This is a genomic window from Caballeronia sp. INDeC2, from assembly GCF_023631325.1.
In the GTDB taxonomy this organism is placed as follows: Bacteria; Pseudomonadota; Gammaproteobacteria; order Burkholderiales; family Burkholderiaceae; genus Caballeronia.
This window is the reverse complement of record NZ_JALQDG010000013.1, coordinates 57392-114209: the sequence shown is the minus strand read 5'-3', so window position 1 is coordinate 114209 and position 56818 is coordinate 57392. Positions and strand designations below refer to the sequence as shown.

The following is a 56818-nucleotide window of genomic DNA, read 5'->3' as shown; positions in this document are numbered from 1 at the left end:
ACAACCGCCGGTATATCGACGCGGCGCTCGCCGCGGGCGCGGCCGCGGCGCTCTATCAGCCGGAGAATTTCGCGGGTAAGCCCGATGCATCGAAGACGCTCGGCGTGAAGGCGCTGAACGAGCTTGCGGGCCCGATCGCGGCCGCGTGGTACGGCGAGCCCACGGCGTCGATGCTGACCGTCGGCGTGACTGGCACGAACGGAAAGACCTCGTGCAGCCAGTGGATCGCCACGGCGCTGACGGCGCTCGGCCGTCCGTGCGCGATCGTCGGCACACTCGGCATCGGCCTGCCGGGCAAGCTCGTGCATAGCGGCTTCACCACGCCCGACGCGCCGCAATTGCAGCGCAATCTCGCGCAACTGAAGCGCCAAGGTGCGGAAGGCGTCGCAATGGAAGTGTCGTCGCATGCGCTGCATCAGGGCCGCGTGAATGGCGTCGATTTCGACATCGCCATTTTCACCAATCTCACGCAGGATCATCTCGATTACCACGGCACCTTCGACGCCTACGAAGCAGCGAAGGCGCGCCTCTTCGCGTGGCCGTCGCTCAAGACGGCGATCGTCAATCGCGACGATGCGGCGGGCCGGCGTCTGATCGAATCGCTGCGCGGCAATGTGCGCACGATTGCCTATGGCGTCGAAATGCCCGCCGATGCCGCGCCGAGCGCCGACGCGATGCTGCTCGCGACGCAAGTCCGCGCGACCGCCACGGGCACCGCGTTTCACTTGTCGTCCGACTGGGGCGAAGCCGATGTCGAAGTGGCCACGCTCGGCACGTTCAACGTGAGCAATCTGCTTTCGGTGCTCGGCGTGCTGCTCGAAGTCGGTGTGCCGTTCGACGCCGCCATCGCGCGCATCGAGAAGCTCGAATCCGTCAACGGGCGCATGGAGCGTCTCGGCGGACGAATTCAGAGCGATGAACCGCTAGTCGTGATCGACTACGCACACACGCCCGATGCGCTCGACAAAACGCTCGCCGCGCTGCGCCCGATCGCGCAGGCGCGCGGCGGCGAACTCGTCTGCATGTTCGGCTGCGGCGGCGACCGCGATGCGACCAAGCGCCCGCTGATGGGCGAGATCGCGGAGCGCCTCGCGGATCAGGTCGTCATCACGAGCGACAACCCGCGCAGCGAAGATCCGCAAGCCATTATCGATCAGATCGCAGCCGGCATGACCGACGCCGCCAAGGCGCGCCGCATCGAAGACCGCGCGAGCGCGATCCTGCAGGCGATCCGCTCGGCGGCGCGCGAGGATGTCGTCGTGCTCGCGGGAAAAGGACACGAAGCCACGCAGGAAATCATGGGCAAGAAGCGCGCGTTCTCGGATCAGGATCACGCGCGGCTCGCACTTGCCGCACGCGCCACGCAACAGCGCGGAGGTGGCGAATGACGATGTTCACCTTGGCGCGCGCCGCCGCGATGATTCCCGGCGCCATCCTGAACGGCGATGAAAACGTGGCCATCGAGCGCATCGTCACGGACAGCCGCGGTGTCCAGGCCGGTGACCTGTTCGTCGCGGTGCGGGGCGATCGCTTCGATGCGCATGATTTTCTCGATCAGGTGGCGAAGAGCGGCGCGGCCGCGGCGCTCGTTTCACGCGGTCCGAGCAATGCCGATGCCTGGCCGCTTCCTGTCATCAAGGTAGAGGACACGCGCGCCGCGCTCGGTGCGTTGGCGCACGGCTGGCGCAAGCGCTTCACGATGCCGCTCGTCGCGGTCACGGGCAGCAACGGCAAGACGACGGTCAAGGAGATGATCGCGTCGATCTTCACGGCCGCGGTCGGCGAGGAATCGCGTCTCGCGACGGCTGGCAACTTCAACAACGACATCGGCTTGCCGCTCACGCTGTTCCGCCTGAATGCGTCGCACAAGCTCGCGGTCGTCGAGCTCGGCATGAATCATCCGGGCGAAACGGAAGTGCTCGGCAAGATCGCGGCGCCGGATGTCGCCGTGGTCAACAACGCACAGCGCGAGCATCAGGAGTTCATGGCGACGGTCGAAGCGGTCGCGCTCGAACATGCGTCGGTGATCCACGCGCTCGGTGAGACGGGCACGGCCGTATTTCCCGCGGACGATCAATACGCCGTCTTCTGGCGTACCGCCGCGACGGACAACCCGATCATCGACTTCGCGCTCACGGATGACGCGTCCAGGGCAGCCGTCACCGGCACGCTCGAAGGCACGACCGTTCGCATGCAGACGCCGCAAGGCGCGCTCGATGTCGCCTTGAACGTGCTCGGCGAACACAACGCGCGCAACGCGATGGCCGCCACCGCAGCCGCGCTCGCCGCGGGCGTCTCGCTCGATGCGATCAAGCGCGGCCTCGAAACGTTCCAGCCGGTGAAGGGCCGTCTGCAAGTGAAGCGCGCGATCCTCGGTGCGCTCGCGGGCGCGACCGTCATCGACGACACGTACAACTCGAATCCCGATTCGATGCGCGCCGCGATCGACGTACTCGCATCGCAACCAACGCCTCGCGTGCTCGTGATGGGCGACATGGGCGAGGTCGGCGAGGAAGGTCCGGCGTTTCATCGGGAAGTCGGCGCGTATGCGGCCGAGCGCGGCATCGATGCGCTCTTCGCACTCGGCGCCGCCAGTGTCGATTCGGTGAACGCATTCAACGCAAAGGCATTGAAGCAGACCGCGACGCACTTCGATGACATCGCCGGAATGATCGCGGCGCTCATTCGCGCAGGTTACGGCAGCAACGCAACGTATCTCGCGAAAGGCTCGCGCTTCATGAAGATGGAGCGTGTGGTGGACGCCTTGACGACTTTACAACAACCCGCTGCGGGCAATGCGCCCGCAGCACATTGATTCACTGGAAGAAGGACCAGCATGCTACTCGCACTCGCGCAATGGCTTCAGAATGACGCCAGCTTCATGCGCGTGTTTACCTACATTACGTTCCGCGCCGTGGGAGCCACGGCGACGGCGCTTTTTATCGGCCTCGTTTGTGGTCCGTGGGTCATTCGCAAGCTGACCGCGCTCAAGGTCGGTCAGGCCGTGCGCAAGGATGGCCCGCAGACGCACCTCGTCAAGTCCGGCACGCCGACGATGGGCGGCGTGCTCATTCTCATCGGCATCGCGGTATCGACGCTGCTTTGGGCCGACCTCACGAATCGCTTTGTCTGGATCGTGATGCTCGTCACCTTCGGCTACGGCGTGATCGGCTGGGTGGACGACTATCGCAAGGTCGTGCACAAGGATCCGCGCGGCATGTCCTCGCGCGAGAAGTATTTCTGGCAATCGGTGATCGGCATTTTCGCGGCCGTGTATCTCGCGTTCAGCGTCTCGGAGGCGAACAACGCGCGCGTGTTCGATCTCTTCATGGCGTGGGTGAAGAGCGGCCTGTCGATGGGCCTGCCCGCGCGCGCGGATCTGATGCTGCCGTTCCTCAAGTCGATCACCTATCCGCTCGGCGTGTGGGGCTTCATCGCCATGACGTATTTCGTGATCGTCGGTTCGAGCAACGCGGTGAATCTCACCGATGGACTCGACGGTCTCGTCATCATGCCCGTCGTGCTCGTCGGTGCGTCGCTCGGCGCGTTCGCATACGTGATGGGCAGCTCGGTTTACTCGAAATATCTGCTGTTCCCGCACATTCCCGGCGCGGGCGAACTTTTGATCTTTTGTTCCGCAATGGGGGGCGCGGGTCTCGCGTTTCTCTGGTACAACACGCACCCCGCGCAAGTCTTCATGGGCGATGTCGGCGCCCTCGCGCTCGGCGGCGCGCTCGGCACGATCGCGGTGATCGTCCGTCAGGAAATCGTGCTGTTCATCATGGGCGGCATCTTCGTCGCGGAAACGCTTTCCGTGATGCTGCAGGTCTTCTGGTTCAAGTTCACGAAGCGGCGCTACGGCGAAGGCCGGCGCTTCTTCAAGATGGCACCGCTGCATCATCACTACGAGTTGTCCGGCTGGACCGAGACGCAAGTGGTCGTGCGCTTCTGGATCATCACGTTGATGCTGTGTCTCTTCGGCTTGTCGACGCTCAAGTTGCGTTGATCTTTTGCGTTTTCGCGGTTTCAGGTTTTTGGGAAAGGTAAAGCGATGTTTGGCGAGAAGTTTCTCGGTCGGCAAAGTCCGATGGTGCTCGTGCTGGGACTGGGTGAATCCGGTCTGGCGATGGCGCGCTGGTGCGCCAGGCACGGTTGCCGCCTGAAGATCGCCGACACGCGCGAAACGCCGCCGAATCTTTCCGAACTCGCGATCCACAAGATCGATGCGGATTTCATCGGCGGCGCGTTCACGCCCGCATTGCTCGATGGCGGCATCGAGCTCGTCGCGATCAGCCCGGGGCTTTCGCCGCTCGCGCCGGACCTCGCGCCGTTGATCGCCGCCGCGAACGAACGCGGCATTCCCGTCTGGGGCGAACTGGAACTCTTCGCGCAGGCGCTCGCTGGACTGGGCGAGAACGGTTACGCGCCGAAGGTCATCGCGATCACCGGCACGAACGGCAAGACCACGACCACCGCGCTCACAGGCCTTTTGTGCGAGCGCGCGGGCAAGTCGGTCGCGGTCGCGGGCAACATCAGCCCGTCGATGCTCGACAAGCTCACCGAAGCGATCGATCAAACCGCGCTGCCGGATGTATGGGTTCTCGAACTGTCGAGCTTCCAGCTGGAAACGGCGCATACATTCGCTCCGCACGCGGCCGCGGTGCTCAACATCACGCAGGATCATCTCGACTGGCACGGCGGCCTGGACGCGTATGCCGCCGCGAAGGGCCGCGTTTTCGGATTACGCACGACGCGCGTGCTGAACCGCGACGACGCCCGCACGATGGCGCTCGCGAAGAACATCGCGCAGGACCGCGTCGTGACGTTCGGGCTGAACGAGCCGTGCCATGTCGGCGATTATGGTCTGCTGCGCGACAACGGCATGGCGTGGCTCGCTATCGGCATCGATCGCGACGCCGCCGATGAACCTGCGCCGTCGCGTCGCCGCAAGCAGGAAATCAGCGAGCCGAACGTCGTCTCGAAGCGACTGATGCCGGTCGATGCGCTGCGTATCCGCGGTCTTCACAACGCGGCGAACGCGCTGGCGGCGCTCGCGCTCGCGCGTGCGATCGATCTGCCGCTCGCCGCGCTCTTGCACGGCCTGCGCGAGTATCGCGGCGAGCCGCATCGCGTCGAAGTGATCGCGCAGATCGACGGCGTCGATTACGTCGACGACAGCAAGGGCACCAACGTCGGCGCGACGGTGGCCGCGCTCGATGGACTCGCGCAGCGCATCGTGCTGATCGCCGGTGGCGACGGCAAGGGCCAGGACTTTTCGCCGCTCGAAGCGCCGGTCGCACGCTGGGCGCGCGCGGTCATGCTGATCGGCCGCGACGCGCCGCGCATTCGCGAAACGCTCGCATCGACGGGCGTCGTGCTCGAAGACCACGCGACGCTCGAAGCCGCGACGAATGCCGCCGCGCGCATCGCGGAAGCCGGCGACGCCGTGTTGCTCTCGCCCGCGTGCGCGAGCCTCGACATGTTCAGGAACTACGCACACCGCGCCGACGTGTTTCGCAGCGCGGTGGAAGATATCGCCGCCGCGCGGGGAGTGATGCTATGAGCTGGTCGGACCGCTTCGGATCGAAACTCACGGGCCAGCGCAACGCGATGCCGAGCGACTCGCTCGCGGGCCGCTCGAATTCCGGCACGCGCGGTGGCATTTCGAGCGCGGTGAACGGCGTGCGCCCCGCGCGCTCGCGCATGCTCGACTACGACTATTCGCTGCTGTGGGTGATGATCTCGCTGCTCGGCCTGGGCATCGTGATGGTGTATTCGGCGTCGATCGCAATGCCAGATTCTCCGAAGTACGCGAGCTACCGCGACTATCACTTCCTCGTGCGCCACCTCATCTCGATTACGACGGCGCTCGTCGGCGCGATCATCGCGTTCAAGATCCCGATCAAGACCTGGGAAAAATACGCGCCGAAGCTGTTTCTCTTCGCGCTGGTGTTGCTGGTCATCGTGCTGATTCCGCACGTCGGCAAAGGCGTGAACGGCGCGCGCCGCTGGATTCCGCTCGGCATCACGAACATGCAGCCGTCGGAAATCATGAAGCTCGCGGTGACGATCTACGCCGCGAACTACACCGTGCGCAAGCAGGAATTCATGCACAGCTTCGGCAAGGGCTTCCTGCCGATGGCGGTGGCGGTCGGCGCGGTCGGCGCGCTTTTGCTGCTCGAACCCGATATGGGCGCGTTCATGGTGATCGCCGCCATCGCGATGGGCGTGCTGTTCCTCGGCGGCGTCAATGGCAAGCTGTTCGGCGGACTGGTGGCGACGGCGGTGGGCACGTTCACGTTGCTCGTGTGGGCATCGCCGTGGCGTCGCGAGCGAATCTTCGCTTACCTCGATCCGTGGGACGACCGTTACGCGCAAGGCAAGGCGTACCAGTTGACGCACTCGCTCATCGCGTTCGGACGCGGGGAGTGGTTCGGCGTCGGACTCGGTGGCAGCGTCGAAAAGCTCAACTATCTTCCGGAAGCGCATACCGACTTCATTCTTGCCGTGATCGGCGAGGAACTCGGTTTCGTCGGCGTGATTTGCGTGATCCTGCTGTTCTACTGGATCGTGCGCCGCGCGTTCGAGATCGGCCGTCAGGCGCTCGCGCTCGATCGCACGTTCGCCGGTTTGATGGCGAAGGGCGTCGGTATCTGGTTCGGCGCGCAGACGTTCATCAACATGGGCGTGAATCTCGGTCTTCTGCCGACCAAGGGTCTCACGCTACCGCTCGTCAGCTACGGCGGCTCGGGCATTCTGCTGAACTGCGTTGCGCTAGCCGTTTTGCTGCGCGTGGATTACGAGAACCGGGTTCTCATGCGCGGAGGAAAAGTATGACCGCGCAACGCGACCGCACCTTGATGGTGATGGCGGGCGGCACCGGGGGCCACGTGTTCCCGGGGCTCGCGGTCGCGCACTGGATGCAGGCGCACGGCTGGCGCGTGGTGTGGCTCGGCAATGCGAACGGCATGGAAGCGACGCTCGTGCCGAAGCACGGCATTCCGATGGAATACGTGCGCTTCGGCGGCGTGCGCGGCAAGGGCATCAAGACCAAGCTGATGCTGCCGGTGAATCTGCTGCGCGCATGCTCGCAGAGCTTCGCCGCGCTGCGCCGCGTGAAGCCGGATGTCGTGCTCGGCATGGGCGGCTACATCACGTTTCCGGCGGGCATCATGACGAAGCTCGCGGGCTGCCCGCTCGTGCTGCACGAACAGAATTCGATCGCGGGACTCGCGAACAAGGTGCTCGCGCATCTCGCGAAGCGCGTCCTCGTCGCGTTCCCCAATGCTCTGCCGAATGCCGAATGGACCGGTAATCCGATCCGTGCGGAACTAACGAGCGCATTGCCACCCAAAGTACGCTACGCCGCGCGTTCCGGGCGTCTGAATGTGCTCGTCGTCGGCGGCAGTCTCGGCGCGGCCGCATTGAACGAAACCGTGCCGAAGGCGCTTGCGATGCTGGCGCCGGACGAGCGTCCGCGCATCGTTCATCAGGCGGGCGCGAAGCATATCGAAGCACTGGAAGCGAACTACGCGGCGGCGGGTCTTACGCGCGGAGAAGATCTGCAACTCGTGCCGTTCATCGAAGACATGGCGGGTGCTTATGCATCGGCGGATCTCGTCATCTGCCGCTCGGGCGCGATGACGGTCTCGGAGATCGCGGCGGTCGGCGTCGCTGCGCTCTTCGTGCCGTTCCCGTTCGCCGTCGACGATCACCAGACGACCAACGGCGCCTTTCTCGCGAAGAACGGCGCGGCTGAACTGATACAACAACGCGATTTGTCGGCGCAGAAGCTCGCCGACTGGCTACGCGCACAGTCGCGCGCATCGCTCGAGCAAATGGCCGAGCGCTCGCGCGCACTCGCGAAACCGAACGCGACCGAGAAGGTCGCGAGCATATGCGTCGACGTGGCCGGCGCGCGTGTGAACGCGCAAGCTCGGGAGGCACATTAAATGAAACATATCGTCAAGCATATTCACTTCGTCGGGATCGGCGGCGCGGGCATGAGCGGCATCGCCGAAGTGCTGCTCAATCTCGGCTATCACGTGAGCGGTTCGGATCTCGCGAACAACGCGGTGACCGAGCGGCTGCGTGCGCTCGGCGCGCGCGTCGAGATCGGTCATCACGAGCAGAACATCGAAGGCGCGAATGCGGTCGTCGTGTCGACGGCCGTGCGTCCGGACAATCCCGAAGTGCTCGCGGCGCGTCAAGGCCGCGTGCCGATCGTGCCGCGCGCCGTGATGCTCGCGGAGCTGATGCGTCTGAAGCAGGGCATCGCGATCGCCGGCACGCACGGCAAGACCACGACGACTTCGCTCGTCGCGAGCGTGCTCGCCGCGGGCGGGCTCGATCCGACGTTCGTCATCGGCGGCCGCCTGAACAGCGCGGGCGCGAACGCGCGGCTCGGCACGGGCGATTTCATCGTCGCGGAAGCCGACGAATCGGACGCATCGTTCTTGAATCTCTTCCCGGTGATCGAAGTCATCACGAACATCGACGCCGATCACATGGACACCTACGGCCACGACTTCGCGCGGCTGAAGCAGGCGTTCATCGAGTTCACGCATCGCCTGCCGTTCTATGGCATCGCGGTGTTGTGCGTCGACGATCCGAACGTGCGCGAAATCCTGCCGTTCGTGTCGAAGCCGATCATCCGCTACGGCCTCGGCGCGGAAGCGGAAGTGCGCGCGGTGAACGTCGAGGCGCGCGACGGCCGCATGCATTTCACGACGCTGCGCGCGGATGCGCCGCCGCTCGACATCGTGCTGAACCTTCCGGGCACGCACAACGTGCAGAACGCGCTCGCAGCGATTGCGATCGCGACTGAACTCGAAGTCGCCGATGCCGATATCCAGCGTGCGCTCGCCGAGTTCAACGGCGTGGGCCGGCGCTTCCAGCGTTACGGCGAAGTGAACGCGAGCACCGGCGAAGGCGCGTACACGCTGATCGACGACTACGGTCATCACCCGGTCGAAATGGCCGCGACGATCGCGGCGGCGCGCGGCGCGTTTCCCGATCGGCGCCTCGTGCTCGCGTTCCAGCCGCATCGCTATACGCGCACGCGCGATTGCTTCGAGGATTTCGTGAGAGTGTTGTCGACGGTCGATGCGCTCGTGCTCACCGATGTCTATGCGGCAGGCGAAGCGCCCATCGTCGCAGCGGACGGCCGCGCATTGGCGCGCGCGATTCGCGTCGCGGGCAAGGTGGAGCCGGTGTTCGTCGAGACGATCGACGAAGTGCCCGACGCGGTAACGACGATCGCGCGTAACGGCGACGTGGTGATCACGATGGGCGCGGGTTCCATCGGCGGCGTGTGCGGAAAGCTGGCGGACATGGCAAATGGCCAGTCTCGGTAAGAGCGGTATCAAGAACATGAGCAATCAGGTGAATCAAATCGATCCCAAAGCCTTCGGCAAAGTCGCGGTGTTGCTCGGTGGAAATTCCGCCGAGCGCGAGGTGTCGCTCAATTCCGGGCGCCTCGTGCTCGAAGGTCTGCGCGACGCGGGCATCGATGCGCATCCGTTCGATCCGGCTCGGCGTCCGCTTTCGGATCTGAAGGCCGACGGCTTCGTGCGCGCGTTCATCGCGCTGCATGGCGGCTATGGCGAAAACGGCCAGCTGCAAGGCGCGCTGGATTTCTACGGCATCCGTTACACCGGCAGCGGCGTGCTCGGCTCGGCGCTCGGCATGGACAAGCTGCGCACCAAGCTCGTGTGGCAGCAGACCGGCATTCCGACGCCGCTGTTCGAAACCGTCTTTCGCGGTGAAGATTACGCGGCGCGCGCGCAGGACATCGTCGCGAAGCTCGGCTTGCCCCTCTTCGTGAAGCCGGCCAGCGAAGGCTCGAGTGTCGCGGTTATCAAGGTGAAGAGCGCGGAAACGCTCGTGCCCGCGCTCGCCGAAGCGGCGAACTTCGACAAGATCGTGATCGTCGAGAAAAGCATCGAGGGCGGCGGCGAGTTCACGTGCTGCATCGCGGGCGATCTCGACTTGCCGGTCATTAAGATCGTGCCGGCGGGCGAGTTCTACGACTATCACGCGAAGTACGTCGCCGACGACACGCAGTACCTGATTCCGTGCGGCCTGACCGAAGCCGAAGAAGCGCGCATGAAGCAGCTGACCAAGCGCGCGTTCGAGATTCTCGGCTGCACCGACTGGGGCCGCGCCGACTTCATGCTCGACGCGGACGGCAACCCGTATTTCCTCGAAGTGAACACGGCGCCCGGCATGACGGATCACTCGCTGCCGCCGAAGGCCGCGCGCGCGGTTGGCATCAGCTACAAGGATCTCGTCGTGAAGGTGCTGTCGCTCACGCTTAAGAATTAGGTCGATCACACAGGACACGAACAAGCGAAACCATGTGGAACAACGTTCGCCAACTCAACCTCGCCGCCAACGCGCTGCACGTCGTGCTCGTGCTGCTGCTTCTGGCCGCCGCGGGTTATTGGGCGATCCAGCGTCCCGAGTTTCGCCTGCGTGAGATTCAGATCGACGGAGACACGGCGCACGTCAATTCGCCGGTCGTGCGCGCGAGCGTGGTCGGTCATCTGAAGGGCAACTTCTTCACCGTCGATCTGGATGCGGCGCGCGCCGCGTTCGAGCAGGTGCCGTGGGTGCGCCACGCGAGCGTGCGGCGCGTGTGGCCGAACGCACTCGCGGTGACGCTGGAGGAATACAAGCCGCTCGGCACGTGGGGCAACGATCAACTGGTGAGCGTCGACGGCGATCTCTTCACGGCGAACCAGGGCGAACTCGACGACGACCTTCCTTCATTCGACGGCCCCGAGGGCACGGCGAAGGAAGTAGTCGCGCGCTACCGCGATTTCCAGAAGTGGTTCGCGCCGCTGGACGCGAAGCCGGAGGAGGTGACGTTGTCGCCGCGTTTCGCGTGGACGGTCAAGCTCTCGAACGGCACGCAGATTGAGCTGGGCCGCGAGCGCAACCAGGACACGCTGAGCGACCGTTGCAAGCGTTTCGTCGCGTCGTGGACGTCCGTCACGGGACGATGGGGGAAAGACATCGAATATGCGGATTTGCGGTACCCGAACGGCTTTGCGATACGAGCCGCGAACATGCGCTTCATCAACGACACCGATAAGGCCAAGAAGTAAGCAGACATCACAGGCATGAGCACGCTATGAGCAAAGACTACAAAGATCTGCTGGTTTCCCTCGACATCGGAACGTCGAAGGTGGTCGCGATCGTCGCCGAACTGAAGGGCGAAGGCCACTACGAGGTGATCGGACTCGGTCAGAGCGACTCGAAGGGGCTGAAGAAGGGCGTCGTGGTCAATATCGAGGCCACGGTGCAATCCATCCAGCGCGCGCTCGAAGAAGCCGAACTGATGGCCGACTGCAAGATCACGAACGTATTCACCGGGATCGCGGGCAGTCATATTCGCAGCTTCAATTCGAGCGGCATGGTCGCGATCAAGGACAAGGAAGTCACGCAGGCGGATGTCGCGCGTGTGATCGAGACGGCCAAGGCAATCAACATTCCGACCGATCAGCAGGTGCTGCATATCCTGACGCAGGAATTCATCATCGACGGTCAGGAAGACGTGCGCGAGCCGATCGGCATGAGCGGCATCCGCCTCGAAGTGAAGGTGCACATCGTGACGGGCGCGGTGAGCGCGGCGCAGAACATCGTGAAGTGCGTGCGCCGCTGCGGCCTCGAAGTGAACGATCTGATCCTGCAACCGCTGGCGTCGTCGCTTGCCGTGCTGACCGAGGACGAGAAGGAACTCGGCGTCGTGCTGGTCGATATCGGCGGAGGCACGACCGACATCGCCATCTTCAGCGAAGGCGCGATCCGTCATACGGCGGTGATCCCGATCGCCGGCGACCAGATCACGAGCGACGTCGCGATGGCGCTGCGCACGCCGACGCCCGACGCGGAAGACATCAAGGTGAGCTACGGCATCGCGAAGCAGGCGCTTGCCGATCCGGACGAAATGATCGAAGTGCCGGGCCTCGGCGAGCGCGGTCCGCGCACGCTGTCGCGTCAGGCGCTGGCGGCGGTCGTGGAGCCGCGCGTCGAAGAGCTGTTCTCGCTGGTGCAACAGGTCGTGCGCGAATCGGGCTACGAAGAGCTGCTGTCGAGCGGTGTCGTGCTGACCGGCGGCGCGGCGATGATGCCCGGCATGGTCGAGCTCGGCGAAGATATTTTCCTGAAGCCGGTGCGCATCGGCGTTCCGGAATACGCGGGCGGTCTCGCCGACGTGGTGCGCAACCCGCGCTACTCGACCGCGATGGGCCTGCTCGCCGAAGGACGCTCGCAACGCATGCGCGGCCGCAAGGTCGCGGTGCAGAACGGTTCGATGGGACAGGTGTTCTCGCGGATGAAGGACTGGTTCCTCGGGAACTTTTAAGCAACAAGCAACAAAAAGAATTACGCGCTGGTACCGGCGGCTGGCGCGCGACGAAAGGTTGCCCGATCTCTCGTCGAATAACGCCGATCTTCATTCTTGACGGAGGCAACATGGATTTCGAAATGCTGGAAACGGAAACCAACGGAACGATCATCAAGGTCGTGGGCGTCGGTGGTGCTGGCGGCAACGCGGTTCAGCACATGATCAACCGTGGTGTGCAGGGCGTCGACTTCATCGTGATGAACACCGACGCACAGGCGCTCGCGCGTTCCCGTGCGCCGGCGGTTCTGCAACTGGGCATGACCGGTCTCGGCGCGGGCGCCAAACCGGAGAAGGGCAAGGAAGCGGCGGAAGACGCACGCGAGCGCATCGCCGATGCATTGCGCGGCGCGCACATGGTGTTCATCACCGCCGGTATGGGCGGTGGCACGGGCACGGGCGCGGCGCCGGTGGTCGCGCAGATCGCGAAGGAAATGGGCATTCTGACCGTCGGCGTGGTGAGCAAGCCGTTCGAGTTCGAAGGCGGCCGCCGCATGCGCGTGGCGGAAGCGGGCTCGCAGCAACTGGAGGATCACGTCGACTCGCTGATCGTCGTGCTGAACGACAAGCTGTTCGAGGTGATGGGCGACGACGCCGAGATGGACAAGTGCTTCCAGTGCGCGGACGACGTGCTGAACAACGCAGTGGCCGGTATCGCGGAAATCATCAACGTCGACGGTCTCGTGAACGTCGACTTCGAAGACGTGAAGACGGTGATGGGCGAGCAAGGCAAGGCGATGATGGGCACGGCGACGGTTGCCGGCGTCGATCGTGCGCGCCTCGCCGCCGAGCAGGCTGTCGCAAGCCCGCTGCTGGAAGGCGTGGATCTGTCGGGTGCGCGCGGCGTGCTGGTGAACATCACGTCGAGCCGTTCGCTGCGTCTGTCGGAAACGCGTGAAGTGATGAACACCATCAAGAGCTACGCAGCCGATGACGCAACGGTCATCTTCGGCGCCGTGTACGACGACGCGATGGGCGATGCGCTGCGCGTGACGGTGGTGGCAACGGGTCTGGGCCGCGCGGCGAAGAAGCAGCAGCAAGCACCGATGACCCTCCTGCGCACGGGCACCGACAACCAGCCGGTCGCGCACGGCCATCAGGCTGCGCACAACACGTACGGCGCGCAGCACGGCCAATCGACGACGGATTACGGTCAGCTCGACACCCCGGCCGTGTGGCGTTCGACGCGCGAAACCGCGGCATCGCACGTGCAGGCGTTGCAGGAAAAAGGCGTCGATACGTATGACATTCCGGCGTTCCTGCGCAAGCAGGCGGACTGAGCGGGCGCACGTTACTTGCTGCTGAGTTGGCTCTGACGATTCAGCCCACCGCGTGCGCGCCGAACATATCGTGCGGATGATGCAGGCTTCGCGTGGGGCGACTGTCCAAGGCCGCGTCCTGGATGCAAAATGGACGCCGGGCCGTGGCCAGCCGACCTCCACGAATCTGCCCCTGACGTCGAGGAAGGCAGATTGAAGCCGAAGTTGCCGCAATGACGTTCGGCCGGGTCGCGGGACGATGCAATCGCGAGGATGTCCGCGAGCACTGATGAGGGAAGGACCGAGCATGATCAAAGTGGGTGATACGTTGCCCGACGTGCGTCTCTTCGAGTTCATCGAGGAGGCCACCGAAGGCTGTGCCGTGGGACCGAATGCGTTCCCGGCGCGCGAGCGGTGCGCAGGAAAGCGCGTGGTGATCTTCGGATTGCCGGGCGCCTTTACGCCGACATGCTCCGCCAGACACGTGCCCGGCTACGTCGAGTCCGCTGCGGATCTGTCCGCTGCGGGCATCGACGAAATCTGGTGCGTTTCCGTCAACGACGCGTTCGTCATGAGCGCGTGGGGACGCGATCTTCAAACCTCGGGCAAGGTGAAGATGATCGCGGACGGCAGTGCGCGTTTCACTCAGGCACTCGGACTGGATCAGGATTTGTCCGAGCGTGGCATGGGAATCCGTTCCCTGCGTTACGCAATGGTGGTCGACGACGGCGTGGTCAAGACGCTGTCAGTCGAAGCGCCCGGCAAGTTCGAAGTCAGCGACGCTCGAAGCATCCTGGCGACGTTGCGCTGAGTGCAGCGGCGCCGCGTTGCCTGCGCGCAACGCTCCACGCGCCCTCGCACTGAGCCGCAACCTGGGGCCGATGTCCGGAAATGCCTCCATTCCGGGCATCGGCCCGTTCTACTTCATGATTTGGCTGCCGCGACGTAACACAGGGAAACAGTTGATACCTGCCGGATCAGGACGGCGCGAGACGAATGGAGTATAATTCGGCCTATTAGAATTTAATGCGCGATTGATTCTCTTTATAGGGAACTTAAATCGGAAAGAACATCATGTTGAAGCAGCGAACAATCAAGACCGTCGTCAAAACCGTGGGGATCGGGCTCCATTCCGGTCGCAAGGTCAACTTGACTCTGCGCCCCGCACCGATTGGCACGGGCATCGTATTTTCGCGCATCGACCTGCCCGAGCCGGTCGACATTCCCGCGTCCGCCATGTCGATCGGTGATACGCGTCTCGCGTCCGTGTTGCAGAAGGATGGCGCGCGCGTGTCGACGATCGAGCACTTGATGTCGGCGTGTGCGGGTCTCGGCATCGACAATCTGTACGTCGATGTGACCGCCGAGGAAATCCCGATCATGGACGGCAGCGCGGCTTCGTTCGTGTTTCTCATCCAGTCGGCGGGTATCGAAGAGCAGAACGCGCCGAAGCAATTCATCAAGGTGACGAAGCCTGTCGAAGTGCGCGACGGCGACAAGTTCGCGCGTCTCGAACCGTATTTCGGCTTCAAGTTGAGCTTCACTATCGATTTCCGCCATCCGGCCGTCGACAAAACCGGTCAGGCGCTGGAAGTGGACTTTGCGACCACTTCGTACGTGCGCGAAATCGCCCGCGCTCGCACCTTCGGCTTCGCGCACGAAGTCGAAATGATGCGTGAGCTGGGACTCGCGCGCGGCGGCAGCATGGACAACGCGATCGTGCTGGACGAATACCGCATCCTGAACAATGACGGCCTGCGTTACGACGACGAGTTCGTGAAGCACAAGATGCTCGACGCGATCGGCGACTTGTACGTTGTCGGCCATCCGCTGCTGGCGTCGTACAAGGCGTACAAGGGCGGCCACGCGATGAACAACATGCTGCTGCGCGAATTGCTCGCGAACGAAGACGCTTATGAAATCGTCACGTTCGAGGACACGCAGAAGGCGCCGCGCGGTTTTGCTTTCGATACGCAAACAGCATTTGCCTGATGTAAAGCAATAATTCCGGCAGTCAAGAATGAGCGGCGGCGAAAGCGCCGCTCATTTTTTTTGCGTGCGCGCCTGGTGACGTGAGGCCATCCGCGCGAGCGCTTCCTGCAGCGGCGACGGCTCTAGCGTGTCAGCCAGCTCCCGCAGCGCCGAAGCGCCCGCCGGCGACATGCGCGCCTGTTTCGGCGGCGCGGGTTCTTTCATCGATTGAGGACGCACGCGAATTTTCAGCGCGTTGACGGCCCAGCCGCGCTGCTGAAGATCGGAAAGCAGGCGCGGCTCCAGATGCCGCAGCCGCGCCGCAAGCGCGTTATGCGCGGCGAAGAGCGCAAGCACGCCGTCCTTGATGAACCCCGGCTCCACGTTCGACGCCAGATAATCCGGCAAGAGCGCGCTCAAATCGCGCTGCAGCGCCGCCACTTGTTCGACGCCCGCGCGCAACGCGCGAAACGCATCGGTGCGATCGAGCACGTCGGCGACGGCTTGCGGCCTGCGTGGATCGAAACGCGACCTTGAATTTGTAGAAAAGCGGCTCATTTTTTGTAGGCGGACGCCCGATGGAACGGTTCGATTGTACGCGAGGCAAGCCATCGTTCCCGGTCGACGGTCTTTTCGGGCGATGCTTGCCGGAAAGCTTTCAACCCGTTGACTGTCGCGCCGCGCCGACGCGCGCACAGGCACGCCAACGCAAGGTCTGCCAAACTCGCGTGCTAAAATTCCCGATTCGAATTTCACCTTATGGACTTAAGTCGCCGAGGTTCTCCGAGCCCGGACGCAGCTTGCACATGCGCCCGTCCGAAGCCGCGACGCAGACACTGATCCGATGACGACCGGTTTCCTTCAGAAGATTTTTGGCAGCCGCAATCAGCGGCTGGTCAAGCAGTATCAAAAGACCGTTGCGGCGATCAATGCCCTCGAGCCGACCGTCGAGAAGTATTCGGACGACCAGCTGCGCGCCAAGACCGACGAGTTCCGCCAACGTGTCGCGGGCGGTGAATCGCTCGACGTGATCCTGCCCGAGGCGTTCGCCGTCTGCCGCGAAGCGAGCAAGCGCGTCCTCAAGATGCGCCACTTCGACGTCCAGCTCATCGGCGGCATGGTCCTGCACTACGGCAAGATCGCCGAAATGCGCACCGGCGAGGGCAAGACGCTCGTCGCGACGCTCGCCGCGTATCTGAATGCGCTGTCGGGCCGCGGCGTGCACGTCGTCACGGTGAACGATTACCTCGCCCAACGCGACGCCGAATGGATGGCGCGTCTCTACAACTTCCTCGGGCTCTCGTGCGGCGTGAATCTGTCGCAGATGGAGCATTCGCAGAAGCAGGAAGCGTACGCGGCGGACATCACCTACGGCACGAACAACGAGTTCGGCTTCGACTATCTGCGCGACAACATGGTCTACGAGACCACCGCGCGCGTGCAGCGGCCGCTCAATTTCGCGATCGTCGACGAAGTGGACTCGATCCTCATCGACGAAGCGCGTACGCCGCTCATCATCTCCGGTCAGGCGGAAGATCACACCGATCTCTACGTGCGCATGAACGCGCTGCCGCCGCTGCTCGAACAGCAGATCGGCGAGGAAAAGGCGGACGGCACTGGCGTCGAAAAGCCGGGCGACTATACGCTCGATGAAAAGGCGCGCCAGGTGTTCCTGACGGAATCGGGGCACGAGAAGGCCGAGCGCCTGCTCGCCGAGTGGGGCCTGATCGGCGAAGGCGAAAGCCTTTACGCGCCGCAGAACATCACGCTGATGCATCACATCTATGCCGCGTTGCGCGCGCATACGCTCTTCCTGCGCGATCAGCATTACGTGGTGCAAAACGGCGAAGTCGTGATCGTCGACGAATTCACGGGCCGCATGATGACCGGCCGCCGCTGGTCGGACGGTCTGCATCAGGCCGTCGAAGCGAAGGAACACGTCCAGATTCAGGCCGAGAACCAGACGCTCGCCTCCATCACGCTGCAGAACTACTTCCGCATGTACGCGAAGCTGTCGGGCATGACCGGCACCGCGGACACGGAAGCGTACGAATTCAACGAAATCTACGGCCTGGAAACGGTCGTGATTCCGACCAATCGTCCGCCGAAGCGCATCGACAAGCAGGATCAGATCTACAAGACGTCGAAGGAACGCTACGACGCGGTGATTCGCGACATCCGCGATTGCGTCGAACGCGGCCAGCCGACGCTCGTCGGCACGACGTCGATCGAAGCGTCGGAACTGCTGTCCAGCCTGCTCACTCAAGCGGGCGTGAAGCACGAAGTGCTCAACGCGAAGCAGCACGCGCGCGAAGCGGCGATTGTCGCGGAAGCGGGCCGTCCGGGCGTCGTCACGATCGCCACGAACATGGCCGGTCGCGGCACGGACATCGTGCTCGGCGGCAACGTCGAGAAGCAGGCGTCGTTCATCGAAGCGGATCTGTCGATTCCCGAGAACGAGAAAGCCGCGCGCATCCAGAAGCTGCACGACGAATGGCAGACGCTGCACGATCACGTGAAGGCGGCGGGCGGTCTGCATATCATCGGCACGGAGCGTCACGAGTCGCGCCGTATCGACAACCAGCTGCGCGGCCGCGCGGGCCGTCAGGGCGACCCGGGTTCGTCGCGCTTCTATCTGTCGCTGGATGACCCGCTCCTGCGCATTTTCGCGGGCGACCGCGTGCGCGCAATCATGGATCGCCTGAAGATGCCGGAAGGCGAGCCGATCGAAGCGGGCATGGTCACGCGCTCGATCGAAGGCGCGCAGCGCAAGGTCGAAGCGCGAAACTTCGATATCCGCAAGCAACTACTCGAATATGACGACGTCGCCAACGATCAGCGCAAGGTCATCTACCAGCAGCGCAACGAACTGCTCGAAGCGAACGACGTGCAGGAAACCATCGCCGCGATGCGCCAGAGCGTGATTGGCGACGTCGTGCGCACATTCGTGCCGGCGGGCAGCATCGAAGAGCAGTGGGAAGCGCCGGAACTGGAAGAAGCGCTGCGCAACGACTGGTCCCTCGACCTCGCCGTGCAGGAGATGATCAACGAGTCGAACTCGATCGACGCCGAAGAGATCTGCGAAGCCGTGCTCGCCGCCGCCGACGAAGCGTACGAAGCGAAGGTCACGCTCGTGGGCCGCGAATCGTTTAGCGCGTTCGAGCGCTCGATCATGCTGCAGACGCTCGACAGCCGCTGGCGCGAGCATCTCGCCGCGCTCGATCATTTGCGTCAGGGCATCCATCTGCGCGGCTATGCGCAGAAGAACCCGAAGCAGGAATACAAGCGCGAGGCGTTCGAACTCTTCGCCGCGATGCTCGACGCCGTCAAGCAGGAAGTCACGCGCGTTGTGATGAACGTGCAGATCCAGTCGCCGGAACAGCTCGAGGAAGCCGCCGAGCAGTACGAAGAGAAGGGCAGCCATCTCGAGAACGTGTCGTTCACGCACGCCGACTTCAACGCGCCCGCCGCGGAACCGACGCCCGCCACGGCCGCGGCGAGCGCCACCGCGCAGATGGTCAGCCAGGCGATGGCCGCCGGCGACGACGTCAGCGTCGTGACGCGCCCCTCGGACGACGTGCCGAAGGTCGGCCGCAACGATCCGTGCCCGTGCGGCAGCGGCAAGAAGTACAAAAACTGTCACGGCAAGCTGGCTTGATCGGCTGCTGACCGGACCCAAGCGACGCAGCGATGCGTCGTTTGTCTTTGCAGGTCTCAACATTTCACGGCGCCGGTCTCGCAAAGCGGGGCGGCGTCAGTCTTTCAAAGCGTGCCGGTCCGATAACCGGCACTCGCCACCTTCAGCGAGACGCGAACATGGCCGTCAACTTCCCCTCGATCGATCCCGCAGCGCTTCATCCCGTCGCCGGCGTCACGCTAGGCTGGGCCGAGGCGAATATCCGCAAGCCCAATCGCAAGGATGTGCTCGTCATTCGCGTCGATGAAGGCGCGAGCGTCGCGGGCGTGTTCACGCAGAACCGATTCTGCGCCGCGCCCGTCACCGTGTGCCGCGAGCATCTCGCGGCGGCGGGCAAGGGCGGCAAGGGCATTCGCGCGCTCGTCGTGAACACCGGCAACGCGAACGCCGGCACGGGCGAGCCGGGCATGGCGCACGCACGCGAGACGTGTGCGGAACTCGCGCGCCTCGCGAACCTCGATGCGCAACAGATCTTGCCGTTCTCCACCGGCGTGATTCTCGAGCCCCTGCCGATCGATCGTCTGAAGGCCGGCCTGCCCGCCGCGCTCGCGAATCAGAAGGCGTCGCACTGGTTCGACGCGGCGCAGGCCATCATGACGACGGACACGTTGCCGAAGGCTGTGTCGCGTCAACTGACGATCGACGGCCACGTCGTCACGTTCTCGGGCATCAGCAAGGGTGCGGGCATGATCAAGCCGAACATGGCGACGATGCTCGGCTTCCTCGCTTTCGATGCCAACGTCGCGCAGCCGGTGCTGGACCAACTGGTGAAGCACGTTGCGGATCGCTCGTTCAACTGCATCACCATTGACGGCGATACGTCGACCAACGATTCGTTCATCCTGATCGCGTCGGGCAAGTCGAGCTTGCCGGCGATCACGTCGACGGATTCGCCCTCGTACGCCGCGTTGCGTGACGCGGTCACCGAAGTGGCGCAGGAACTCGCACAACTCATCGTGCGCGACGGCGAAGGCGCGACGAAATTCATGACGATCACGGTTGAAGGCGGCAAGGACGCGGCGGAATGCCGTCAGATCGCGTATGCGATCGGCCATTCGCCGCTCGTGAAGACGGCGTTCTACGCCTCCGATCCGAACCTCGGCCGCATTCTCGCGGCGATCGGTTATGCGGGCGTGACGGATCTCGACGTCGGCAAGATCGATCTTTATCTTGATGACGTTCTCGTCGCGAAGTCGGGCGGACGAAATCCCGAGTACAAGGAAGAAGACGGCCAGCGCGTGATGAAGAAGAGCGAAATCGCGATTCGCGTGCTGCTCCGACGCGGCGACGCGAACGCGACGATCTGGACCTGCGACCTCTCGCACGATTACGTGAGCATCAACGCCGACTATCGCTCGTAAAAGAACGCGCATCGATACGAACATGGACAAGCTCGAACAATTTCTCACGCGCGCCGAGGCCGTGCTGGCGCGCATCGAAGGCCTGTTGCCGCCGGCGGCGCCCGATATCGACTGGGAATCCGCGGTGGCGTTTCGCTGGCGCAAGCGCCAAGGGCGCGGTTTTCTGCAACCGGTGCCGGCAATCTCGCAAATTTCGCTCGACGACCTTCAGAACATCGATCGTCAAAAAGGCCTGATTCAGCAGAACACGCAGCAGTTCGTGAACAAGATGCCCGCGAACAATGTTCTGCTGACGGGCGCGCGCGGCACGGGCAAGTCGTCGCTGATCAAGGCGTGTCTGAACGCCTACTCGAAGGACGGTCTGCGTCTCATCGAAGTCGACAAGGACGACCTGCACGATCTCGGCGATATCGTCGATCTGATCTCGACGCGGCCCGAGCGCTTCATCGTGTTCTGCGACGATCTTTCCTTCGAGGAGGGCGAGTCGGGCTACAAGGCGCTGAAGGTTGCGCTCGACGGTTCGGTCGCGGCGCAATCGGACAACGTCCTGATCTACGCGACGTCGAACCGTCGTCATTTGTTGCCCGAATACATGAGCGACAACGAGACGTACAAGCACACGTCCGATGGCGAGATTCACCCCGGCGAAGTGGTCGAGGAAAAGATCTCGCTGTCCGAACGCTTCGGCCTGTGGGTCAGCTTCTACCCGTTCAAGCAGGACGACTATTTGTCGATCGTCGGACATTGGCTGAAGCACTTCGGCTGCGATGAGGCGGAAGTCGAAAGCGCTCGCGGCGATGCCCTCGTGTGGGCGCTGGAACGCGGGTCGCGCTCGGGGCGCGTCGCGTGGCAATTCGCGCGTGACTGGTCGGGCCGCAAACAATGACCGAATCGAAGAGCGACCTTGCGCCCGATGGCCGCAAGGTGACGGAAGTGGCCGTCGGCGTGATGGTGCAGCACGATGGGCGTTATCTGCTCGCGCAGCGGCCCGCCGGCAAACCGTACGAGGGTTACTGGGAGTTTCCCGGCGGCAAGCTCGAACCGGGCGAGAGCATAGAGGCGGCGCTTGGGCGCGAGTTGCACGAGGAATTGGGTATCGACGTCACCGCGTGTCAGCTCTGGCGCACGCTCGAGCATGATTACCCGCACGCGTACGTGCGTCTTTTTTTCTGCAAGGTGACGGACTGGAAGGGCACGCCGCTCGGGCGTGAAGGTCAGGCGATTGCCTGGCAAACGCTTCCTGTCGAAGTCGCTCCGCTTCTGCCCGCGGCTATTCCGATCCTCGAATGGCTCGAAGAAGAAGAGCGCGAATAAGCGGAGCGAAGGTCAGTTCAGACCGCCGCGCGTATCGTCGTCCGGCGGCGTTTCCTGCGAGTTACCTGAAATCTTGTACTTCTCGGCCGCCCACGCGCCGAGATCGATCTGCTTGCAGCGCTCGGAGCAGAACGGGCGAAAGCGGTTTTCCGGAACCCAGCGGACATCCTTGCCGCAGGTCGGGCATTTGACGACAGTAGTCATGACGGTAAGACGTGGCGAATCGCGCCGGCTTGGATGGACATCCGATCCATATGGGGCCGGCCGATTCTATTCAAAGGCTGCAAAGCGTCAGATGAAATGGCACGTCCACGTCGACGGCGCGCGGCTTCAGATCGCCGTCTTGTACCGTGAAGCGTACCCACAGCATGTACTTGTTCGCGCTCGCTTCGGGAATCACACGCGTGTCCGGCGAAACGCGCACTTGCATGAGTTGATAGGTGCGGCCGGACAACATCTGCTGATAGCTGCCCTGCATCGCCATGACTTTCGATGCCTGACCCGATTCACGCGCGAGCCGCAACACGATGGCCGCCGCGTCGCGTAAGGCGAGCATCGGCATGACCCATTTCGCGATGTCCTGACGCCGTTCTTCGACGGGCAACTGCTGCCACGCGTAATACGACGGCAGATCGAACTTGCACGTTCCGCCCGGGATGATCGTGCGGCTGCGGATGCTCGCGAGCCATTCGTTGTCGGCGAGATGCTGACCGGTCTTGCCGTGCATGTCGGTGAGGCCGCCGAGCGTCTGCTCGATCTCGCCGAGCACGGCTTCGAGCGCTTCCTGTTCGATCCCCGGATTGCCACGGAATGGCGCGAGCGTCTGCCGCTGCCGCTCCAGTTCCTTCATGAGGTCGGCCTTGAGATCCGTGCGGCCGGCGACTTCGGCGATCTCAAAGAGCGTCGTGAGCGCGACGTGATGTTCTCGCGCGTCTTCCTGAGTCAGAAAGAACGTGAAGCGCTCGAACAGGTCTTCGAGGCGCAGCAGCGTTCGGATTCGCTCGTTGAAGGGATACTCGTAAAGGATCAAGCGCGCTCGCCTCGGCGTGGGTCGGTTGCTTCCATGAGCGGAAGTGAGCACATTCTAATGCCGCATCCTCACCCCTAGCAAATCGGGGCATATTCGGCCGCCATACTGCTTGTTTCGGCGCAAATTCGGGAACTTTTCGACGATTTGGCGAACTCAGGCGAACCGTCACCTTATGCGGACGACAGCGAAAGATAGCGCGCGTGCAACGCGTCGACTTGCTGCGCGAGTGAGTCGTGGGTGGCCGTTTCGTCGTTGACGACTATATCGTCCGCTGCCACGAGCCGCGCTTCGCGCGACGCCTGCTTCGCGATGATCGCGAGAACCTGTTCGCGCGTGAAGCCGTTGCGCCGCATGACACGCGCAATCTGCGTCTCGACTGGACAATCCACGACGAGAACGCGCGACACGCGCGCCGCCCATTCGCCCGACTCGACCAGGAGCGGCACGACCACGATGTGATACGCGCCTTGCGCCGCGAGTGTCTGGCGCTCCGTCTCGGCGCGAATCAACGGATGCACGATGCGTTCGAGGCGCGCTTTCGCCGTGTCGTCGGCGAAGACGAGCGTGCGCATCTTCGCGCGATCGAGCGAGCCGTCCACTGCGATGAAATCGTCGCCGAATTCGCTCGCGATGAGCGGCATCGCGACGCCGTCCGGCGCGGTGATCCGGTGCGCGATCAGATCCGTGTCGATCAGCGGCACGCCGCGCGCCGCGAACAGATCCGCGACGGTGCTCTTGCCGCTGCCGATTCCGCCGGTGAGACCAATGCTGAACATCCGTTGCTCCCTTCGATCATCCCAACAATGAATAGAGCGGTGTGCCGACGAAGAGCGTGATCGCTCCGCCCGCCGCGAGGAACGGCCCGAACGGCAAGGGCTCCTCGAAACGCATGCGCTTGCGCCACGTCGCGACGATGCCGAACGCCGCGCCCGCGACGGCAGCGATCAGGACCACTTGCGCAAGCGCGGACCAGCCGAGCCACGCGCCGATCGCCGCGAGCAGTTTGAAGTCGCCGTAGCCCATGCCTTCTACGCCGCGCACGAGCTTGAAGAGCCAGTACACGCACCACAGGAAGAGATAACCGGCGATCGCGCCTGTGATGGCGTCGTGCAGCGTCGCGAATCCGCCTTCGCCGAAATTGACGATGAGCCCCGCCCACAGCAGCGGCAACGTCAGCACATCGGGAAGATAGCGCGTGTCGTAGTCGATGAGACCGGCCGTCAGCAAGGTCGCGCACAGTCCGAACGCAGCCATCGCGGGCCAGGTAGGACCGTAGGCGTAGAGCGAGAGCGCGGCGAGCGCGCCGCTCGCGAGTTCGACCAGCGGATAGCGCGGGCTCACGCGCGCGCCGCACGCCGAGCAACGCCCGCGCAACGCGAGATAGCTGATGACGGGAATGTTCTCCCACGCGCGCAGCACATGCTTGCAGTGCGGACAGGCGCTGCGCGGCACGGCGAGATTGAAGCGTTCGGGATACGGATCGGCTGAAGGCTTCGGCGCTTCGGGTATGGCCGCGTCGACTTCCGCGCGCCACGCGCGTTCGAGCATGACCGGCAGGCGATGCACGACGACGGTAAGAAAACTGCCGATCACCAGACCGAACACAATGGCGAATCCGTACTGCGCGGCCACGGGAAGCGCGGCGAACGCCGCCAGATAGCGGCTCGCGAATTGCGCGGCGGACGGATCGAACGAAGGCTGCATGATGGACGAACGGTTGCTTTGGCCCGCGATGCTACACCACGTTGCCGAGCTGAATGATAGGAAGATACATTGCGATGACGAGTCCGCCCACGAGCGCGCCCAGCACCGCGATGACGATCGGCTCGCAAAGGCTCGCGAACACGCCGATGCGCTCGTCGACCTGACGATCCGCCAGCGTGGCTAGATCCAGAAGCATCGCATCGAGCGAGCCCGATTCTTCGGCGACCGCGATCGGCTGCACGACGTCTTGCGGAAAGCAGCCGGCGGCGCGCATGGCGGCGGCGAGACGCTCGCCGTTGCGCAGGCGCGCGGCGATGTCGACCGTGGCGCGGTCGAACACGCGATTGCCCGTCGCGTGCGTGAGCGAGTCGAAGGCGTCCGACAGCGGCGTGCCCGCCGACAGCAGCGTGCCCAGCGCGCGGGTCCATCGGGCGACAGCGAGAGAGCGCAACAGCTTGCCAGCGAGCGGCAGGCGCAACGCCGCGCGATCGGCCGTCTCGCGCGCATCGGGCGAACGCTTCATCCAGCGTGACAGCACGATCGCCGCACACGCGCATGCGACGACGAACGGCACGCCAGCCTGCGCGACGCCGTCCGACAGCGCGAGCACGAAGCGCGTCGGCGCGGGCAGCGCGGCGCCGAAACCGTCGAAGATCGTCTTGAAGGTCGGCACGACGCCGATCAGCAAACCCGCGGTGATCGCGAGCGAAAGCAGCAGCACCATCACAGGATAGGTGAGAGCGGCGCGCAGTCGGGCACGTTGCGATGCGGCGCGCTCGCGATCGTCGGCGAGGCGGGCGAGCACGGCTGGCAGTGCGCCCGCCACTTCGCCGACCGAGACGAGCTGACAATACAGCGCGCCGAACGCCGCGGGATGCTGAGCGAGTGCGGTCGAGAACGATACGCCGCGGGTGATGTCGCGGGCCAGCGAGCGCACGATGCGCGCCAGTCCGCCAGCCGTGGCGCTGCCGGCGAGCAATTCGAGCGCGCCAGCGAGCGGCAGGCCCGCGCGCAGCAGCCCGGCGAGTTGTCGCGTGAAGACGGTCACGTCAGCGGTCTTCGCTTTGGGCGGCGGCGCGGCGCCCAGCATGTCGAGCCCCGTGACGATCAGGCCTTCCCGACGCAGCGAGTTGCGGGCCGAAAGCGCGTCGGCGGCGATGATCTTTCCCTGCTTTGGCCTGCCTTCGGCGTCCATCCCGCGCCAGGCGAAGCGCAATTCGGGCGTGTGATTCATCATGCGGTCTCCGTCGCGTCGGCCGCCTCCGCGACGCTCGTCACGCCCTCGCGGACGCGGGCGAAGGCCGCGTCGCGCAGCGAGGGCATGCCCTGCGCCTGCGCCGCTCGCGCGATCGCATGCGTTGCCGCGCGCGAGACGATCAGTTCGCGCAGTTCGTCCGATACCGGCATCACCTGATGTACGCCGACGCGCCCGCGATAGCCGATGCCATGACACGCCGGACAGCCGCGCGCTTCGAACGGATGAAACCCGTCCGCGAGCGGAAACGCCGATCGCACGCGGCACAACTCGCACAGCTTGCGCACGAGCCGTTGCGCGGTCACGAGCCTGAGCGCGGACGCGAGGTTGTAAGGCGCCACGCCGATATCGACGAGCCGCGCGATCGCGGCTGGCGCATCGTTGGTGTGCAATGTCGAGAGCACGAGATGTCCCGTCTGCGCGGCCTTCACGGCGACATCCGCGGTTTCGGCGTCGCGAATTTCGCCGACCATGATCACGTCCGGATCCTGACGCATGAACGCGCGCAGCGCCACCGCAAAGCTCAGCCCCGCCTTTTCGCGCACGCTCACCTGATTAATGCCCGCGAGTTGAATCTCGATGGGATCTTCGACGGAGCACACGTTGCGCGCTTCGGCATTGAGCATCTGAAGGAAGCAGTAGAGCGACAGCGTTTTGCCGCTGCCAGTCGGGCCCGTCACGAGGATGAGACCGTGCGGCGCGCGAATCGCCGATTCGACCGCGCCGCTTTGCGCAGCGTCGAGGCCGAGCGCGGCGAGCGAGAGATCGGGCGGCAGCTCGTCGAGCCGGCGCAGCACGAGCTTTTCGCCGAAGAGCGTCGGCAGCGAGTTGACGCGATAGTCGCCGATCCGCCCGCCCGGAAGCGTCAGACGCAGCCGGCCGTCCTGCGGCACGCGCCGCTCGGCGATGTCCATGCGCGCCAGCACCTTGATGCGCGTGACGAACGCGTCGCGCAGATGCGGCGGCGGACGCTTCAACACATGCAGCGCGCCATCGACGCGCAGTCTGATGCGCCAGTCGTGCTCCGATGGCTCGACGTGGATATCCGATGCGCCACGCTCGGCGGCTTCGCGCAGTGTGTCGGTGAGCAGCGAGACGGCGGGCGTTTCGTCGGACGTGCTGTCGCGGGCCGCCTCGGACGCGCGGGCCGGGCGCGCGAAAGTGTCGGAAGCGTCGCGGGAAGGGGAAATCATGGCGTCGAGCGTCGGAGTCGAGATGAATCGATCATCCCGCCCGCCGTCACCGGCGCACAGTCGTCCGAATGGCTAACGCAGCGCGCGTTTCGCGGCCGCGAGCGGCCGGAAAATCTTGACGGTGCGGATCGCCTGATCGTCGCTGCGCATGACTTCGACGGTCACATCGCCGATGCGCACCGACACGTCGCCGTCCGGAATGTCTTCGAGCGTTTCGAGAATCAGGCCGTTGAGCGTTTTCGGGCCGTCCGTCGGCAGCGTCAGATGCAGCCAGCGATTCAGTTCGCGCAGCGGCATGCTGCCCGCGACGATGCATTCGCCATTCTCGTCCCAGCCGCCGCGCGAGCCGGCACCGCGCGGAATCGTCGTCGTGAATTCGCCGATCAATTCCTCGATGATGTCTTCCGGCGTCACGAGCCCTTGCAGCTCGCCATATTCGTCGACCACGATAGCGATGCGGTGGCCGCTTTCCTGGAAGAACTGCAATTGCTGGAACACCGGTGTGCCGGCCGGCACGAAATAAGGCTCGGTGAGCAGTTCGCGCAGCGTTTCGCGTTCGAGCTCCTGGTTATGCAGCGCGGAGAGCGTCTTGCGTACATGCAGGATGCCGAGGACGCGGTCGATATCGCCCTGAAAGACGACGAGCTTGTTGTGATAGCACGTCTCGAGCTGATGCAGGATCTGCTCGAAAGGCGCATCGAAGTCGAGCGCTTCGATGCGCCGGCGCGGGATCATCACGTCGTCGACGGTGATGTTCTCCAGATCGAACAGATTGAGCAGGATGCTGCGGTGCTTGGTCGGCATGAAGCTGCCGGTTTCCAGCACGATGGTGCGCAGTTCTTCGGGCGATATCCGTTGATCGCGCTTGTTTTTCGTGTTGATGTGGAGCGCGGCGAGGATCGCGTTGGCGAACAGATTGACGAACCAGATCAGCGGCCGCGCGATGCGCATGAGCGGCGCGAGCACGAGACTCGCGGGCAGCGCCACTTTTTCCGGATACGTCGCGCCGACGATCTTCGGCGCGATTTCCGCGAACACGATAATCAGGAACGCGATGACGCCCGTCGTGATCGACAGGACGAGGTTGTTATGACCGAAGGTCCGCAGCGCGATCGATGTCGTGAGCACCGGGATAATCGTGTTGATCAGGTTGTTGCCGATCAGGATCACGGAGAGAAGCTGGTCGGTCTTCGCGAGCAGCCCTTGCGTCGTGCGCGCGCGGAGCGATCCCTGGCTCGCCAGATATTTCAGGCGATGGCGATTGAGCGCCATCATCGACGTTTCGGAAATCGAGAAGAAGCCGGAAAGGAAGAGAAGCAGAAAAATGGCGCAAATTTGCGCCCATAAGGGAAGGTTGTCCACGCGGTGATCGAGTAGGGGCGGAGATGGGAGGCAATATAGCAGACGGGGCGGAAGGCCCGCCCTGGCCGTTTGGCAAGCGTACGCGGATTCGTGCGCCGGAAATAAAAAACCCGCATGGCGGACCATGCGGGTTTTTGAAATTCTGGTCGGGGTGAGAGGATTCGAACCTCCGGCCTCTACGTCCCGAACGTAGCGCTCTACCAGGCTAAGCTACACCCCGAATTCGACCAACTTGGACTCTTACGCCTTTTCAGTCTCGTTCAAGACTGCCTCGACGTCGAGTAAGAACATAATTCTAGCAGGCTCTCTTTATAGATGGAAGAGGGAAACGAAGAAATCGCGTTCGCTGCTGCTTCGGCTTCCTTGCGCGCGCACGCCAGCGTGTGATCGAGCGCGCCGGATGTGGTGATCGCGTCGAAAATGGTCTCGAAACGATCAGTGCCGCCTTGCTCGATCGCCTCACGCGCGAGCGCCGCCTGTTCCGGCGTGCCGTGTTCCATCAGATAGATGAGCGGTAAAGTCGGTTTGCCTTCGCGCAGGTCGTCGCCGGCGTTCTTGCCCATCGATTCCGGCGTGCCCGTGTAGTCGAGCCAGTCGTCCATGATCTGGAACGCCGTGCCGATGCGCCGGCCGAATTCCGCCGCCGCCGCTTCGGTGCGGGCATCGGCGCCCGAGAGCACCGCGCCGAGTTGCGCCGCCGCTTCGAACAGCTTCGCCGTCTTGTAGCGAATCACCTGCATGTAACGCGCTTCGTCGACGTCCGGGTCGTGCATGTTGAGCAACTGCAGGACTTCGCCCTCGGAAATGATGTTGGTCGCGACGGAGAGAATCTCCATCACGCGCATCTTCCCGACGCTCACCATCATCTCGAACGAGCGCGAGTACAGGAAGTCGCCGACCAGCACGCTTGCCGCGTTGCCGAACAGCGCGTTCGCCGTCTTGCGGCCGCGCCGCAGATCGGATTCGTCGACGACGTCGTCGTGCAGCAGCGTCGCCGTATGGATGAACTCGACCACGGCGGCCAGTTCGTGGCGATGTCCGGTCGTGTCGCCCAGCGCGCCGGACACCAGGAGCAGCAGCGCCGGGCGCAGCCGCTTGCCGCCTGCGCCGATGATGTACTCCGAAATCTGGTTGATCAGCATCACTTCTGATGCCAGGCGCTGCCGGATGACGCGATTGACGTGCTGCATGTCCTCGGCGATCGGGGCAAGCAGCGCGGCGGCGTTGGGGGAGGAAGTGGCGGTGGACGACATGATCGGCAGTAAAGGTAATCCGGCGGATTATAAGGCGAATCCGACAGACGACGGGACTCGGCAGTGTCGATTCGCGCGATGTCGGCGAAATTCAGACACGATTCGCTTCGTTTTCGCCGAGGTTGGGATCCGGATCGCCCGCCGCGCCGCGTGCGCGGGAAACGTCACGGCACTTTGACGTCGAGCGTAACCCTATGTATAATCGCGTGTTTTCCCCGCGTGGTGCGTGGAAAAAGATTTTTGAGTGAGGTTCTCAATGTACGCGGTCATAAAAACCGGCGGCAAGCAGTACAAAGTTGCCGTTGGCGAAAAATTGAAAGTAGAACAGATACCGGCAGACATTGACGCTGAAATCACGCTCGACCAGGTTCTCGCAGTAGGCGAAGGCGAATCGATTAAGTTCGGTACGCCGCTGGTGGGTGGGGCTTCCGTCAAGGCTACCGTCGTGTCGCAAGGTCGTCACAAGAAAGTGACCATCTTCAAGATGCGTCGCCGGAAGCACTACCAAAAGCACGCTGGCCATCGCCAGAACTACACCGAACTGCGCATCGACGCGATCAACGCCTAAGGCGCGATCGTTTCGCACAGATATCGGTTAAGGAGCTAATGAAATGGCACACAAAAAAGCAGGCGGGTCTTCCCGCAACGGCCGCGACTCCGAGTCGAAACGCCTCGGCGTGAAGGTGTACGGCGGCCAGGCAATCAACGCGGGCGGCATCATCGTTCGCCAGCGCGGCACGCGCATGCATCCGGGTGAGAACGTCGGCATCGGCAAGGATCACACCCTGTTCGCGCTGGCCGACGGTCACGTCAAGTTCGTGACCAAGGGCGCTGCGAGGAAGCACACGGTCGTCGTCGTCCCGGCAGCGTAAATTTTACGCACGGGCTTCAGGACCGAAAAAAGGCCCCGCGAAGTTCGCGGGGCCTTTTTCATTTGATGCGTGCAAATGCGGCGCATCGGGTGAATTTGAGGATATCGGTGACCGGCAACGCCAGGTCACGGCAAAATAGCTGCAAGTACACGGGACGGAGCAACGCATGAAGTTCATTGACGAAGCGAGGATCGAAGTCATCGCCGGCGACGGAGGAGATGGCAGCGCGTCGATGCGTCGCGAAAAGTTCGTCCCGTTCGGCGGGCCGGACGGCGGCGACGGCGGCCGCGGCGGCAGCGTCTACGCAGTCGCCGATCGCAATATCAACACGCTGATCGACTATCGGTTTTCCAAGAAGCATCAGGCGCGCAACGGCGAAAACGGCCGCGGCGCGGATTGCTACGGCAAGGGCGGCGACGACATCGCGCTGCGCATGCCCGTCGGCACCATCATTTCGGATCAGGAAACGGGCGAAATCATAGCGGACCTGACCGAGCATAATCAGCAAGTGTTGATCGCGCAGGGCGGCGCGGGCGGCCTCGGCAACCTGCATTTCAAGTCGAGCACAAACCGCGCGCCGCGTCAGAAGACCGACGGCAAGCCGGGCGAGCGCCGCATGCTCAGGCTCGAACTGAAAGTGCTGGCCGACGTCGGTCTGCTCGGCATGCCGAACGCGGGAAAATCCACTTTCATCTCGTCGGTGTCGAACGCGCGGCCGAAGATCGCGGATTATCCGTTCACGACGCTCGCGCCGAATCTCGGCGTGGTGCGCGTCGGGCCGAGCAAGAGCTTCGTGATCGCCGACATTCCCGGTCTAATCGAAGGCGCGGCGGAAGGCGCGGGGCTGGGGCATCGCTTCCTGCGTCACCTGCAGCGCACCGGCGTGCTGCTGCATCTCGTCGACATGGCGCCGTTCGATGAAAACGTCGATCCTGTGGCCGAAGCGAGGGCCATCGTCAACGAACTGCGCAAGTACGACGAGGCGCTCTACGAGAAGCCGCGCTGGCTCGTGCTGAACAAGCTCGACATGGTGCCGGAAGACGAGCGCGAGGCGCGTATCGCCGATTTCGTCGAGCGCTTCCAGTGGGACGGTCCGGTGTTCGAGATTTCGGCGCTGACGGGCCAGGGCTGCGAGGCGCTCACGTACGCGATTTACGACTACATCTCGCAGCATTCGGACGCATCGCGCGCGGCGGAAGCGGAAGATCTCGCCGCCGACGTGCGCTTTCGCGACGACGCAGCGAAGGAATAAAAGCAACCACGAGGAGAAAGCGCACGATGCGTTCGGTCATCGCCGCTGCGAAGCGAATCGTAGTGAAAGTAGGGTCCAGCCTCGTCACCAACGACGGGCGTGGACTCGATCACGCGGCAATCTCTCGCTGGGCGTCGCAGATCGCGGCGCTGCGCGAGCAGGGCAAGGAAGTCGTGCTCGTGAGTTCGGGCGCGATCGCGGAAGGCATTCACCGGCTCGGCTGGACCAAGCGGCCGCGTGAAATCGACGAATTGCAGGCCGCGGCCGCCGTCGGGCAGATGGGCCTCGCGCAGGTCTACGAAAGCAGCTTCGGCGCGCACGGCATCCGCACCGCGCAGATTCTGCTCACGCACGCCGATCTTGCCGATCGCGAACGCTATCTGAACGCACGCTCGACGCTCCTCACGCTGTTGCGCCTGGGCGCAGTGCCGATCATCAACGAGAACGACACGGTGATCACCGACGAAATCAAGTTCGGCGACAACGACACGCTCGGCGCGCTCGTCGCGAATCTGATCGAAGGCGACGCGCTCGTCATTCTCACCGATCAACGCGGTCTCTTCACCGCCGATCCGCGCAAGGATCCGGGCGCGACGCTCGTCGAGCAAGCCGATGCCGGCACGCCCGAACTGGAGCAGATGGCCGGCGGCGCGGGTTCGAGCCTCGGCCGTGGCGGCATGCTGACCAAGATTCTCGCGGCCAAGCGCGCGGCGCACAGCGGCGCGAACACGGTGATCGCGAGCGGCCGCGAAGCCGATGTGCTCACGCGCCTCGCATCGGGCGAGATGATCGGCACGCAGCTCATCGCGCGCACGGCGCGCATCGCGGCGCGCAAGCAGTGGATGGCGGATCACTTGCAGGTGCGCGGCCACGTCGTGATCGACGACGGCGCGGTCCAGAAGCTCACCGCCGAAGGCAAGAGCCTTTTGCCGATCGGCGTGATCGACGTGAAAGGCGCGTTCGATCGCGGCGAGGTGATCGCCTGCGTGAACGATCAAGGGCAGGAGGTCGCGCGCGGCATCACGAATTACAGCAGCTCGGAGGCGCGGCTGATTCATCGGCGGCCGAGCGGCGAGATCGAAACGGTGCTCGGTTATATGCTGGAGCCCGAACTGATCCATCGCGACAATCTGGTACTCGTCTGATACGAAAAAAGCCCGCTGATCCAGCGGGCTTTGCACTTTGGCGCGCCGTGAGATCAGCGCAGATTGATCGAGCTCTGCGTGCGTTTGTATTCCATGTTGTTGACGATCTGCTTCGCCGTGCCGACCGGCAGCTTGCTCGCGCAGAAGTAATCCTGATACAGCGCCGCCTGATAGGCGTTCAGCTCGCCGTTCTCGATGCGCTTGAAGTCGAACGCGGAACCCTGATCCCAGCCGTTCTGATCGTCGTTGATGCTCGCGTAGCGGCGCCATTCGTAGGTGTCGCAACGAATGCCTTCGTAGTTGACGTTTCGCGCGCCCGCCGGGCTCGCCGCGACGATCACGTAACGCACGACGCCGTCCTGGCCGACCGTGAGCGTCGTCTTGTCGACGGCGAACGTGAGCGGCGTGTTTTGCGAAACGTTGAACGCGATCAGGTTCGACGCTTGCGGCAGCGGCGGCATCGTGTCGATCTTCTCTTCGGCCCAGGTCGTTTTGCGGTCGAGCAAATAGGTGAAGACGCCGTCGTCCTGCGTGGACGGGCCTTTGTTGCTGGAGCAGCCGGCGAGCACGGCAAGCGCTGCCGCGGATGCCGCGATTACCGCGAGTGAGGCATTCACTTTCAATTGGGTCTTCCCGGAAACATGCGCGCGGGACGCGAAGCGCCCGCCCGGCTGAACAAAGCGAGACGGCACGGCGAGAGGTTCGCCGTGCCATCGATCGAAGTCGAAGTCGTGTTGAGTGTCAAAGTGCGCGAGGAGCCGCTGCGATCAGTCGCACGCTCAGTTACACGATGAGCGCTGCACGATCACATGCACTTCTTCGCTGACCGTGCATTCTGCCTGAACCGCCGCGCCGGAGGCAGTAACAGCAGGTGCTTCGATCGTCATCGTCTGGAGCACGCGTGGATAGCGCGGCCCATGATGCGCGGCTCGCTCGCCGCGTTCACCGCGGGAGTTGGTTCGCCGCAGGAAGCGGGAAAGCTCGGTGAGAGCCATTTGATAAACGTCGCGCTTGAACTCGATGACCGCGTCCAGCGGTACCCAATACTCGTTCCAGCGCCAGGCATCGAATTCCGGATGGTCCGTCGCACGCAGGCAGATGTCGCAATCGCGTCCAACCATGCGCAGCAGAAACCAGATTTGTTTCTGACCGCGATAATGTCCGCGCACCTCGCGCTTGATGAACTTGTCCGGCACCTCATAACGCAGCCAGTCGCGCGTGCGACCAACAACTTTCACATGCTCCGGTAGCAGGCCGGTTTCTTCGTGTAACTCCCGATACATCGCTTGCACAGGGGTCTCACCGTATTTGATGCCCCCTTGCGGAAACTGCCAGGAATGTTCACGCAGCCGCTTGCCCCAAAACACTTCGTTGCGCGCGTTCAAGAGGATGATGCCGACGTTCGGGCGAAAGCCTTCACGATCCAGCATACAGCCACCTTCAAATCCTTTAAAATTGCTTTGATTATAAACAGTTAACGGACCCCGCGCACCGGCACGAACCCGAATTCGGGGCACGTTTGCCGGGCAGGGTGCAAGGCGCTTTGCCAGGCCGCGCGGAAGACGGCAAAATCTTCTTCCTTGCCAAGCCGTCGACCGTTTCCGTCGTTCACCCTCGTTTCGCCTGCTCCGGCGCCGCCACGGCTCCGAGCGCGCGCCGCTTTTGGAAAATTTGAATGAAAGCATCCCGTTTCTTCATCGGCACCCTGAAAGAAGCTCCCGCCGACGCCGAGATCGTCAGCCACAAGCTGATGATGCGCGCCGGCATGATCCGCCGTGTCGCGGGCGGCATCTACGATTACATGCCGATCGGCCTGCGCTCGGTGCGCAAGGTCGAAGCCATCGTGCGTGAAGAGATGAACCGCGCGGGCGCGCTCGAGTTGCTGATGCCCGCCGTGCAGCCCGCCGAACTGTGGCAGGAGTCGGGCCGCTGGGAGCAATACGGTCCGGAGCTGCTGCGCTTCAAGGATCGTCACGAGCGCGACTTCGTGATGGGCCCGACGCACGAGGAAGTCGTCACCGACATCGCGCGCCGCGAGATCAAGAGCTATCGCCAGTTGCCGGTGAACTTCTATCAGATTCAAACGAAGTTCCGCGACGAGATCCGCCCGCGCTTCGGCGTGATGCGCGGCCGCGAATTCATCATGAAGGACGCCTATTCCTTCGATAAGGACCTCGACGGTCTCGCCGAGTCGTATCGCAAGATGTACGACGCCTATGTGCGCATCTTCACGCGCATCGGGCTGGAGTTCCGCGCGGTGGCGGCGGACAACGGCTCGATTGGCGGCAGCGGCTCGCATGAATTCCACGTGATCGCCGAGACGGGCGAGGACGACATCGCCTATTGCCCGACTTCGGACTTCGCGGCGAACGTCGAGGCCGCGGATGCTTTGCCGTTGATCGCCCAACGCGCCGCGCCCACGGAAGAACTGAAGAAGACGCCGACGCCCGGCGCCGCGAAATGCGAGGCCGTCGCGCAGCTTTTGAACATCCCGCTCGAGCGCACGATCAAGTCGATCATCCTCGCAACGGACAACGAAGGCGCCGAGCCCACGATCTGGCTGCTGATGCTGCGCGGCGATCATTCGCTCAACGACATCAAGACGGGCAAGCTGCCCGGCCTGAAGGGCTATCGCTTCGCGACGGAAGCCGAGATCGTCGAATGGTTCGGCACGCCGCCGGGCTATCTCGGCCCGATCGGCACGAAGAAGCCGGTGCGCGTGATTGCGGATCGAACGGTTGCGAACATGAGCGACTTCGTGGTCGGCACGAACGAGGTCGATTACCACACGACCGGCGTGAACTGGGGCCGCGATCTGCCCGAGCCGGAAGTGGCGGACATCCGCAATGTCGTCGCGGGCGATCCGTCGCCGGACGGCAAGGGCACGCTCGAAATCTGCCGCGGCATCGAAGTGGGCCACGTGTTCCAGCTCGGCACGAAGTACTCTGATTCGATGGGCGCGACGTTCCTCGACGAAAACGGCAAGCCCGCACCGATGCAGATGGGCTGCTACGGCATCGGCGTGACGCGCGTGCTGGGTGCGGCGATCGAACAGAATTTCGACGACAAGGGCATCATCTGGCCGGAAGCCATCGCACCGTTCGAAGTCGTGATCTGCCCGATGGGTTACGACCGCAGCGACGCCGTGCGCGAACAGGCCGACAAGCTCTACGCGACGCTGCAGGCAGCGGGCATCGACGTGATCCTGGACGATCGCGGCGAGCGTCCGGGCGTGATGTTCGCGGACTGGGAACTGATCGGCGTGCCGCATCGCATCGTGATCGGCGATCGCGGGCTGAAGGAAGGCAAGCTCGAATATCAGGGCCGTCGCGATACCGAAGCCACGCTGCTGCCGGTCGATGAAGCGGCGGACGTCGTCACGGCAAAGGTGCGAGCCGCGCTCGGGAAGTAATGCAGTACAACTTCCTCTCGGCGACGATCCTGCTGCTGCTGATCACCGATCCGCTCGGCAACATTCCGATCTTCATCAACGCGCTGCGAGGCGTCGCCAAAGAGCGGCGCCGCATCGTGATCCTGCGCGAAGTCGCGATCGCGTTCGTCATCCTGCTGATTTTCATGCTGGCGGGCGATCGCTTTTTGCGCGCGATGAACCTTACGGATTTGTCGTTGCGCATCGGCGGCGGGATCGTGCTGTTTCTCATCGCGCTGCGGATGATCTTTCCGCATCCGGACGGCCCGATGGGCGGCGATTCGCGCGGCGGCGAGCCGCTGATCGTGCCGCTCGCGATTCCCGCGCTGGCGGGCCCGTCCGCGCTCGCGACGGCCATGCTCCTGACCTCGCAGGCGCCGGGCAAGATGCTTGAATGGATCGGCGCGCTGACGGTGACGATGATCGTCTGCGCGATCGTGCTGATCCTCGCGGAGAAGATTCAGCAGTGGCTTGGGGAAAGGGCGGTCACGGCGTTCGAGCGTTTGATGGGGCTCGTGCTCGTCGCGATTTCCGTCGAGATGATCCTGACGGGCATACGCACTTTCGTGCATCAGCTATGAAAAAAGCGGCCGAGGCCGCTTTTTTTACATCGCTTCGAAGAACGTTCATGCGCCTTCGGTCAACGCGCGGATCGTCGGCAAATTGCGCCAGTAACCCTTCGCGTCCATTCCGCATCCGAAGACGTAACGATCCGGCACTTCGAATCCACAAAAGTCCGGACGCAGCGGCTTCGCCTTCGGGATGATCTTCTCGCACAGCACCGCGGACAGGAACGTCTTCGCGCCCATCGCCATGATGCGGTCGCGGATCGCGGCCATCGTTTCGCCTTCGTCGAGAATGTCGTCGAGCACGAGCACGACGCGATCCTTCACCGATTCCGCCGGCGCCACGCGCCATTGCATTTCGCTGCCGCCCTTGATGGCGTTGCGATAGCGCGTCAGGTGGATGTAATCGAACTCGAGCGGGAAGTCGAGATGCGGCAGCAGCATGCCGGTGAACACGGCCGCGCCCCCCATGACCGAGAGCACGAGCGGGAAGTCGTCTTGCGTCGCCGTCTTGATGGCGGCTGCCATCTTGCCGATCGATGCGTTGACTTCGTCAGCCGTCACGATCTCTTCGGAGTGGCTGAAAATATGGAGGGCTTCTTCGCGATTCATAGGGAAAGCGGGGGAGAGGCTGACTTCTTAGTGTGGAAAAAAACGGCGGCGTGCGCCATATGATAAACCCGCGCTTTCGACCACGTCGGGCGAAGAGCGCGGGCTCTGTGCGGTGCGTTTCAGCGCATGCCGGGCAGCATGCCCTTCATGCCGCGCATCATCTTCTGCAGATTGCCGCCCTTCAGCTTCTTCATCATGCCGCGCATCTGCTCGTATTGATTGAGCATGCGGTTCACTTCCTGCACGTGCACGCCCGCGCCCGCGGCGATGCGGCGCTTGCGCGCGGCCTTGATGAGCTCAGGCTTCGCTCGCTCCTGCAGCGTCATCGAGTTGATGATGCCTTCCATGCGGCGCATCTGCTTTTCCGCGTTGTTCATGTCCGCGCCTTGCGCGGCCTGCTGGAACTGCGCGGGCAGCTTGTCCATGAGCGACGAGAGTCCGCCCATCTTCTTCATCTGCGACAGTTGCGCCTTGAAGTCGTTCAGGTCGAAGTCGCCGCCTTTCTTGACCTTGTCGGCGAGCTTCTGCGCCGCTTGGCTGTCGACGCCGCGTTGCGCTTCCTCGACGAGCGCGAGGATGTCGCCCATGCCGAGAATCCGGTTCGCCATGCGATCCGGATGGAAGACTTCGAGCCCGTCGAGCTTTTCCGCGACGCCGACGAACTTGATCGGCTTGCCGGTGACGTGCCGCACGGAGAGCGCTGCGCCGCCGCGCGAATCGCCATCGAGCTTGGTGAGGACGACGCCGGTGAGCGGCAGCGCGTCGTTGAATGCCTTCGCGGTGTTGACCGCGTCCTGACCGAGCATGGCGTCGACGACGAAGAGCGTTTCGGCGGGCTTGAGCAGCGCGTGCAGCTCGCTGATCTCGTTCATCATTGCTTCGTCGATACCGAGGCGACCGGCCGTATCGACGATGACGACGTCGTGATAATGGCGCTTCGCCCAGTCGATCGCCGCGCGCGCGATGTCGGCAGGCTTCTGATTCGGCTCCGACGGGAAGAAGTCCGCGCCGACCTGCTCGGTCACGGTCTGCAACTGGCGGATCGCGGCAGGGCGATACACGTCGACGGAAACGGTGAGCACCTTCTTCTTGCTCTTCTCGCGCAGCAGTTTGGCGAGCTTGCCGGTGGTAGTCGTTTTACCGGCGCCCTGCAGGCCCGCCATGAGGATGACCGCTGGCGGCGCGACGGCGAGATTCAGTTCGGCAGCCTTGCCTTCGTAATCGCCGCCGATCACCGCCGTCAGTTCCTTCTGGACGACGCCGACGAGCGCCTGACCCGGCGAAAGGCTCGACACGACTTCCTCGCCGAGCGCCTTTTCCTTCACCTTCGCGATGAACTCGCGCACGACCGGAAGCGCCACGTCCGCTTCGAGCAGCGCGAGCCGCACCTCGCGCAGCATCTCTTGCGTGTTGGCCTCGGTGAGCCGGGCCTCGCCGCGCAGCGTCTTGACGACGCGCGCCATCCGTTGAGTGAGGTTATCGAGCATGGGGAAAAGGTAGAGAATGCGGCCCTTTTTCGGCGCAAAACGGCTCGGAGCCCCGCGTTGCCGCAAGGGAGAAAACGTCGCGATTCAAGGGCCTAGTGTAAACTTCGAACATGGATATTGTACTGTATGCCCTCACTGCGCTTCTCTATGGCGGACTTGCCGTAGCGGGCTGGCGCGCGCATCGCCACACGGCCGTCGAGCCGGCGCTGGCCGGTGTGCCTTCGGGCATGGCGCCGACGGCGGCGCCGAAAGTTTCGGCGGGCATGGGCGGCCTGGGCCGCGCTCTATTATTAGTAGCGTTGCTGGTGCACGGCCTTCTGCTGCACACGACGATCTTCCCCCAGAACGCGATGGTCTTCGGCTTCGCGTTCGCGCTCTCCGCGATGTTCTGGCTCGGCGCGGGCATCTACTGGATCGAAAGCTTCTTCTTCCCGCTCGACGGTCTGCGGCTGCTCGTGCTGCCGCTCGCGTGCATCGCGTCGCTGTTGCCGCTCGTCTTCGGCGGCGTGCGCGTGCTGTCGTACTCCGCCGCGCCGATGTTCAAGCTGCACTTCCTGATCGCGAACATCGCATACGGGCTCTTCGCGATCGCCGCGCTGCACGCCGTCCTCATGCTGTTGCTCGAACGCCGTCTGCAACGCATGCGCGGCATGGCGACGCGTCACACGGGCAACGGCTGGCTCGCGAGCTGGCTCGACACTTTGCCGCCGCTTCTGACGCTCGAAAAGCTGCTGTTCCGTCTGATCGCGGCCGGCTTCGTGCTGCTCACGCTCACGCTCGTGTCGGGTATCGCGTTCAACGAGCAACTCGTCGATCGCGCGCTGCGCTTCGATCACAAGACCGTGTTCGCCTTCGTCTCCTGGCTGATGTTCGGCGCATTGCTCACCGCGCGCCGTATCTCGGGATGGCGCGGACGCGCCGCGTTGCGCTGGGTGCTGGCTTCGTTCGCCGCGCTGTTGCTCGCGTATGTCGGCAGCCGCTTCGTGTTCGAAGTGCTGCTGCATCGCGCGGTCGTCTGAGCGGCTGAAGGTCCGACGCGCGCACTCCTTACCGGCATTCAATCGATGCGAAATTTCTTCTTTCTGATCGTCCTCTTCTTTCTGAGCCAGTGGCTCCTGAAGAAGCTGCGCCGCGCGAACGAGCGCGCGCAACAGGGCGAGGCGCAGCCGGGCGGCGCGACCGCGGGAGGCGCCAACGGTGCGCATCGGGCGCGCAACGGCAACGGCAACGGCGCGGCCGATAACACCCCGCAACTCGCCGATCCGCTCATCCGCTGTGCGCAATGCGGCGTGCATACGCCGCGCAGCGAGTCGATCGTCGTTGCGGACGAGCGCTTCTGCTGCGCCGATCACGCGCGCCATTACGCGAGGCGTCCGACCGGCCGCGACGCGCGATGAACATGCACGTCGTCAGACAAGGCGATCCGCACATCGACGCACAAGGCTGGCTCACGAGCGCGACGCGTCTGCCGTCGCCGAACTTCGAGGCGCGTCCCGGCGACGCGGTGCCGACGCTCATCGTCGTGCACAACATCAGCCTGCCGCCCGACGATTTCACGACGAACGCGATCGCCGATTTTTTCCTCAACAAGCTCGATCACGATGCGCATCCGTACTTTGATCAACTGCGCGGCATGCGCGTGTCGGCGCACTTCGTGATTCGTCGCGACGGCGCGATCGAACAGTTCGTCTCCTGCGACGAACGCGCGTGGCACGCGGGCGTTTCGTCATTCTGCGGACGCGAGCGCTGCAACGATTTTTCGATCGGCATCGAGCTGGAAGGCAGCGATCGCATGCCGTTCGAAGACGCGCAATACGACGCGCTCGCCGCGCTCGTGCGCATCGTCGCGAAGCGCTATCCGATCGATGCGCTGGCCGGGCATTCCGACGTCGCGCCCGGCCGGAAGACCGATCCCGGCCCGCACTTCGACTGGCCGCGCCTGCGTCACGAAAGCGCGCTGCCCCCTTCGTTCTTTCCGTTCCAGTCCAACATCTGAGCGCTGCGTAAGGTCTTTCTCGTTGCGGCGCAGCAGGGTCGTGCGCGATGCCTTGCCGTGCTTTGCGTTAGCAAAAGTCAACCCCGCAACGCCGGACTCGCGGCAAATAAACCTTTTTGAGACTGCGTGGATGTCCACTATACTTGGTGCCGAAAGGCGTACTTTGCACTAGATCTTGTGTTGTTGAGGCGGCGCCCGCTCCGATGAGCCGGCGCCGCCAGCTTTCCGGCGTAGATAAGTTTGGCTGGCCCGGGGCGATGCGCGAGACCGTTTCTCTTTGCGAGGAGAGAGGCGTCGGGCGCATCGGGCGCCAGCGAGCAGCACCGTGAAGAAGGCATGCAAGCAAGCGCGAATTGCGTCGACCGACACCGCGCGCCAACGCGGGCACCGCATAGACGCCAAGAACAATGCGGGCCGTGAGCGCCGCGATTCGTGTTTCCAGCCTGCTGTATTCACAGCCTGGCTTTACCGCCAAGACACCGCGTGACCTTCGTGACGATCCCGTGACGCGCGCGGCATAAGTGATAAATCCGCGGATCATCCGCACCATTCGAACACCAGGAGTTTTGCACATGCAAACCACCGACAACGCCACGACTTCATTCGAAGGCGCATCCGCACAGCCCATGGCAGGTGCGCAGGCCACGGGCGCCGCACAAGCGCTCGCGCCGAACACGACGTTTGCGGACTACAAGGTCATCCGTCGCAACGGAAGCGTGGTGTCGTTCGAGCCGACGAAAATCGCGATCGCCGTAACGAAGGCGTTCATCGCCGTGAACGGCGGGCAGGGCGCGGCTTCGGCGCGCGTGCGCGAGCTCGTCGAGCAACTGACGCAAGCCGTCGTGCGCGCGCTCGTGCGTAGCCGTCCGCATGGCGGCACGTTCCACATCGAAGATATTCAGGATCAGGTCGAGCTCGCGCTGATGCGCGGCGGCGAGCACAACGTCGCGCGTGCGTACGTGCTGTATCGCGAGAAGCGCACGCAGCAGCGTTCGCAAGAGCGCGCGGATACGCGTGACGCGCAATCGCCCGAAGGCGCGATCAACGTGACGGACAACGGCGTCACGCGCCCGCTCGATCTCGACGCGCTGAAGGCGCTGATCGTGTCGGCCTGCGCGAATCTCGGCGACGCTGTGTCGGCCGAACCGATCGTCGCGGAAACGGTGAAGAACCTGTACGACGGCGTGCCGATGAGCCAGGTCTACGACTCGGCCATCCTCGCCGCGCGCACGATGATCGAAAAGGACCCGGCGTACAGCCAGGTCACCGCACGCATCCTCCTGCATACCATCCGCCGCGAAATTCTCGAAGACGAAGTGACGCAAGCCGAAATGGGCGAACGTTACGCCGAATACTTTCCGCTCTTCATCAAGCGCGGCGTCGAAGCCGGCCTGCTCGACGACAAGCTTCAGCAATTCGATCTGAAACGCCTCGGCGCCGCGCTCGACGCGAGCCGTGATCTGCAATTCGGCTATCTCGGCCTGCAGACGCTCTATGACCGCTACTTCCTGCACGTCGAAGGCACGCGCATCGAACTGCCGCAGGCATTCTTCATGCGCGTCGCGATGGGTCTGTCGCTCAACGAGATCGACCGCGAAGCGCGCGCGATCGAGTTCTACAACGTGCTGTCGTCTTTCGACTTCATGTCGTCGACGCCGACGCTCTTCAACTCGGGCACGCATCGCTCGCAGTTGTCCTCGTGCTATCTGACGACCGTCGCCGACGATCTCGACGGCATCTACGAAGCGCTGAAGGAAAACGCGCTGCTCTCCAAGTTCGCGGGCGGCCTCGGCAACGACTGGACGCGCGTGCGCGCGCTCGGCTCGCACATCAAGGGCACGAACGGCAAGTCGCAAGGCGTGGTGCCGTTCCTGAAGGTCGTGAACGACACGGCTGTCGCGGTGAATCAGGGCGGCAAGCGCAAGGGCGCGGTGTGCGCGTACCTGGAGTCGTGGCACCTTGACATCGAAGAATTCCTCGAACTGCGCAAGAACACGGGCGACGACCGCCGCCGCACGCACGACATGAATACGGCGAACTGGATTCCCGACCTGTTCATGAAGCGTGTCGTCGAAGGCGGCGACTGGACGCTGTTCTCGCCGTCGACCTGCCCGGACCTGCACGATCTGTTCGGCGCGGACTTCGAGAAGGCCTACGTCGCTTACGAAGAGAAAGCCGCGCGCGGCGAGATCAAGCTGTTCAAGAAGCTGCCGGCGGCGCAACTGTGGCGCAAGATGCTCGGCATGCTGTTCGAGACGGGCCATCCGTGGATCACGTTCAAGGATCCGTGCAACGTGCGCTCGCCGCAACAGCACGTCGGCGTGGTGCATTCGTCGAACCTGTGCACGGAAATCACGCTGAACACGAGCGAAACGGAAATCGCCGTCTGCAACCTCGGCTCCGTGAACCTCGTGGCGCACATGGAGAAGCAGGCCGACGGCAGCTACGCGCTGGATCACGCGAAGTTGAAGCGCACCATCAGCGTGGCGATGCGCATGCTCGACAACGTCATCGACATCAACTACTACGCGGTGCCGAAGGCGCGTAACTCGAACCTGAAGCATCGCCCGGTCGGCATGGGCATCATGGGCTTCCAGGACTGCCTGCATCTGCTGCGCACGCCGTATGCGTCGGGCGAAGCGGTCGAGTTCGCGGATCGTTCGATGGAAGCCGTGTGCTACTACGCGTACTACGCATCGACGGAACTCGCGGAAGAGCGCGGCCGTTACGCGACGTATCGCGGCTCGCTGTGGGATCGCGGCATTCTTCCGCAGGATTCGCTGAAGCTGCTGGAGCAGGCGCGCGGCGGCTACGTCGAAGTCGATACGTCCGAAACGATGGACTGGGCGCAACTGCGCTCGCGCATTTCGACGCACGGCATGCGCAACTCGAACTGCGTGGCGATTGCGCCGACGGCGACGATCTCCAACATCATCGGCGTGTCGGCGTGCATCGAGCCGACGTTCCAGAACCTGTACGTGAAGTCGAATCTGTCGGGCGAATTCACGGTCGTGAACGACTACCTCGTGCGTGACCTGAAGGCGCGCGGCCTGTGGGATGAAGTGATGGTGTCGGATCTGAAGTATTTCGACGGCACGCTCTCGCGCATCGACCGCATTCCGGCGGATCTCCGCGCGATCTACGCGACGGCGTTCGAAGTCGATCCGAAGTGGCTGGTCGAAGCGGCGTCGCGCCGTCAGAAGTGGATCGATCAGGCGCAGTCGCTGAACATCTACATGGCGGGCGCGTCGGGCAAGAAACTCGACGAGGTCTACAAGCTCGCGTGGATTCGCGGTCTCAAGACCACGTATTACCTCCGTACGATGGCGGCGACGCACGTCGAGAAGTCGACGGTCGCGCATGGCGCGCTGAATGCCGTGCCGTCGGGGGATGGCGGTTCGGGCGCATCGGGTGCGCAAGGTGGCTTTGGCGGCGTGTCGGGTGGTGCGTCGTCGGGCGCGGGCGGCTTCAATGCTGCGGCGGTGGAAGCGGCGCCCGAAGCCGATGGCCCTGTCTGCATGATGCGTCCGGGTGATCCGGGCTTCGACGAGTGTGAGGCTTGCCAGTAAGCTTGGGCTGAATCGGTCTCTGCGGACCGGTGCCGGTGCTTCCTTCTCTGTGAGGGAAGTGGTCGGTGCCGGTCTTTTTTTTCGCTTTTGTTTTTCGCCGGATCCCGGTTTCGTGTTGGTTTATTAGCGATGCCCCTCCCCGGGGCGGCAGTCACTTTCTTTGGCTAGCGCAAAGAAAGTGACCCCTGCGCCGGGAAGGCGGCTACTGAACAAACGACACGCTGACGGAAACAGCACCCTCAGCCTCGCGTCCCGCGCGAAATCTCCGTCCCGGCATCATGCGCAAGCCTTGCCGTAATCGGCATCGAAAGAAAAGAGAACAACCCAACGACGAGAAACGCAGGCCAGAAATCCGACCATTGCACGCTCGAATGCCCGTTCAGATATTGCGAGAGTTCGAGCGTAATACCCGCGACGGTCACGCCAAGACCAAGCGACACCTGCTGCACGAAGCTCGCGAGACTCGTCGCGCGCCCGACATCGCGCGTTTCGATCTCCGCATACGCGAGCGAGTTGAGGCTCGTGAATTGCAAGGCCGGGAAGAAGCCGCCGAGCAGCACGACAGCCCAGATCACCCACGTCGGCGTGCCGGGAAAGAACGAGCCGCATGCCGCGATGGCGATGCCCGACAGTGCCGCGTTATAGAAGAGCGTCTGACGGAAGCCGAATCGATGCAACACGCGCGACGCGAGCGAGCGCATGAACATGCCGCCGAACGCGGACGCACAAGTGATCGCGCCGGACTTGAACGCGGTCATGCCCAGACCTTCCTGCAACGCGAGCGGCAGAAGAAACGGCACGGCGCCGAGCCCGATGCGAAACATCGAACCGCCGAGCACGCTCGCCTGAAACGTCGGCACGCGAAAGAAGCGCAAGTCGAGCAGCGGCTTCTCCGAGCGGCGCGCGTGGATGCAGTACAGCACGACCATCAGCGCGCCGGCTGCGCACATCGCGTAAGCCGTGCCTTGCGGTATCAGTTCGCCGCCGACGAGCGAGAGCCCGAGCAGCAGCAACACGCCGGCGCTCGCGGAGAGGAAGAAGCCGAACCAGTCGAGCCGGCCCGGATGATCTTCGTGCGAGTTGGCGATGTAGCGGTTGGTCAGATAGATGCCGGCGATGCCGATCGGGATGTTGATGAAGAAGATCAGGCGCCAGTGCAGATACGTCGTGATAAAACCGCCGAGCAACGGACCGACCGCGGGTCCGAGCATTGCGGGAACGGAGAGATAGTTCATCGCGCGAATGAACTCCGAGCGGCGCACCGAGCGGAAGATGATGATGCGGCCGACGGGCACCATCATCGCGCCGCCGACGCCCTGGATGAAGCGCGCGACGGTGAAGGGGCCGAGCGATGTGGAAGCCGCGCAGAGCAGCGAGCCGACGACGAACACGCCGATGGCCGTGCGAAACACGGCGCGTGCGCCGAAGCGGTCGGCGACCCAGCCGCAGATCGGTATGAAGACGCCGAGCCCGAGCACGTAGCTCGTGACCGCGACTTTCAACGTGACGGGATCGCGTCCGAAGGCGCGCGCCATTTCAGGAATCGCGGTGACGATGACATTGGCGTCGACGCTTTCCATGAACATCGCGCACGCGACGATGAGAGGGGCAATGAAAGCTTTGACGGCAAGCGGCATGGTGATTCGCGATCGACTCTTGGCGGCAAGAGCGGCGATTATGGCACCGATATGGAGCAGTCGCTGAGTGATCGAAGCGCGCTGCGTGGTGCGATGAACACTGAACGAGGAGTGAAGTAACGATGGACCCGCAGGACCTGCAACGTCTCGTCACGCAGACGATGCCCTATGGCAAGTACAAGGATCGGCTCATCGCGGATCTGCCCGGTCACTATCTCGCATGGTTCGCGCGTGAGGGTTTTCCAGAGGGCAAGCTCGGCAGGCTGCTCGCGTTGATGCATGAGATCGACCACAACAACCTGCGCTCGCTGCTCGATCCGTTGAGAGGCCGATGAGGTTTTTCTGCTGAGACGGATGGTCGCGTAAACACGCTATAGATTGTGTTTAACCTTTTTGCAAGCACAAGATATTGTGGAAATACGAGACGCCAAATGCTAAACTTCGGCAACGAATTCGAAGCATGCAGCAGGCAACGACGAGCGGTTTCACATGCCTGGGCGCGTGTCTTCGAGTGGCGTGCAGCGCGTGTTCGAGTGAAGAGCATCGGAGCTCATCGAAGATGAGCGAATGAACGCGTCAAGACGCTCGGTTATCGACACATGTTTTGTATCGCATCGAGTGTCGTCGAGAGACATCGACGATGATCGAAGCGAACCACGCTTCGATGCGTTCGCAATCGCACGCACAGCAGTGAGTCGATGCTCGCAGCGAAACGCGACATGCTTCGCATCATGCATCGCGCGTCGGCCGCAAAGCACCGTGGAACAAGGCTTTCAAGGCATCGATGAAGCTAGTCGCAAGCACGTTGCGATGTCTTCGAAGTCACTCGATCAGGACCGCTTCACACACGATTCAAGAGATGTCGCATCGAGCTTCACACACACGGCTGCGAGCCAAGTGTTGTATGCAGGTAGCAACGTCGAATCTAAATCGCATGAAAACGAGAATTTTCATGAGCAAACTCTTTTATCGCTCATGAAAAGATGGTACAAACCGATCTAAATTGATGGTGAGAATTTATGCTCAACTGGGATGACGAGACCACTGCCGTAGCTCCCTCGAGCGCTTCGCAACCGAACGCGTTGCGCAACGCTCAAGGCACGGCGCAATTCGCGCAAGCTCATCAAGCTACCCATCAGACTGCTCAGGCGAACTCGACGAACATCTTCTCCGATGGCTTCGTTCCGCCCGCAGCCGCAACACCGTCCGCCGGCGCGATCGCCGCGCAGAGCGAAGCGCGCGTCAATGTCGCCGACAAGCGCATCATCAACGGCAAGACCGACGTCAATCAGCTCGTGCCGTTCAAGTACAAGTGGGCATGGGAGAAGTACCTCGCCGGCTGTGCGAATCACTGGATGCCGCAGGAAGTGAACATGTCGCGCGACATCGCCCTGTGGAAAGACCCGAACGGTCTCTCGGACGACGAGCGCCGCATCGTCAAGCGCAACCTCGGCTTCTTCGTCACGGCGGACTCGCTCGCCGCGAACAACATCGTGCTCGGCACGTACCGTCACATCACCGCTCCGGAGTGCCGCCAGTTCCTGCTGCGCCAGGCGTTCGAAGAGGCGATCCACACGCACGCGTACCAGTACATCGTCGAATCGCTCGGGCTGGACGAAAGCGAAATCTTCAACGCCTATCACGAGGTCAAGTCGATCCGTGACAAGGACGAGTTCCTCATTCCCTTCATCAATACGCTGACCGACCCGGCCTTCACCACGGGCACGCTGGAAGCGGACCAGAAATTGCTGAAGTCGTTGATCGTGTTTGCCTGCATCATGGAAGGACTGTTCTTCTATGTCGGCTTCACGCAGATTCTGGCGCTGGGTCGCCAGAACAAGATGACGGGCGCGGCGGAGCAGTATCAGTACATCCTCCGCGATGAATCGATGCACTGCAATTTCGGCATCGACCTCATCAACCAGATCAAGCTTGAAGAGCCGCAACTGTGGACCGCCGAATTCAAGGCCGAGATCCGCGAGCTCTTCAAGGAAGCGGTGGAACTCGAATATCGCTACGCTGAAGACACCATGCCACGCGGGGTGCTCGGCTTGAATGCGTCGATGTTCAAGAGCTACCTGCGCTTCATCTGCAACCGGCGTTGCCAGCAGATCGGGCTTGACCCGCTCTTCCCGAACGAGGAAAACCCGTTCCCGTGGATGAGCGAAATGATCGACTTGAAGAAGGAACGAAACTTCTTCGAGACACGCGTGATTGAGTATCAAACCGGCGGCGCGCTGACCTGGGAATAATAAAAATCCAGGACGTGTTGCAGACGAAATCGATGGGACGGTCAGGCAGCAGCGTGTCGCTCACGCGCGCCTGATCGACAAGGTTTAGGAGAACGGTCGCCTGATGCAAAGTGCGCCTACTGACTTGGCGAGCCGACTATCGGCACGAATGGAAGACAGGCGTTTTGCGATCCCTTCAATGGGATGGGCAAACTTCCCCCCGGAAAATGCCAGCGGCATGCTCGCTGGCTCGATCAAGCGATGGCCGGCGCCGCGAAGATGCGGTGCTGACTCAATTTGGCGCGCGGTGCCTCGGGGCACGGCGCGCCTTGCCGTATTCATTAGCGTAAGCAGGTGGGATCAGCGTACGCCGATGAATAATCCGCTTCGTAGCGTGCGCTGTGAGAGGCGACGCGTGGGAAGCGGGTTTTGACGAAGGGTGTTGTTTGAACTGACTCTCATCTTAAAACCTGAAGGAGAAAAACCATGGCAGTTGCCAAGAAAAAACCCGCCGCCAAGAAGGCTGCAGCGAAGAAAGTCACCGCCAAGAAGGCCGCTCCGGCGAAGAAGGTTGCCGCCAAGAAGGTCGCTGTGAAGAAGGTCGCAGCGAAGAAAGTAGCGGCGAAGAAGGTCGCGTCGAAGAAGGTTGCAGCGAAGAAGGTTGCCGCGAAGAAGGTCGCGGCAAAGAAGGCCCCCGCGAAGAAAGCCGCAGCGAAGAAAGTCGCGACCAAGAAGGTAGCCACGAAGAAGGCCCCCGCGAAGAAGGCCGCAGCCAAGAAAGTCGCAGCAAAGAAAGTCGCGACCAAGAAGGTAGCCGCGAAGAAGGCCGCAGCCAAGAAGGCGCCTGCAAAGAAGGCCGCGGCGAAGAAGGCGCCTGCGAAGAAGGCCGCTGCAAAGAAGACCGCTGCGAAAAAGGCTCCCGCGAAAAAGGCTGCTGCGAAGACCGCAGCCGCTGCGCCTGCACCTGCTGCGCCGGCTCCCGCTGCGAAGAAGGCCCCCGCGAAAAAAGCTCCGGCCAAGAAGGCCGCTGCTGCGAAGAAGACTACGGCTGCCGCTCCTGCAACGACGGCAACGACCGTATCGGCGCCTGCTCCGGCTCCGGCCGCTGCGGTCAAGACGGCGTTGAACCCGGCAGCAGCATGGCCGTTTCCGACGGGCAGCCGTCCGTAAGCTCTCGCAGTACGCAACACCCAGGCACAGTGCGCTGTGCCCTTAGTCCGGGTAAGCCTACCCGGCCTGAACCCGTCGCCGGAAATCTGGCGGCGGGTTTTTCATTTCGGCGAACGGATCTCGTCGCGCGTGCCGCGCGTTTCGAGCGCCCAAAGAAAAAGCGCATGCATCTTTCGATACATGCGCTCGCGTCAAACGAAGTGCTCGCCTTGCGGCGTCCATTCCTCCGGCGAATGCGTGAGTCAGTGCGTGACGCGCGTGACCCCGCCGCTCGACAACAGACGGACCCGCTCGCCTGCCTGGAAGACTTCGCCGTTGGCGGTCTGAGTGATCGCACGCATGTCGCCGTTATCGAGGCGCACGGTGATCTCCAGGCCGTTCTTCATCGCGACGTTGTTCTCGACCGCGTTACCCGCGACGGCGCCAGCCAGGCCGCCGATGATGCCCGCGATGATCGAGCCATTGCCACCGCCGATGACGCTCGCCGCCGCGACGCCGCCCAGCGCGCCGCCGCCGATGGTGCCGAGGCCGGTCGGCTGGCCGTTGTTCGAACTGATCTTCACGCCGCGCACGCTTTCGACGGTCGCCATGCGCACCGTTTCCTCACGCTGCGCCTGCGAGGCCGTGTAAACGTCCGAAGAACTGCTGTTGTAGGCGCAGCCCGTCAGCGCGACCGAGCCAACGAGCGCCATTGCCAGCGCGATACGACTTACCGTTTTCATTCCTTCACTCCAATCACTCAAAACAGGCTGCTTCCGAAGGCCTGTTTAAAACGTTCTTCGATTTCGGCGCGCGTCGGCGCGTAGGTTTGCGGTCCCTGATGTTCGATTTTCAGCGAACCCATCAGACTCGCAAGACGACCCGTTTTCTCCCAGCCAAGCTTGTTCTCGATCCCGTAGAGAAGGCCGCCGCGGAATGCGTCTCCGCAACCGGTCGGATCGACCACCTGCTGCGCCTTCACGGCGGGAACGTCGAACACGCCATCTTCATGATAGATCTGCGCGCCGTGTTCGCCACGCGTGACGACGAGGGCGTCGATGCGGCTCTTGATGTCTTCGATCGCCCAGCCGGTCTTGTTGCTCAACAACTTGGCTTCGTAATCGTTGACCGCCACGTAGGTGGCGAGTTCAATCATGCGACGAAGTTCCACACCTTCCAGAATAGGCAATCCCTGGCCCGGATCGAAGACGAACGGCACGCCGGCGCGGGCCAGTCCTTCGGCGTGTTCGCGCATGCCTTGCGCGCCGTCGGGCGCGACGATGCCGAGCGAGATGCCCTGCGCTTCATCGGCGCGGTTCAGGTGCGATTCCATCATCGCGCCGGGGTGGAAGGCGGTGATCTGGTTGTTCGCGAGATCGGTGGTGATGAAGCACTGCGCCGAGTGCTGCTCGGGCAGCACGCGCACGTATTCCTTCGACAGACCCAGCGCGTCGAGCCGGTCGACGTAAAGCTGCGAATCTTCCGCGCCGAGCGTCGCCATGATCTTCGGATCGCCGCCGAGCAGCTTCAGCGCATAGGCGATGTTGCCCGCGCAGCCGCCGAAGTTGCGCCGCATCGTCGGCACCAGGAAGCTGATGTTCAGCATGTGCACCTGATCCGGCAGGATATGGTCGCCGAAGCGGCCCTGGAAGGTCATGATGTTGTCGTAGGCGAGCGAGCCGCAGATGAGCGTAGCCAAGGCGAACGTCCTTTATGAATAGGGGCCGAGGAAAAAATGCGCATACGGCGCGCGGCGAGCGTTTCACCGCGCCTCGTATGCGAGGACCGCTTCCATGGAAAGCGGTCCGCCGGAAGAATTACTTCAGCGCGGCGAGCGCAGCGTCGTAGTTCGGCTCCTGCTTGATTTCAGACACGAGCTCCGAGTGCAGCACCTTGTCGTTCTCGTCGAGAACGACGACCGCGCGCGCCGTCAGGCCCTTGAGCGGGCCGCTCGTCACGTCGACGCCGTAGGCTTGCGCGAACTCGTGGCCACGGAACGTCGACGCCGTCACGACGTTGGCGATGCCTTCGGTCGTGCAAAAGCGCTTCGCCGCGAACGGCAGATCGCCCGAAACGACGACCACGACCGTGTTGTTCAGGCCCGCGGCCGCTTCGTTGAACTTGCGCGTCGAGGTGGCGCAGGTCGGCGTGTCGAGACTCGGCACGATATTCAGCACCTTGCGCTTGCCCGCGAAGTTCGCAAGCTTGATGTCGCCGAGATCTGCGCCGACGAGCGTGAATTCGGACGCTTGCTGTCCAACGCTCGGGAAAGTGCCGCTGACGTCGATGGGATTGCCGCCGAGGGTAACTTGACTCATGTTGCGCTCCAGAGAAGTGTCAGATGCTGACGGGAAAATCGCGCGTGCCGCGCCGTGGGGCACGGACGCGCGTCGTGTGGCAGTGGGTCCGGTAGCCTCGCGCGTGATCGACCGCGCTAAATTGCGATCACGGATAGAAGACCTGAACCCGGTAATTCGCGGCGACCGCGTCGCCCGTATCCAGCCGGACGACGACCGGCTGCGCGCTTTGCGGCGGAAGGCCGACGGCGAATATCGTACCCGGTCGCGCGTAATCCTGCGGCCAGAGCACGCGGCGGATCGCGACGTTGTTCTTGTCGTCGAGAAGCGTGAGTTCGAGCGCCGGATACGCGAGCGCGACATCCAGCCGATTGCGCAACGACAGCTTCAGTTCGAGCTTGTGCGGACCGTCGACCTGACGCAGGCCCGAGCTCTCGATCTGCAATCCGTCGATGTCGCGCGGTGGCGAGATCGTGCAGCCGATCTGATCGCACACGTCCGAATAGAGCGCGTGCGAGCCGGGCACGTAGACCATCACAGATTCGCGTTGCCACCACGCGAGCTGCGCGAGCAACAGCACCGCCAGCAGCACGGCGACGATGATGCCGACGATGCGCTTGCCTTTCCCCGACGCGGCACGCGCCGGCGCGCGCGACTCTCGTGATTCGCGCGGTTCGCGGATGACCGGAAACGCTTCGTTCGCGCTGGCGCGGCGAGCGGGGACGGGCGGCTTCCTCGCGCCGAAGCCGGGCTCCGCGTCGTCGCGCCATGCCGGTGCCGCGGGCGGTTCGGGCGCAGGTTGCACGGGCTGCGCGTCCGGCTCATGAACCGGTCCGATGAACGGCTCCGCGCGATCGTCGACAGGATCGAACGGCGCAACGGGCGGCTCGCCGAGCGGGGCATTGGCGCCGGCTTGCGCGGAATTCGCGGCATCGGCATGCGGCGCGCCCACGCGGATGAATTGCTTCACGCGCCCTGTGTCGCCGGGCAGCGCGGACGGCTCGTTCGCCGCATCGGCTTGCGCCGGTTCGGTGCGCGCTGGCGTGGTTCGATTCTGTCCTGCGGTGCCCGCGACCGCGGGAGAATTGCTGTCCGCGCCGGATGCGGAACGCGATGGCGGAGAAGGCGCGTCGGCGTGTTTTGCCGGGCCGGTCGCGCCGAGATCGAGATTGCGTGGTGCGAACGGCCGCGGCTTGAGCGGTGCGTCGGGCAAGGCCGTTATGTGCACCGGCGTATCGGGGGCGTGACCGGCGCCCGAACCGGTAGCGGGACCGACGGCGACATCATCGTCGATGATCGCGGCATGCTGAGCCACACCTGCCGCAGCCGGCTCGTCAGGAAGCTCGAAGCGATGATGCGCGGCATCGAAGACTTCCTGGCAGTGTCCGCAGCGCACGCGGCCGTCGTGCGGCGCGAGCAGGTGCGGGTCCAGCTTGAACACGGTTTCGCAGTGAGGGCAGCGGGTTGCCAGCGCCATATAAGAAGTGCCGTTGGCCTGACGGCCTAGTCGTGGGAGATGGCGCTATTCTAAAGGCTTTCGCGCCGCGTTCCCGCGAGGCATACCCAGCCTTCGTGCTCGCGCCAGACGCCGATATCGATCCATTTGGCATAGACCGCCGCGACTTCGTCGGCCTGACGCGCGAGCACGCCCGACAGCGCGATTTTGCCGCCCGGCTTCACCTTCGCGGCGAGCATCGATGCCATCAGCTTGAGCGGATTCGAGAGGATGTTCGCGACGACGATATCGAACTCGCCGGCAGGGCACGCGTCGGGCAAACCGTAGGTCACGTCCGCGCGATTGCGCTCGCTGTTCTGACGTGCGGACTCGACCGCCTGAGGATCGATGTCGATTCCGACGACCGGATCGGCGCCGCACTTCTTCGCAAGAATCGCGAGGATGCCCGAGCCGCAGCCGTAATCGAGCAGCGATTGCCCCGGCTGCACGGACTGCTCCAGCCATTCCATGCACAGCCGCGTGGTCGGATGGCTGCCGGTGCCGAACGCGAGCCCCGGATCGAGCTCGAGCACGAGCGCGTTCGGATCGGGTGCGTCGTGCCACGAGGGCACCACCCAGATGCGCTCGCCGATAGCAATCGGATCGAATTGCGCCTGCGTGAGACGCACCCAATCCTGCTCCTCGACATCGCGCACGGTGAACGACGGCGCCGCCGCGAGGCCGATCTCGTTCGCGGCAGCGGCGAGCAGCACGTCGGGATCGGCGTCCTCGGCGAGCAGCGCGACGACGCGCGAGCGGTTCCACGCGCTCTTCTCGGGCACGAGTCCCGGCTCGCCGAAGAGCGGCTGCTCGTCGGGCGTGTCGGCGTCGGCATCCTCGACGGACACCGACAGCGCCCCGACTTCAAGCAGCGCGTCCGACAGCGCTTCCGCGTGCTCGCGATCCAGCTCGGCGATCAATTCCCGGTAGCTCATGCTCGTGTCTCTCAGGACTCTTCGGCGACTGCCGCCTGACGCGCGGCCAGCTTGTTCTCGAGATAGTGGATGCTCGTGCCGCCTTCGACGAACTTTGCGTCGATCATCAACTCGCGATGCAGCGGAATGTTGGTCGAGATGCCTTCCACGACCATTTCCGACAGCGCGATGCGCATGCGGTTGATCGCCTGCTCGCGCGTCGCGCCGTAAGCGATCAGCTTGCCGATCATCGAATCGTAGTTCGGCGGAACGAAATAGTTGGCGTACGCGTGCGAATCGACGCGAATGCCCGGGCCGCCCGGCGTATGCCACGACGTGATGCGTCCCGGCGACGGCGTGAACTTGAACGGATCTTCCGCGTTGATGCGGCATTCGATCGCGTGGCCGCGGAACTGGATGTCCTTCTGGCGAAGCGAAAGCTTCTCGCCAGCGGCGATGCGAATCTGTTCCTGCACGATATCGACGCCGGTGATGAGTTCCGTCACCGGATGCTCGACCTGAACGCGCGTGTTCATTTCGATGAAGTAGAACTCGTTGTTCTCGTACAGGAACTCGAAGGTGCCCGCGCCGAGATAGCCCATCTTCTTGCAGGCGTCGGAGCAGCGGTCGCCGATACGTTCGATCAGTCGCCGCGCGATGCCCGGCGCCGGCGCTTCCTCGATCACCTTCTGATGACGGCGCTGCATCGAGCAGTCGCGCTCGCCGAGCCAGATCGAATTACGGAAGGAATCCGACAGCACCTGGATCTCGATATGCCGCGGATTCTCGAGAAACTTCTCCATGTACACCTGCGGGTTGCCGAAGGCGCGGCCCGCTTCCTCGCGCGTCATGTTGACCGCGTTGACGAGCGCCGCTTCCGTATGCACCACGCGCATGCCGCGCCCGCCGCCGCCACCCGCCGCCTTGATGATGACGGGGTAGCCGATCGTGCGCGCAATCTTCACGATTTCGCGCGGATCGTCCGGCAACGCGCCTTCCGAACCCGGCACGCACGGCACGCCGGTCTTGATCATCGTTTGCTTGGCGGTGACCTTGTCGCCCATCAGGCGGATGGTTTCGGGACGCGGTCCGATGAACGTGAAGCCCGATTGCTCGACGCGCTCGGCGAAATCGGCGTTTTCGGAGAGGAAGCCATAGCCCGGGTGGATGGCTTCGGCGTCGGTGACTTCGGCCGCGCTGATGAGCGCAGGCATGTTCAGGTAGGAGAGATTGGAAGGCGCCGGTCCGATGCACACGGCTTCGTCGGCCAGTTTGACGTACTTCGCTTCCTTGTCGGCTTCGGAGTAGACGACGACTGTCTTGACGCCCAGCTCGCGGCACGCGCGCTGGATGCGAAGCGCGATTTCGCCGCGGTTCGCAATGAGAATTTTTTCAAACATAGTGGGTCGGCTCATCAACGGGCACGCGCGAGCGGCCCTCAGGGATCCAATCGGCGGCGCGCTTCTCGACGGATCGATGTCGCTTAAGCGCCGGCGCGGTGAAGCCGGGTGACGGCGATGCAGACCGCATCCGCCGCACGGCTCGATGCGCCTTTAGTCGCCGATCACGAAGAGCGGCTGGCCGTATTCGACTGCCTGTCCGTTCTCGACGAGGATTTCCTTCACGACGCCAGCCTTGTCCGATTCGATTTCGTTCAAGAGCTTCATCGCTTCGATGATGCACAGCGTCTGACCTTCCTTCACCGTATCGCCGACCTGGATGAACGGGTCCGCGCCTGGCGACGGCGCGCGGTAGAACGAGCCGACCATCGGCGACGTCACGATGTGACCTTGCGGTGCGGCGGCAGCCGGCGCGGCCGCTGCGGCCGCTGCGGCCGGCGCGCCTGCTTCGCCCGCGCCCGGGAAATGCGGCGCGGCGGGCGCCTGGGCTTGCGGCGCGTACTGCTGCGGCGCCTGCACGTAGACGGGCGCGGCGTTCTTGACGATGCGAACCTTGCCTTCGCCTTCCGTCACTTCCAGTTCCGAGATGCCGGATTCCGAGACGAGGTCGATCAGTGTTTTCAGTTTACGAAGGTCCATCGAAAAATCCCCTTTCAATACTTGGAGACCGGGATCGCCCGGTGCTTGACTTGATTTGTGGGTGTTCTGACTGCTCAGCCCCGAGTCGGCGCGGACAGCAGGCCGGTGCGCATACGCACATCGCGCGCTCCCGCGCCCGTGTATGCGCCGACGGCGGAATCGGTCGGCACCCCGAGAGCGTTCATGTCGAACGTATCGGCGTGGTCGCTTTGAAGCGCGCGCCCGAACGGCACCGGCAGAGTAGTCATAGTCGCTTCGGGTTATGCGGAATTCGGCGCACTTTAGCGCCGTTTAGAGAATTTTGTCTAGTTTTACCGTT

At 63.4% G+C, this 56818-nt stretch carries 52 protein-coding genes, 1 tRNA gene and 1 pseudogene (1 of these 54 only partly in view); 31 read left to right on the top strand and 23 right to left on the bottom strand.

Going from position 1 to position 56818, the window contains the following annotated elements:
* The 13 genes from NCS28_RS11805 to lpxC all read left to right on the top strand — a co-directional run.
* Positions 1 to 1388 carry the 3' portion of a UDP-N-acetylmuramoyl-L-alanyl-D-glutamate--2,6-diaminopimelate ligase gene (locus NCS28_RS11805; RefSeq protein WP_250513994.1) on the top strand. 157 nt of this gene lie to the left of the window's left edge, so 1388 of the gene's 1545 nt are visible here — the last part of the coding sequence; its start codon lies beyond the left edge, outside the window; the stop codon is at positions 1386 to 1388.
* A complete protein-coding gene (locus NCS28_RS11800; RefSeq protein ID WP_250513993.1) occupies positions 1385 to 2815 on the top strand; it encodes a UDP-N-acetylmuramoyl-tripeptide--D-alanyl-D-alanine ligase in 1431 nt (476 codons plus the stop codon). Before NCS28_RS11805 ends, NCS28_RS11800 begins: the two co-directional genes overlap by 4 nt.
* 21 nt (positions 2816 to 2836) lie before the next feature.
* Positions 2837 to 4006, top strand: coding sequence for a phospho-N-acetylmuramoyl-pentapeptide-transferase (mraY, locus tag NCS28_RS11795; RefSeq protein ID WP_250513992.1), 1170 nt, complete (start codon positions 2837 to 2839; stop codon positions 4004 to 4006).
* Between the two features lie 45 nt (positions 4007 to 4051).
* Entirely contained in the window at positions 4052 to 5563 is a 1512-nt protein-coding gene (gene murD, locus NCS28_RS11790) for a UDP-N-acetylmuramoyl-L-alanine--D-glutamate ligase (protein WP_250513991.1), read from the top strand.
* Complete coding sequence (ftsW, locus tag NCS28_RS11785) at positions 5560 to 6837, top strand: putative lipid II flippase FtsW (RefSeq protein WP_061121481.1); 1278 nt, start codon at positions 5560 to 5562, stop codon at positions 6835 to 6837. The genes murD and ftsW overlap by 4 nt, the downstream gene beginning before the upstream one ends.
* Complete coding sequence (murG, locus tag NCS28_RS11780; RefSeq protein ID WP_250513990.1) at positions 6834 to 7952, top strand: undecaprenyldiphospho-muramoylpentapeptide beta-N-acetylglucosaminyltransferase; 1119 nt, start codon at positions 6834 to 6836, stop codon at positions 7950 to 7952. Before ftsW ends, murG begins: the two co-directional genes overlap by 4 nt.
* The gene (gene murC, locus NCS28_RS11775) at positions 7953 to 9356 is read left to right on the top strand and encodes a UDP-N-acetylmuramate--L-alanine ligase (RefSeq protein WP_250513989.1); all 1404 of its coding nucleotides are present in this window, start codon (positions 7953 to 7955) and stop codon (positions 9354 to 9356) included.
* A gap of 28 nt (positions 9357 to 9384) precedes the next feature.
* Complete coding sequence (locus NCS28_RS11770; protein WP_250514010.1) at positions 9385 to 10326, top strand: D-alanine--D-alanine ligase; 942 nt, start codon at positions 9385 to 9387, stop codon at positions 10324 to 10326.
* A gap of 32 nt (positions 10327 to 10358) precedes the next feature.
* On the top strand, positions 10359 to 11111 hold the full coding sequence (locus tag NCS28_RS11765) for a cell division protein FtsQ/DivIB (protein ID WP_250513988.1): 753 nt from the start codon (positions 10359 to 10361) through the stop codon (positions 11109 to 11111).
* A gap of 26 nt (positions 11112 to 11137) precedes the next feature.
* Entirely contained in the window at positions 11138 to 12370 is a 1233-nt protein-coding gene (gene ftsA, locus NCS28_RS11760; protein WP_008342980.1) for a cell division protein FtsA, read from the top strand.
* Between the two features lie 110 nt (positions 12371 to 12480).
* Positions 12481 to 13689, top strand: coding sequence for a cell division protein FtsZ (gene ftsZ / locus NCS28_RS11755; RefSeq protein WP_250513987.1), 1209 nt, complete (start codon positions 12481 to 12483; stop codon positions 13687 to 13689).
* A gap of 286 nt (positions 13690 to 13975) precedes the next feature.
* Complete coding sequence (locus NCS28_RS11750) at positions 13976 to 14479, top strand: peroxiredoxin (RefSeq protein WP_250513986.1); 504 nt, start codon at positions 13976 to 13978, stop codon at positions 14477 to 14479.
* Positions 14480 to 14742: 263 nt separating this feature from the next.
* On the top strand, positions 14743 to 15660 hold the full coding sequence (gene lpxC / locus NCS28_RS11745) for a UDP-3-O-acyl-N-acetylglucosamine deacetylase (protein ID WP_250513985.1): 918 nt from the start codon (positions 14743 to 14745) through the stop codon (positions 15658 to 15660).
* Positions 15661 to 15711: 51 nt separating this feature from the next.
* Here the strand turns inward: lpxC and NCS28_RS11740 are convergent, their stop codons facing one another.
* The gene (locus NCS28_RS11740; RefSeq protein WP_250513984.1) at positions 15712 to 16197 is read right to left on the bottom strand and encodes a DciA family protein; all 486 of its coding nucleotides are present in this window, start codon (positions 16195 to 16197) and stop codon (positions 15712 to 15714) included.
* A 286-nt stretch (positions 16198 to 16483) separates the two neighbouring features.
* On the opposite strand from NCS28_RS11740, the gene secA reads away from it, so the two are divergent.
* The 4 genes from secA to NCS28_RS11715 all read left to right on the top strand — a co-directional run bounded on the left by secA (position 16484) and on the right by NCS28_RS11715 (position 22011).
* Positions 16484 to 19297, top strand: a complete 2814-nt coding sequence (secA, locus tag NCS28_RS11735; protein WP_284504827.1) for a preprotein translocase subunit SecA — start codon at positions 16484 to 16486, stop codon at positions 19295 to 19297.
* A gap of 158 nt (positions 19298 to 19455) precedes the next feature.
* A complete protein-coding gene (argJ, locus tag NCS28_RS11725; protein WP_250513983.1) occupies positions 19456 to 20697 on the top strand; it encodes a bifunctional glutamate N-acetyltransferase/amino-acid acetyltransferase ArgJ in 1242 nt (413 codons plus the stop codon).
* Positions 20698 to 20719: 22 nt separating this feature from the next.
* Positions 20720 to 21583: an ATP-binding protein gene (locus NCS28_RS11720; protein ID WP_250513982.1), complete on the top strand. Its 864-nt coding sequence runs from the start codon at positions 20720 to 20722 to the stop codon at positions 21581 to 21583.
* Entirely contained in the window at positions 21580 to 22011 is a 432-nt protein-coding gene (locus NCS28_RS11715) for an NUDIX domain-containing protein (RefSeq protein ID WP_250513981.1), read from the top strand. Before NCS28_RS11720 ends, NCS28_RS11715 begins: the two co-directional genes overlap by 4 nt.
* Positions 22012 to 22023: 12 nt before the next feature.
* On the opposite strand, the gene yacG is transcribed toward NCS28_RS11715, so the two are convergent.
* The 9 genes from yacG to NCS28_RS11670 form a co-directional block, all read right to left on the bottom strand.
* Positions 22024 to 22215: a DNA gyrase inhibitor YacG gene (gene yacG, locus NCS28_RS11710; protein WP_061121493.1), complete on the bottom strand. Its 192-nt coding sequence runs from the start codon at positions 22213 to 22215 to the stop codon at positions 22024 to 22026.
* 70 nt (positions 22216 to 22285) lie between these two features.
* Positions 22286 to 23041, bottom strand: a complete 756-nt coding sequence (zapD, locus tag NCS28_RS11705) for a cell division protein ZapD (protein WP_035510226.1) — start codon at positions 23039 to 23041, stop codon at positions 22286 to 22288.
* 170 nt (positions 23042 to 23211) lie between these two features.
* Positions 23212 to 23817: a dephospho-CoA kinase gene (coaE, locus tag NCS28_RS11700; protein ID WP_250513980.1), complete on the bottom strand. Its 606-nt coding sequence runs from the start codon at positions 23815 to 23817 to the stop codon at positions 23212 to 23214.
* Positions 23818 to 23833: 16 nt separating this feature from the next.
* Complete coding sequence (locus NCS28_RS11695) at positions 23834 to 24745, bottom strand: prepilin peptidase (protein WP_250513979.1); 912 nt, start codon at positions 24743 to 24745, stop codon at positions 23834 to 23836.
* A 31-nt stretch (positions 24746 to 24776) separates the two neighbouring features.
* On the bottom strand, positions 24777 to 25982 hold the full coding sequence (locus tag NCS28_RS11690; protein ID WP_502801180.1) for a type II secretion system F family protein: 1206 nt from the start codon (positions 25980 to 25982) through the stop codon (positions 24777 to 24779).
* The gene (locus tag NCS28_RS11685; RefSeq protein WP_250513978.1) at positions 25979 to 27193 is read right to left on the bottom strand and encodes a GspE/PulE family protein; all 1215 of its coding nucleotides are present in this window, start codon (positions 27191 to 27193) and stop codon (positions 25979 to 25981) included. The genes NCS28_RS11690 and NCS28_RS11685 overlap by 4 nt, the downstream gene beginning before the upstream one ends.
* A 72-nt stretch (positions 27194 to 27265) precedes the next feature.
* On the bottom strand, positions 27266 to 28555 hold the full coding sequence (locus NCS28_RS11680) for an HlyC/CorC family transporter (RefSeq protein WP_250513977.1): 1290 nt from the start codon (positions 28553 to 28555) through the stop codon (positions 27266 to 27268).
* 143 nt (positions 28556 to 28698) lie between these two features.
* Positions 28699 to 28775 (bottom strand) — tRNA-Pro (locus tag NCS28_RS11675).
* Positions 28776 to 28815: 40 nt separating this feature from the next.
* On the bottom strand, positions 28816 to 29808 hold the full coding sequence (locus NCS28_RS11670; RefSeq protein ID WP_250513976.1) for a polyprenyl synthetase family protein: 993 nt from the start codon (positions 29806 to 29808) through the stop codon (positions 28816 to 28818).
* Positions 29809 to 30064: 256 nt separating this feature from the next.
* Between NCS28_RS11670 and rplU the strand changes: the two genes are divergently transcribed.
* The 4 genes from rplU (at position 30065) to proB (ending at position 33077) form a co-directional block, all read left to right on the top strand.
* Positions 30065 to 30376 carry a 50S ribosomal protein L21 gene (gene rplU, locus NCS28_RS11665; protein WP_035511298.1) on the top strand — a complete coding sequence of 104 codons (312 nt, stop codon included), beginning with the start codon at positions 30065 to 30067 and terminating at the stop codon, positions 30374 to 30376.
* Positions 30377 to 30419: 43 nt separating this feature from the next.
* Positions 30420 to 30680: a 50S ribosomal protein L27 gene (gene rpmA / locus NCS28_RS11660; RefSeq protein ID WP_014192314.1), complete on the top strand. Its 261-nt coding sequence runs from the start codon at positions 30420 to 30422 to the stop codon at positions 30678 to 30680.
* A 166-nt stretch (positions 30681 to 30846) separates the two neighbouring features.
* A complete protein-coding gene (cgtA, locus tag NCS28_RS11655; RefSeq protein WP_250513975.1) occupies positions 30847 to 31932 on the top strand; it encodes an Obg family GTPase CgtA in 1086 nt (361 codons plus the stop codon).
* Between the two features lie 26 nt (positions 31933 to 31958).
* Entirely contained in the window at positions 31959 to 33077 is a 1119-nt protein-coding gene (gene proB / locus NCS28_RS11650; protein ID WP_250513974.1) for a glutamate 5-kinase, read from the top strand.
* 53 nt (positions 33078 to 33130) lie between these two features.
* Here the strand turns inward: proB and NCS28_RS11645 are convergent, their stop codons facing one another.
* Positions 33131 to 33694: a CNP1-like family protein gene (locus NCS28_RS11645; RefSeq protein WP_250514008.1), complete on the bottom strand. Its 564-nt coding sequence runs from the start codon at positions 33692 to 33694 to the stop codon at positions 33131 to 33133.
* Positions 33695 to 33856: 162 nt separating this feature from the next.
* A complete protein-coding gene (locus tag NCS28_RS11640) occupies positions 33857 to 34507 on the bottom strand; it encodes an RNA pyrophosphohydrolase (RefSeq protein WP_250513973.1) in 651 nt (216 codons plus the stop codon).
* A 245-nt stretch (positions 34508 to 34752) separates the two neighbouring features.
* Between NCS28_RS11640 and NCS28_RS11635 the strand changes: the two genes are divergently transcribed.
* Together NCS28_RS11635 and NCS28_RS11630 are read left to right on the top strand one after the other, a co-directional pair.
* Positions 34753 to 36489, top strand: coding sequence for a proline--tRNA ligase (locus tag NCS28_RS11635; protein WP_250513972.1), 1737 nt, complete (start codon positions 34753 to 34755; stop codon positions 36487 to 36489).
* Positions 36489 to 37088, top strand: a complete 600-nt coding sequence (locus tag NCS28_RS11630; protein WP_250513971.1) for a MarC family protein — start codon at positions 36489 to 36491, stop codon at positions 37086 to 37088. The genes NCS28_RS11635 and NCS28_RS11630 overlap by 1 nt, the downstream gene beginning before the upstream one ends.
* Before the next feature lie 45 nt (positions 37089 to 37133).
* Here NCS28_RS11630 and NCS28_RS11625 read toward each other — a convergent pair whose 3' ends face one another.
* Both NCS28_RS11625 and ffh read right to left on the bottom strand, forming a co-directional pair.
* The gene (locus tag NCS28_RS11625; RefSeq protein ID WP_061121381.1) at positions 37134 to 37685 is read right to left on the bottom strand and encodes a hypoxanthine-guanine phosphoribosyltransferase; all 552 of its coding nucleotides are present in this window, start codon (positions 37683 to 37685) and stop codon (positions 37134 to 37136) included.
* 119 nt (positions 37686 to 37804) lie between these two features.
* Entirely contained in the window at positions 37805 to 39172 is a 1368-nt protein-coding gene (gene ffh, locus NCS28_RS11620; protein ID WP_250513970.1) for a signal recognition particle protein, read from the bottom strand.
* 110 nt (positions 39173 to 39282) lie between these two features.
* On the opposite strand from ffh, the gene NCS28_RS11615 reads away from it, so the two are divergent.
* From NCS28_RS11615 to NCS28_RS11600, 4 genes are all read left to right on the top strand, one after another.
* Positions 39283 to 40191: a cytochrome C assembly family protein gene (locus NCS28_RS11615; protein ID WP_250513969.1), complete on the top strand. Its 909-nt coding sequence runs from the start codon at positions 39283 to 39285 to the stop codon at positions 40189 to 40191.
* A 45-nt stretch (positions 40192 to 40236) separates the two neighbouring features.
* Positions 40237 to 40569 carry a PP0621 family protein gene (locus tag NCS28_RS11610; RefSeq protein ID WP_250513968.1) on the top strand — a complete coding sequence of 111 codons (333 nt, stop codon included), beginning with the start codon at positions 40237 to 40239 and terminating at the stop codon, positions 40567 to 40569.
* A complete protein-coding gene (gene ampD, locus NCS28_RS11605; protein ID WP_250513967.1) occupies positions 40566 to 41168 on the top strand; it encodes a 1,6-anhydro-N-acetylmuramyl-L-alanine amidase AmpD in 603 nt (200 codons plus the stop codon). The genes NCS28_RS11610 and ampD overlap by 4 nt, the downstream gene beginning before the upstream one ends.
* A 572-nt stretch (positions 41169 to 41740) precedes the next feature.
* Positions 41741 to 44737, top strand: a complete 2997-nt coding sequence (locus tag NCS28_RS11600) for a ribonucleoside-diphosphate reductase subunit alpha (RefSeq protein ID WP_250513966.1) — start codon at positions 41741 to 41743, stop codon at positions 44735 to 44737.
* A gap of 239 nt (positions 44738 to 44976) precedes the next feature.
* On the opposite strand, the gene NCS28_RS11595 is transcribed toward NCS28_RS11600, so the two are convergent.
* A complete protein-coding gene (locus NCS28_RS11595; protein WP_250513965.1) occupies positions 44977 to 46374 on the bottom strand; it encodes an MFS transporter in 1398 nt (465 codons plus the stop codon).
* A 122-nt stretch (positions 46375 to 46496) separates the two neighbouring features.
* On the opposite strand from NCS28_RS11595, the gene NCS28_RS11590 reads away from it, so the two are divergent.
* From NCS28_RS11590 to NCS28_RS11575, 4 genes and pseudogenes are all read left to right on the top strand, one after another.
* Complete coding sequence (locus tag NCS28_RS11590; RefSeq protein ID WP_061163789.1) at positions 46497 to 46709, top strand: DUF3820 family protein; 213 nt, start codon at positions 46497 to 46499, stop codon at positions 46707 to 46709.
* Between the two features lie 684 nt (positions 46710 to 47393).
* Positions 47394 to 48626 carry a ribonucleotide-diphosphate reductase subunit beta gene (locus tag NCS28_RS11585; RefSeq protein WP_250513964.1) on the top strand — a complete coding sequence of 411 codons (1233 nt, stop codon included), beginning with the start codon at positions 47394 to 47396 and terminating at the stop codon, positions 48624 to 48626.
* Positions 48627 to 48729: 103 nt separating this feature from the next.
* Positions 48730 to 49060: pseudogene (locus NCS28_RS11580) on the top strand (hypothetical protein).
* Between the two features lie 31 nt (positions 49061 to 49091).
* Positions 49092 to 49775, top strand: a complete 684-nt coding sequence (locus NCS28_RS11575) for a histone H1-like DNA-binding protein (protein WP_250513963.1) — start codon at positions 49092 to 49094, stop codon at positions 49773 to 49775.
* 242 nt (positions 49776 to 50017) lie between these two features.
* On the opposite strand, the gene NCS28_RS11570 is transcribed toward NCS28_RS11575, so the two are convergent.
* The 8 genes from NCS28_RS11570 to NCS28_RS11535 form a co-directional block, all read right to left on the bottom strand.
* Complete coding sequence (locus NCS28_RS11570) at positions 50018 to 50497, bottom strand: outer membrane lipoprotein (protein WP_250513962.1); 480 nt, start codon at positions 50495 to 50497, stop codon at positions 50018 to 50020.
* A 17-nt stretch (positions 50498 to 50514) separates the two neighbouring features.
* Positions 50515 to 51453, bottom strand: a complete 939-nt coding sequence (locus tag NCS28_RS11565; protein WP_250513961.1) for a carbohydrate kinase family protein — start codon at positions 51451 to 51453, stop codon at positions 50515 to 50517.
* Positions 51454 to 51571: 118 nt separating this feature from the next.
* Positions 51572 to 52072, bottom strand: coding sequence for a thiol peroxidase (gene tpx, locus NCS28_RS11560; RefSeq protein WP_250513960.1), 501 nt, complete (start codon positions 52070 to 52072; stop codon positions 51572 to 51574).
* 127 nt (positions 52073 to 52199) lie between these two features.
* A complete protein-coding gene (locus NCS28_RS11555) occupies positions 52200 to 53528 on the bottom strand; it encodes a DUF3426 domain-containing protein (protein ID WP_250513959.1) in 1329 nt (442 codons plus the stop codon).
* A 50-nt stretch (positions 53529 to 53578) separates the two neighbouring features.
* Entirely contained in the window at positions 53579 to 54481 is a 903-nt protein-coding gene (prmA, locus tag NCS28_RS11550; protein ID WP_250513958.1) for a 50S ribosomal protein L11 methyltransferase, read from the bottom strand.
* 11 nt (positions 54482 to 54492) lie between these two features.
* A complete protein-coding gene (gene accC / locus NCS28_RS11545; protein ID WP_250513957.1) occupies positions 54493 to 55860 on the bottom strand; it encodes an acetyl-CoA carboxylase biotin carboxylase subunit in 1368 nt (455 codons plus the stop codon).
* A 153-nt stretch (positions 55861 to 56013) separates the two neighbouring features.
* Positions 56014 to 56499, bottom strand: a complete 486-nt coding sequence (gene accB, locus NCS28_RS11540) for an acetyl-CoA carboxylase biotin carboxyl carrier protein (protein ID WP_250513956.1) — start codon at positions 56497 to 56499, stop codon at positions 56014 to 56016.
* A 74-nt stretch (positions 56500 to 56573) separates the two neighbouring features.
* Positions 56574 to 56747, bottom strand: a complete 174-nt coding sequence (locus NCS28_RS11535; RefSeq protein ID WP_250513955.1) for a hypothetical protein — start codon at positions 56745 to 56747, stop codon at positions 56574 to 56576.
* Positions 56748 to 56818: the final 71 nt, after the last annotated feature.

Coding starts and splice junctions, on each gene's coding strand:
- NCS28_RS11800 (WP_250513993.1), top strand. CDS start 1,385: ATGACGATGTTCACCTTGGCGCGCGCCGCCGCGATGATTCCCGGCGCC.
- mraY (WP_250513992.1), top strand. CDS start 2,837: ATGCTACTCGCACTCGCGCAATGGCTTCAGAATGACGCCAGCTTCATG.
- murD (WP_250513991.1), top strand. CDS start 4,052: ATGTTTGGCGAGAAGTTTCTCGGTCGGCAAAGTCCGATGGTGCTCGTG.
- ftsW (WP_061121481.1), top strand. CDS start 5,560: ATGAGCTGGTCGGACCGCTTCGGATCGAAACTCACGGGCCAGCGCAAC.
- murG (WP_250513990.1), top strand. CDS start 6,834: ATGACCGCGCAACGCGACCGCACCTTGATGGTGATGGCGGGCGGCACC.
- murC (WP_250513989.1), top strand. CDS start 7,953: ATGAAACATATCGTCAAGCATATTCACTTCGTCGGGATCGGCGGCGCG.
- NCS28_RS11765 (WP_250513988.1), top strand. CDS start 10,359: ATGTGGAACAACGTTCGCCAACTCAACCTCGCCGCCAACGCGCTGCAC.
- ftsA (WP_008342980.1), top strand. CDS start 11,138: ATGAGCAAAGACTACAAAGATCTGCTGGTTTCCCTCGACATCGGAACG.
- ftsZ (WP_250513987.1), top strand. CDS start 12,481: ATGGATTTCGAAATGCTGGAAACGGAAACCAACGGAACGATCATCAAG.
- NCS28_RS11750 (WP_250513986.1), top strand. CDS start 13,976: ATGATCAAAGTGGGTGATACGTTGCCCGACGTGCGTCTCTTCGAGTTC.
- lpxC (WP_250513985.1), top strand. CDS start 14,743: ATGTTGAAGCAGCGAACAATCAAGACCGTCGTCAAAACCGTGGGGATC.
- NCS28_RS11740 (WP_250513984.1), bottom strand. CDS start 16,197: ATGAGCCGCTTTTCTACAAATTCAAGGTCGCGTTTCGATCCACGCAGG.
- secA (WP_284504827.1), top strand. CDS start 16,484: ATGACGACCGGTTTCCTTCAGAAGATTTTTGGCAGCCGCAATCAGCGG.
- argJ (WP_250513983.1), top strand. CDS start 19,456: ATGGCCGTCAACTTCCCCTCGATCGATCCCGCAGCGCTTCATCCCGTC.
- NCS28_RS11720 (WP_250513982.1), top strand. CDS start 20,720: ATGGACAAGCTCGAACAATTTCTCACGCGCGCCGAGGCCGTGCTGGCG.
- NCS28_RS11715 (WP_250513981.1), top strand. CDS start 21,580: ATGACCGAATCGAAGAGCGACCTTGCGCCCGATGGCCGCAAGGTGACG.
- yacG (WP_061121493.1), bottom strand. CDS start 22,215: ATGACTACTGTCGTCAAATGCCCGACCTGCGGCAAGGATGTCCGCTGG.
- coaE (WP_250513980.1), bottom strand. CDS start 23,817: ATGTTCAGCATTGGTCTCACCGGCGGAATCGGCAGCGGCAAGAGCACC.
- NCS28_RS11695 (WP_250513979.1), bottom strand. CDS start 24,745: ATGCAGCCTTCGTTCGATCCGTCCGCCGCGCAATTCGCGAGCCGCTAT.
- NCS28_RS11690 (WP_502801180.1), bottom strand. CDS start 25,982: ATGATGAATCACACGCCCGAATTGCGCTTCGCCTGGCGCGGGATGGAC.
- NCS28_RS11685 (WP_250513978.1), bottom strand. CDS start 27,193: ATGATTTCCCCTTCCCGCGACGCTTCCGACACTTTCGCGCGCCCGGCC.
- NCS28_RS11670 (WP_250513976.1), bottom strand. CDS start 29,808: ATGTCGTCCACCGCCACTTCCTCCCCCAACGCCGCCGCGCTGCTTGCC.
- rplU (WP_035511298.1), top strand. CDS start 30,065: ATGTACGCGGTCATAAAAACCGGCGGCAAGCAGTACAAAGTTGCCGTT.
- rpmA (WP_014192314.1), top strand. CDS start 30,420: ATGGCACACAAAAAAGCAGGCGGGTCTTCCCGCAACGGCCGCGACTCC.
- cgtA (WP_250513975.1), top strand. CDS start 30,847: ATGAAGTTCATTGACGAAGCGAGGATCGAAGTCATCGCCGGCGACGGA.
- proB (WP_250513974.1), top strand. CDS start 31,959: ATGCGTTCGGTCATCGCCGCTGCGAAGCGAATCGTAGTGAAAGTAGGG.
- NCS28_RS11640 (WP_250513973.1), bottom strand. CDS start 34,507: ATGCTGGATCGTGAAGGCTTTCGCCCGAACGTCGGCATCATCCTCTTG.
- NCS28_RS11635 (WP_250513972.1), top strand. CDS start 34,753: ATGAAAGCATCCCGTTTCTTCATCGGCACCCTGAAAGAAGCTCCCGCC.
- NCS28_RS11630 (WP_250513971.1), top strand. CDS start 36,489: ATGCAGTACAACTTCCTCTCGGCGACGATCCTGCTGCTGCTGATCACC.
- NCS28_RS11625 (WP_061121381.1), bottom strand. CDS start 37,685: ATGAATCGCGAAGAAGCCCTCCATATTTTCAGCCACTCCGAAGAGATC.
- ffh (WP_250513970.1), bottom strand. CDS start 39,172: ATGCTCGATAACCTCACTCAACGGATGGCGCGCGTCGTCAAGACGCTG.
- NCS28_RS11615 (WP_250513969.1), top strand. CDS start 39,283: ATGGATATTGTACTGTATGCCCTCACTGCGCTTCTCTATGGCGGACTT.
- NCS28_RS11610 (WP_250513968.1), top strand. CDS start 40,237: ATGCGAAATTTCTTCTTTCTGATCGTCCTCTTCTTTCTGAGCCAGTGG.
- ampD (WP_250513967.1), top strand. CDS start 40,566: ATGAACATGCACGTCGTCAGACAAGGCGATCCGCACATCGACGCACAA.
- NCS28_RS11600 (WP_250513966.1), top strand. CDS start 41,741: ATGCAAACCACCGACAACGCCACGACTTCATTCGAAGGCGCATCCGCA.
- NCS28_RS11595 (WP_250513965.1), bottom strand. CDS start 46,374: ATGCCGCTTGCCGTCAAAGCTTTCATTGCCCCTCTCATCGTCGCGTGC.
- NCS28_RS11590 (WP_061163789.1), top strand. CDS start 46,497: ATGGACCCGCAGGACCTGCAACGTCTCGTCACGCAGACGATGCCCTAT.
- NCS28_RS11585 (WP_250513964.1), top strand. CDS start 47,394: ATGCTCAACTGGGATGACGAGACCACTGCCGTAGCTCCCTCGAGCGCT.
- NCS28_RS11575 (WP_250513963.1), top strand. CDS start 49,092: ATGGCAGTTGCCAAGAAAAAACCCGCCGCCAAGAAGGCTGCAGCGAAG.
- NCS28_RS11570 (WP_250513962.1), bottom strand. CDS start 50,497: ATGAAAACGGTAAGTCGTATCGCGCTGGCAATGGCGCTCGTTGGCTCG.
- tpx (WP_250513960.1), bottom strand. CDS start 52,072: ATGAGTCAAGTTACCCTCGGCGGCAATCCCATCGACGTCAGCGGCACT.
- NCS28_RS11555 (WP_250513959.1), bottom strand. CDS start 53,528: ATGGCGCTGGCAACCCGCTGCCCTCACTGCGAAACCGTGTTCAAGCTG.
- prmA (WP_250513958.1), bottom strand. CDS start 54,481: ATGAGCTACCGGGAATTGATCGCCGAGCTGGATCGCGAGCACGCGGAA.
- accC (WP_250513957.1), bottom strand. CDS start 55,860: ATGTTTGAAAAAATTCTCATTGCGAACCGCGGCGAAATCGCGCTTCGC.
- accB (WP_250513956.1), bottom strand. CDS start 56,499: ATGGACCTTCGTAAACTGAAAACACTGATCGACCTCGTCTCGGAATCC.
- NCS28_RS11535 (WP_250513955.1), bottom strand. CDS start 56,747: ATGACTACTCTGCCGGTGCCGTTCGGGCGCGCGCTTCAAAGCGACCAC.